Below are 55,970 nucleotides of genomic sequence, written 5' to 3'. Positions count from 1 at the left end.
ATGCGCTGGAGCGGCTCGGCGAGCACATCGATCCGGGCATCCCGGTGAAGTATCTGTCGATCGGCCAGCGCCAGATGATCGAGATCGGCAAGGCGCTGATGCGCGACGCGCGCGTGATCGCGTTCGACGAACCGACGAGTTCGCTGTCCGCGCGCGAAACCACGCAGCTGTTCCGGATCATCCGCGCGCTGCGCGCGGAAGGCCGCGCGATCATCTACGTCACGCACCGGATGGAGGAGGTCTATGAACTGTGCGACCGCGTGACGGTGTTTCGCGACGGTCGCCGCATCGACACGTTCGATTCCGTCGCCGATCTCGACCGCGACCGGCTGATCGGCTGCATGGTCGGCCGTTCGATCGAGGACGTGTACGGCTACCGGCCGCGTGCGGCCGGCGACGTGCTGATCGAAGCGAAGGGGCTGGCGGGGCCGGGGCTGGCCGAGCCCGTGTCGTTTACCGCGCGGCGCGGCGAGATCGTCGGCTTCTTCGGGCTCGTCGGCGCGGGCCGCTCCGAGCTGATGAAACTGCTGTACGGCGCTGTGCGACCGAGCGCCGGGCACGTCGAGCTGGACGGCAAGCGGGTGGCGTTCGGCAGCCCGCGCGACGCGGTGCGCGCCGGCATCGCGCTGTGCCCGGAAGACCGCAAGCAGGAAGGCATCGTCGCGATCGCGTCGGTGGCCGACAACCTGAACATCAGCGCGCGCCGTCATTTCAGCCCGGCGCGCGTGCTGCTCGACGGGCGGCGCGAACGCGAGCTCGCGCAGCAATACATCGAGCGCCTCGCGATCAAGACCCGCGACGGCGACACGCCGATCGGCGCGCTGTCGGGCGGCAACCAGCAGAAGGTCGTGCTCGCGCGCTGGCTGGCCGAGCGCATCGACGTGTTCCTGATGGACGAGCCGACGCGCGGTATCGACGTCGGCGCGCGCGCGGAAATCTACAACCTGTTCTACGAACTCGCGGAAGCGGGCCGCACCGTGATCCTCGTGTCGAGCGATCTGGCCGAGGTGATCGGCGTGTCGGACCGCATCGTCGTGATGAAGGAAGGACGGGTCGCGGGCGAGGTCGCGAAGGCGGACGCGACGCCCGATGCGCTGATCAAGCTCGCGCTGCCGCGCTAGCGGCGTGCTGTTCAACCGGAAAGCAAGTGAACTGATATGAGCCAGGCAATGCAACCCCAACGTACTTCCCCGTCCCCGGATGCCGCGGCCGCGGCCACGCCCGCGCGGCCACGCGGCGGCGTGTGGCAGCTGATCAACCGCTCCGGCATCGTGATGGTGTTTCTCGTGCTGTTCGCGGTGCTGTCGATGACCGTGCCGGACTTCCTCACGCCGCGCAACATCCAGGGCCTGTTGCTGTCGGTCACGCTGATCGGCTCGATCGCGGTGACGATGATGTTCGTGCTCGCGCTCGGCGAGGTCGACCTGTCGGTCGCGTCGATCGTCGCGTTCTCGGGCGTCGTCGCGTCGACGCTGATCACCGCGACGCACAGCGTCGTGCTCGGTATCGCGGCCGGCGTGCTCGCGGGTGGGGCGGTCGGGCTCGTGAACGGCGTGTTGATCGCACGTTACCGGATCAACTCGCTGATCGTCACGCTCGCGATGATGGAAGTCGTGCGCGGGCTCGCGTTCATCACGTCGAACGGCGACGCGGTGATGATCTCGGAAGAGCGCTTCTTCGATCTCGGTGGCGGGTCGTTCCTCGGTATTTCGTATCCGATCTGGAGCAACATCGTCGGCTTCGTCGTGTTCGGCTTCCTGCTGCGCAAGACGGTGTTCGGCAAGAACGTGCTGGCCGTCGGCGGCAACGGCGAGGCGGCGCTGCTCGCGGGGCTGCCGGTGATGCGCATCAAGATCGCCGTGTTCGTGCTGCAAGGGCTCGTGACCGGCTTCGCCGGCGTGATGCTCGCATCGCGGATGAGCCTCGGCGACCCGAAGACGTCGGTCGGCCTCGAACTCGGCGTGATCTCCGCATGTGTGCTCGGCGGCGTGTCGCTGACGGGCGGCGTCGCGACGATCTCCGGCGTGCTGGTCGGCGTGCTGATCATGGGCTCCGTGCAGGACGCGATGAGCCTGCTGAACGTGCCGACCTTTTACCAATATCTGATACGCGGCGGAATTCTGTTGCTCGCGGTGCTGTTCGACCAGTATCGTCGCAACCAGCGGCGCGCGATGAAGATCTGATTTCGGTGATGGCGCGGCCGCCCGCGAACGCGACAGATCAGACATCGGGAGACGGCATGCAACAGACTCATCCGGCCGCGTCGGCGACGCTGCTGGCCGACAGCCGCAACACGCTCGGCGAAGGCGCGACGTGGTGCGACAGGACGCACGCGCTGTATTGGGTGGACATCGAAGGCGCGCAGCTGTGGCGCTGCCGCGCGGACGGCTCAGACCTCGCGCAGTGGGCGATGCCCGAACGGCTCGCGTGCTTCGCGCTGACCGACGAGCCGGACGTGCTGCTCGTCGGGCTCGCGACCCATCTCGCGTTCTTCGACCTGCGCAGCGGCGCGTTCACGCGGATCGTCGACGTCGAGCCCGACTTGCCGACGCGGCTCAACGACGGGCGCTGCGACGGGGCCGGCGCATTCGTGTTCGGGATGAAGGACGAAGGCGCCGAGCCGCCGCGCGCGGTCGGCGGGTTCTATCGGCTCAATTCCGACCTCACGCTCGAACGGCTCGCGTTGCCGCCGGCCGCGATCGCGAACAGCATCGGGTTCTCGCCGGACGGTTCGAAGATGTATTTCTGCGATTCGCTGGTGCGCGAGATTTTCGTGTGCGATTACCGTGCGGGTGGCGACGTCGCGAACGTGCGGCCGTTCGCGCGGCTGATCGATGCCAATGGCGATCCGGACGGGTCGATCGTCGATCGCGACGGTGGGCTGTGGAATGCGCAGTGGGGCGGCAGGCGCGTGGTGCGTTATGGGCCGGACGGGGTCGAGACGGATCGCGTTGAAGTGCCGACCGCGCAGCCGAGCTGCGTTGCGATCGACGGTGAAGGCCGGCTGTATGTGACGAGTGCGCGTGTTGACCTCAGCGATGACGCGCTGGCCGGCGATGCGCACGCGGGCGGCGTGTTCGTCGCGCAGACGCGCTACGCGGGGCTGCCGACCGCGCGGTTCGCGGGCCGGCGTGCGTCGCACGGCTGACCGCCGCAGCCGACCGCGCGTACCGCGCGTGTCGCGTACAACCGGACAGAACGACGTTTCGCGTGCTGGTAAGATGGCTCGCAATTCCATCCAGCACGCGCTATGAGTTCCACCCCGACCAAGCCCGCCCGTTCGAAACCCGCCGCGAAGGACGCCGCCCGCGCCACGGGCGACAAGCCGAAAGCGCGCGTGCAACAACGTCTGACCTACGTGATCGGCGGCCTCGACCGGCTGCTGCGCCGTCACATGACCGACGCGCTCGCGCCGCTCGGCATCACGCTCGCGCAATACACGGCGCTGTCGGTGCTCGAGGCGCGCGGCGCATCGTCGAACGCGCAACTGGCCGAGCGCTCGTGGATCACGCCGCAATCGGCGAACGAGGTGATGAGCGTGATGGCCGCGCGCGGTTTCGTCACGCGCGAAGCCGACCCGTCGCACGGCCGCATCATCCTGCTGAAGCTGACCGACGCAGGCGCGGCGATGCTGCGCGAATGCGAAGCCGTGCTGCGCCCGCTCGAGGCCCGCATGCTGGGCGACATCCCGGCCGACGACGCCGCGCACGTGCAGCGCGCGCTCGAACTGTTCTCGCGCAACCTGCGCGGCTGAGCGCCTCCCCGATTTTCACGACGCGGGCCCGTTCGGCCCGTGCGCGCTTCGTCCGCGCCATCCGCGATCGCCCGACCGCTCCCTGATTTCCCCGCCGCATTCTCCGGTTTCCGCTCCGGGTTTACACCGGCGCTCGTGCCGCTTGCAATATCAGGTAGCCTGATATTAAATGAAGTCGTCCGCAGCACGCAGGCTGCGCACCGAATCGCACTGGAAACGAACGACAGGAACAGACATGAGCAAGTACGACAACCGCTGGCAGACCGTTGAAGTGAAAGTGGAGGCCGGCATCGCGTGGGTGACGTTGAATCGCCCCGAGAAGCGCAACGCAATGAGCCCCACGCTGAACCAGGAGATGCTTCAGGTGCTCGACGCGGTCGAGTTCGACGACGAGGCGAAGGTGCTCGTCCTGACCGGCGCGGGGGCCGCATGGACGGCCGGCATGGATCTGAAGGAGTATTTCCGCGAGATCGACGGCGGCCCGGACGCGTTGCAGGAAAAGGTGCGCCGCGACGCATCGGAATGGCAGTGGCGCCGCCTGCGGATGTACGGCAAGCCGACCATCGCGATGGTGAACGGCTGGTGCTTCGGCGGCGGGTTCTCGCCGCTCGTCGCGTGCGACCTCGCGATCGCGGCCGACGAAGCGGTGTTCGGGCTGTCGGAGATCAACTGGGGCATCCCGCCCGGCAACCTCGTCAGCAAGGCGATGGCCGACACGGTCGGACACCGCCGCGCGCTGCACTACATCATGACCGGCGACACGTTCACCGGCGTCGAAGCCGCGGAGATGGGCCTCGTGAACAGCAGCGTGCCGCTCGCCGGGCTGCGCGACGCGACGATCGCGCTCGCCGCACGGCTGATGGACAAGAACCCGGTCGTGCTGCGCGCGGCGAAGCACGGCTTCAAGCGCTCGCGCGAACTCACGTGGGAGCAGTGCGAGGATTACCTGTATGCGAAGCTCGACCAGGCGCAACTGCGCGACCCGGAGCGCGGCCGCGAACAGGGGCTGAAGCAGTTCCTCGACGACAAGGCGATCAAGCCGGGTCTGCAAGCCTACAAGCGCTGATACAAGCGCGGACGCAGCCGCCGGCTTCCCCGCCGGCGTAATCGCAAGAGACAGGCAAGGCAGGAGACGACATGACCGACAGACGGATGCTGATCGGCGGCGAGTGGTGCACCGCCCGCGACGGCCGCACCTTCGACCGCTTCAACCCCGCGACGGGCGCGCTTGCGTCGCGCGCGCCGGCGGCCGGCAGCGCCGACGCCGACGCGGCGATCGACGCCGCGCACCGCGCGTTCCCCGCATGGGCGGCGCTCGCGCCGACCGAGCGCCGCCGGCTGCTGCTGAAGGCGGCCGACCTGATGGACGCGCGCATCGACGAGATCATCGCGACCGGCGTCGCCGAAACGGGCGCGACGCCCGGCTGGATCGGCTTCAACGTGACGCTCGCGGCGAACATGCTGCGCGAGGCCGCGTCGATGACGACGCAGATCGCCGGCGACGTGATTCCGTCCGACGTACCGGGCAATCTCGCGCTCGCGATGCGGGCGCCGTGCGGCGTGGTGCTCGGCATCGCGCCGTGGAACGCGCCGGTGATCCTCGGCACGCGGGCGCTGGCGATGCCGCTTGCGTGCGGCAACACGGTCGTGCTGAAGGCGTCCGAGGCGTGCCCGGGCGTGCACGCGCTGATCGGCGCGGTGCTGGACGAAGCCGGGCTCGGCGCCGGCGTGGTCAACGTGATCACGCACGCGGCGGCCGATGCACCGGCGCTTGTCGAACGGATGATCGCGCATCCGCATGTGAAGCGGATCAATTTCACCGGGTCGACGCACGTCGGCCGCATCATCGCGCGCCACGCGGCTGCGCACCTGAAACCCGTGCTGCTCGAACTCGGCGGCAAGGCGCCAGTGCTGGTGCTCGACGATGCGGATCTCGATGCAGCCGTCGACGCGATCGCGTTCGGCGCGTTCTTCAACCAGGGGCAGATCTGCATGTCGACCGAGCGCGTGATCGCCGCGCGGCCGGTCGCCGATGCGCTCGTCGAGCGGCTCGCCGCAAAGGCGCGCACGCTGGTTGCCGGCGATCCGCTGGCCGGCCATCCGCTCGGCACGATGGTCGATGCGACGGCCGCCATGCGCGCGGCGTCGCTGGTCGAGGATGCGCGTGCGCACGGTGCGCATCTGCCGCTCGGCTGCCGCGTCGAAGGCGCGACGATGCAGCCGGCGATCGTCGACGGCGTGACGCCCGAGATGCGCCTGTATCGCGAGGAATCGTTCGCGCCGGTCGTCGCGATCCTGCGTGCGGACAACGACGACGAAGCGGTCGCGCTCGCGAACGACAGCGAGTTCGGGCTGTCGGCGAGCGTGTTCAGCCGCGACGTCGCGCGCGCGATGGCGGTCGCGCGCCGAATCGAATCGGGGATCTGCCACATCAACGGGCCGACCGTGCACGACGAAGCGCAGATGCCGTTCGGCGGCACGAAGGCGAGCGGCTACGGCCGCTTCGGCAGCCGCGCGTCGATCGCCGAATTCACCGAGCTGCGCTGGATCACCGTGCAGACCGCGCCACGGCATTACCCGGTATGAGCGAGCCGACGATGAATGTTGAGACGCCCGCCAGCGGCCCGATGAACGACACGGGCGCCGTGCGCTATCGCGCGGCCGCCGTCGCGGTCGGCGCGGCCGAGATTCGCCGCGCCGACGACGGTACCTGGTACCTGCGCTCGCGCGAACCGCTCGGCGATTACCCGACTCGCGTGACCGACTGCCTCGTGCGCGGCGCGCAAGCGCATCCGGACCGTGTGCTGGCCGCGCGGCGCGGCGCCGACGGCCGCTGGATCGAGATCACGTACGCGCGGATGCTCGAACGCGCCCGCGCGCTCGGCCAGGGCCTCGTCGATCTCGGGCTGTCGGCCGAGCGCCCGCTCGCGGTGCTGTCCGGCAACGACCTCGAGCATCTGCAGCTGATGTTCGCGGCGATGCTGGCCGGCGTGCCGTACTCGCCGATCTCGCCCGCGTATTCGCTGGTGTCGACCGACTACGGCAAGCTGCGTCACACGCTCGGCGTGCTGCGGCCGGGCGCGGTGTTCGTCGCCGAACGCGCGCCGTTCGCGCGGGCGCTCGATGCGACGTTGCCGGCCGATGCGGCGCTGATCGTCGCGCACGATGCCGATGTCGATGCCGAGGGCCGCGCGGTGCCGCTGTCGCGCCTGCTCGCCACCGCCCCGCGCACGATCGACGCGATTCACGAGGCGGTCGGCCCCGACCATCTCGCGAAGATCCTGTTCACGTCCGGTTCGACGAAGCAGCCGAAGGCCGTGCCGACCACGCACCGGATGCTGTGCAGCAACCAGCAGATGTTGCGGCAGACGATGCCGGAACTGACGCGTGAGCCGCCGGTGCTGGTCGACTGGCTGCCGTGGAATCACACGTTCGGCGGCAGTCACAACCTCGGCATCGCGCTGTACAACGGCGGCACGCTGTATATCGACGACGGTCGCCCGGTGCCCGGCCGCTTCGACGAAACCGTGCGCAACCTGCGCGAGATCGCGCCGACGATCTACTTCAACGTGCCGAAGGGCTGGGAGGAACTGACCGCCGCGCTCGAACGCGATGCCGAATTGCGCGACACGTTCTTCTCGCGCGTGAAGCTGTATTTCTTCGGCGGCGCGGGGCTGTCGCAGGCCGCGTGGGACCGGCTCGATCGTGTGACCGAAGCGCATTGCGGCGAGCGCATCCGGATCATGGCCGGCCTCGGGATGACGGAGGCGTCGCCGTCGTGCCTGTTCACGACGGGGCCGCTGATGCGCGCCGGGTATATCGGGCTGCCCGCGCCCGGCTGCGACGCGAAGCTGGTGCCGTGCGGCGGCAAGCACGAACTGCGCTTCAAGGGGCCGAACGTGATGCGCGGCTACTGGCACGCGGACGTCGATCCGCGCGACGTGTTCGACGACGAAGGCTACTACCGCAGCGGCGACGCAGGCGTCTTCGCCGATCCGGCGCGGCCGGAACTCGGGCTGCTGTTCGACGGGCGGCTGACCGAGGATTTCAAGCTGAGCAGCGGCACGTTCGTCAGCGTCGGGCCATTGCGCGCGAATGCGGTGTCGACGGGCGCGCCGTACGTGCAGGACGTGGTCGTCACCGGGATCAATCGCGACGACATCGGCTTGCTGGTGTTTCCGCGTGTCGACGCGTGCCGTGCGCTGGCAGGGCTCGCCGCGGATGCGTCGGTGACCGACGTGCTGCGCGCGCCGGCCGTGCGCGCGGCGTTCGCGGCGTGGCTTGCCGCGCTGAACCGGAACGCGAGCGGCGGGTCGACGTTCGTCGCGCGAATCCGGCTGATCGACACGCCGCCGTCGCTCGATCTCGGCGAGGTGACCGACAAGGGTTCGCTGAACCAGGCGGCCGTGCAGAAGCATCGCGCGGCGGCGATCGAAGCACTGTACGACCCGGCGCGGCGCGATCCCGACGTGATTTACGCGTAAGCGCACGCACGGGCAGCAACGAGCAGCAAGCAGTCAGCAACAACAAGCAGGCACAACGACCGGCCGGCCACGACACCGGCGGGCATTCTTGCGGCCAGTGAATCAGGTTGCCTGATAAAGGCGGCCTTTCATTCGACACCTCGCGCGCCGAACCGCCACTGGCCGGCGGCGGCGCGCGACGGTCGTTGCACGGCCGACCGACTACAAAGACATGGGACTGGAGACATGAACACTTACGTTGCCGAAAAATCCACGGTCGCGACCACGCTGGCGTTGTGTTTCGCGATCGCCCTCCTCGAAGGGCTCGACCTGCAGTCGGTCGGCGTCGCCGCGCCGCGGATGGCGCGCGAATTCGGGCTGTCCGTATCGCAGATGGGCATCGCATTCAGCGCGGGCACCTTCGGGCTGCTGCCGGGTGCGATGCTCGGCGGGCGGCTCGCCGACCGGATCGGCCGCAAGCGCGTGCTGATCGCGTCGACCGTGCTGTTCGGGCTGCTGTCGATCGCGACCGCGCAGGTCTCGAGCTTTGCGATGCTCGTCGTCGTGCGCGTGCTGACCGGTATCGGCCTCGGCGGCGCGATGCCCAACCTGATCGCGCTGTCGTCCGAAGCGGTCGAGCCGCGCTCGCGCAGCAGCGCGGTCGCGACGATGTACTGCGGGATCCCGTTCGGCGGCGTGATCGCGTCGCTGATCGGCGTGCTGCTCGCGGGCGATACCGAATGGCGCCACATCTTCTACATCGGCGGCCTGGGGCCGCTGCTGCTCGTGCCGCTGCTCGTGTGGTGCCTGCCGGAATCGCGCGCGTATCTCGACGTCGCGGGCACGCAGGCCGCGCGCGCCAGCGTCGCCCGGACGCTGTTCGGCGACGGCCGTACGACGTCGACGCTCGCGCTGTGGGTCAGCTACTTCTGCACGCTGATCGTCCTCTACTTCCTGCTGAACTGGCTGCCGTCGCTGATGGCCGCGCGCGGGCTCGATCGCGCGCACGTCGGCCTCGTGCAGATCGCGTTCAACGTCGGCGCGGGGCTCGGCGCGCTCGGCATCGGCGCGGCGCTCGACCGGATGCGCGCGTCGCGCGTGGTCGGCGGCATGTACGTCGGCATCGTGCTGTCGCTCGCCGCGCTAGCGGCCGCACCCGGCTTCGCGTCGCTCGCGGCGGCTGCGTTCGCGGCCGGGATGTTCGTCGTCGGCGGCCAGTCGGTGCTGTATGCGCTGGCCGCGATGTACTACCCGACCGCGATGCGCGGGACCGGCGTCGGCTCGGCGGTCGCCGTCGGCCGGCTCGGCTCCGTCGTCGGCCCGCTCGCGGCCGCGACGTTGCTGGCCGCCGGCCGCAGCGCGCCGGTCGTGATCGGCGCGAGCATCCCCGTCACGCTGGTCGCGGCCGTGGCCGCGCTGCTGTTGATCCGCCGCCCGCGGGCCGGCGACTGACATTGCCCGGTTTTTTCGATGCGCGCCGTCAGAGCGCGCGATTCAACATGGTCTGGAGACGCAACGAAATGAAGACGAAGACAAGGAATGGCCTGCTGGCCGCCGGCGCGTGCTGCGCGCTCGCCGCGCCGGGCGCGCACGCGCAGTCGAGCGTGACGCTGTACGGGATCATCGATACGGGCGTCGAATTCGTGTCGCACGCGAACGCGGCCGGCGATCACGTGGTGCGGATGCCGGGCGTGACGGGCGAACTGCCGTCGCGCTGGGGGCTGCGCGGCAGCGAGGATCTCGGCGGCGGCTATCAGGCGGTGTTCACGCTCGAAAGCGGCTTCAACGTGCGCGGCGGCGATCTCGGCCAGGGCGGCCGGCTGTTCGGGCGCCAGGCGTTCGTCGGGTTGAAGAGCGGCTTCGGCACGCTCGCGTTCGGCCGCCAGTACACGATGACCTATCTCGCGCTGCAGGGCGCGGACATCATCGGCCCCGACATCTACGGGCTCGGCTCGTTCGACGCGTACGTGCCGAACGGCCGCGCCGACAATGCGGTGACCTACCTCGGCACGTATCGCGGCGTGACGCTCGGCGCCGCGTATTCGTTCGGCCGCGACGGCGCGGGCACCGGCAATTCGCCGGGGCAGGGCACGTGCGCGGGGCAGGTGCCGGGCGACGCGGTGCAATGCCGCAACTGGTCGGTGATGCTCAAGTACGACAGCGCGTACTTCGGTGCGGCGGCGTCGTACGAGGAACAGCGCGGTGGTACCGCAGCGGCCGCCAACTTCTTCGACGGCGTGGCGCCCGTTCCCTTCACCAGCAGCGGCGGCAAGGATGCGCGCACCCACGTGAGCGCGTATGCGCAAGCGGCCGGTGCGAAGATCGGCGCGGGCTGGATCGGGCGGCGCGTGTCGACCGGTTCGCCGGCGGCGGCGGGCGCGCATTCGGACCTGTTCTTCGTCGGCGCGTCGTATGCGGTGAAGCCCGATTTCATCGTCGACGGCGAAGGCTACCGGATCGTCAATTCCGCGCACGACACGCGCGCGACGATGGCCACGCTGCGCGCGACCTATCTGCTGACCAAGCGCACGGCCGTCTATGCGCAATCGTCGTATCTGTGGAACAGCGCGCATGCACGCTACTCGGTCAGCGGCGGCGGGCCCGGCACCACGCCCGGCGCGGGGATGGGGCAGCTCGGCGCGATGGTCGGCATGCGGCACATGTTCTGATTCACTGGCGTGACGAACCGAACGGGAGCTATCTTGAACAGAAAATCTGCATTCCTTTGCATTGCGCCGTTGTCTGCCGCCGCGATGCTCGCCGGGTGCGGCGGCGACGATTCGGTCAGCGCCGCGCCCACGCACCTGAGCGCCGCGACGCCGGCCGCGATGGCGCAGACCTGCGACGCGCTCGCCGCGAAGCTCGCGTATGCGAACACGTCGTTCACGTCGGTGACGACCGCCGCGGCCGGCACGCTGACGGTGGCCGGCAAGCCGGTCGCCGAACACTGCGTGATCGCCGGGAAGATGAACGAGCGCGTGAGCGCGGTGGACGGCAAGACCTATGCGATCGGCTTCGAGATGCGTTTGCCGAAAGCATGGAACGGCCGCTTCTTCTACCAGGCGAACGGCGGGCTCGACGGCAACGTCGTGACCGCGACCGGCGAGATCGGCGGCGGCGGCCCGCTGACCAACGCGTTGAACCAGGGTTTCGCGGTGATCAGCTCGGATTCGGGGCACAGCGCCGCGCAGAATCCGCTGTTCGGTCTCGATCCGCAGGCGCGGATCGATTACGGCTACGGCGCGGTCGACGCGCTGACGCCGATGGCCAAGCAGGTGATCCGGCTCGCGTACGGCAAGGCGCCCGATCGCAGCTATTTCGGCGGCTGCTCGAACGGCGGCCGTCACGCGATGGTCACGGCGGTGCGCAACCCGGCCGACTACGACGGCATCATCGCGGGCGACCCGGGCTTCCATCTGCCGAAGGCGGCGATCGGCGAGATGTATGGCGCGCAGCAGTTCGCGAAGATCGCGTCGGCCACCGGAACGAACGGGCTGCCGGATATCCGCAGCGGTTTCAACGATGCGGAGCGCCAGTTCGTCGGCGCGAAGATTCTCGAGAAATGCGATGCGCTCGATGGCGCGGCCGACGGGATGGTGCAGGACGTCGCCGCATGCCAGGCGCACTTCAGCGTCGAGGCCGATATCCCGACCTGCGCGAACGGCACGCGCACGGGCGCCTGCCTGACGCCTGCGCAGAAAACCGCGCTGGAGAACGTGTTCGCCGGTGCGCGCAACAGCGCGGGCACGGCGCTCTACGCGAGCTTCCCGTACGATCCGGGCATCTCGGGCCCTGGTTGGGCCGGGTGGAAGCAGTCGAATTCCGTCACGCTCGATCCGGCCGCGATGGCGTTCACGTTCATGACGCCGCCGAAAACCGCCGCGGCGCTCGCGAACCTGCCCGGCTTCGCGCTCGGTTTCGACATGGACAACGACGCGCCGGCGATCTTCGCGACGAACGGGGTTTATACCCAATCGTCATGGTCGTTCATGACGCCGCCCGACGAGACGAACCTGTCCGCGCTGAAGGCGCGCGGCGCGAAGCTGCTCGTCTATCACGGCACGGGTGATCCGGTGTTCTCGTTCAACGACACGCGCGACTGGTATGCGAACGTCACGCAGGCGAACGGCGGCGACGCGTCGAACTTCGCGCGCTTCTATCCGGTGCCGGGGATGAATCACTGTTCGGGCGGGCCGGCGGCCGACCAGTTCGACATGCTGACGCCGCTCGTCGCGTGGGTCGAGCAGGGGCAGGCGCCGGCCGCGATCGTGGCCGCCGCGCGCGACACGACGAACGCGGTGCCGAACGCGGACGTGCCCGCGTCGTGGGGCGCGGGACGCACGCGGCCGTTGTGCCCGTATCCGCAGGTCGCGCGCTACAACGGCTCGGGCGACGTGAATTCGGCGGCGAGCTTCAGTTGTCGCTGACGTAGCCGTCGATGGGAGGCGGCCGGCGCATGCAACGATGTGCCGGCCGCTTCATGGCCTCATTCATTTACTCGCCGGCATCGACCGGCACGTCGAGCCCGACCTTCACGCGGCTCATGCTCACCAGCGTCTTGAACCGCTTCACGTTGTTGTTCGCGAAGAACAGCTCGCGCGTGAGCGCGTTGTACTGATCCATGTTGCGCACCGCGAGGATCAGCACGAAATCCCATTCCCCCGTCACGTAGTAGCACTGCTGGATCTGCGGGCAGCGCTCGAATGCGCGCTTCATCGCGTCGAGCTGGTCGATCTGCTCGCTCTCGACCTCGACGTTCACGACGATCGTCAGCGGATGATCGACCTTGTCCGGCGCGACCACGGCCGTGTAGCGCTCGATCACGCCGTCTTCCGCGAGGCGCCGCAGCCGCCGGTTCACCGCGGCCGTCGACAGGTTGACGCGCGCGCCGAGCTCGGCTTGCGGCGTCTGCGCGTCGCGCTGGACTTCCATCAGCAACTTGCGATCGAACGCATCGAGAGGGGTCGTCATGACGGTGTGTCGAACCTCGGAAGAATGAGAAATTTTTGCGTCTGGGCCATCGATTTGGCGATTTTGTTGACCGGCATGCGCAATATTATTTTTCCAACCGCCGGCCAGCGCAACCCGCGCCTGCCCGACCCGACCCACCCGACGGACCGCCCGCGCGGTCCCGATCCGGAGCTTTTCGTCATGCTGATCGCCAACCCGCGCGCGTCGCGCACCGCTTACCCGAACGCGCTGCGCCGCGTGATGAACATCGCGTCGGCCGACGAAAGCGGCGCGTGGCTCGCGCACTGGCCGCTCGTCGGCCACGCGCGCACGCCGCTGCGCGCGCTGCCCGATCTGGCCGCGCGGCTCGGCGTCGCGAGCGTCAGCGTGAAGGACGAGTCGTGCCGCTCGCCGCTCGGCAGCTTCAAGGCGCTCGGCGCGCCGATCGCGCTGGTGCGGCTCGTGAAGCGGCTGCGGCGCACGCAGGCGCTCGATCCGCAGGGGCTCGTCACCGGCCGCTACGCGGCGGAGCTGGCCGACCTGACGGTGATCAGCGCGACCGACGGCAATCACGGCCGCGCGCTGGCTGCCGCCGCGCGCGCGATCGGCTGCGGCTGCGTGATCGTGCTGCACGCGAACGTCGACGCCGAGCGCGAACGCGCGATCTCGGCCTACGGCGCGCGGATCGTGCGCATCGCGGGGAACTACGACGAATCGGTCGTCTGCGCGGCGCAGCTCGCGCAGGCGAACGGCTGGTACGTCGTGTCGGATACGTCGTACGACGGCTACGAAGCGATTCCGCGCGACGTGATGCAGGGCTACGGCGTGATCGCCGCCGAAGCGGCCGCGCAGGCCGCGGAGGACGACGGACGGCCGTTCACGCACGTGTTCCTGCAAGGCGGCGTGGGCGGCCTCGCCGCGGGCGTCGCGAGTTACCTGTGGGAGCGCGACGGCGTGCAGCGGCCACGCTTCGTCGTCGTCGAGCCGCGCCAGGCCGATTGCCTGTACCAGAGCGCGTTGGCCGGCCGTGCGACGAAGGCGACCGGCAGCGTCGATTCGGTGATGGCCGGGCTCGCATGCGGCGAGGCGTCGCCGCTCGCGTGGGATTTCCTCGAGATGTGCATCGATTACTTCATGCTGATCGACGACGAGGACGCGGTGCAGGCGATGCGCGGCCTCGCGGCCGGCAGCGCACGCGACGTGCCGGTCGTCGCCGGCGAATCGGGCGCGGCCGGCGTGGCCGGGCTCGACGTGCTGATGCGCGACCCGGCGCTCGCGCGGCAGGTCGGGCTCGATGCGAATGCGCGCGTGCTGGCGATCAACACGGAAGGGGCGACCGCGCCGTCCGTGTACCGGCATTGCGTCGGCGAGACGGCCGACGCGGTGCTGGCGCGCCAGCGCGACTGGCTGAGCCGCGTGGCGGTGGCGGCCTGAACGACATGACGACCGACGTGACTATCGACGAGGCCAACGCAATGGACACAATCGACGCAACGGCAGAAAGCACGCTGCAGGGGCAGCTGAAGACCTGGCGCCGCCATCTGCACCAGTATCCGGAGACGGGTTTCGAAGAGGTGAACACGTCGGACTACGTCGCGCGGATTCTCACGACGCTCGGGCTCGACGTACATCGCGGCATCGGCGGCACCGGGCTCGTCGCGAACCTGACGGCCGGCACGGGCCGGCGCGCGATCGGCATTCGCGCGGACATGGACGCGCTGAACATCGCCGAGCACGCGCCGGGCCGCGAACACGTATCGCGCACACCGGGCAAGATGCATGCGTGCGGACACGACGGCCACATGTCGATGGTGCTCGGCGCCGCACAACTGCTGGCCGAGCGCAAGGATTTCGACGGCACGGTGCGCTTCATCTTCCAGCCGGCGGAAGAGCACGGCCGCGGCGCGAAGGCGATGATGGCGGACGGGCTGTTCGAGCGCTTTCCGGTCGATGCGATCTTCGGCGCGCACAACATGCCGGGCATGCGCGCGGGCACGTTCTCGACGCGGGCGGGCGGCATCATGGCGAGCGAGGACAACTTCGTGATCCGGATCGACGGGCGCGGCACGCATGCGGCGCGTCCGCACATGGGCATCGACCCGATCGTGATCGGCTCGCAGATCGTGCTCGCGCTGCAGACGATCGTGTCGCGCAATCTCGACCCGGGCCAGCAGGCGGTGATCTCGTGCACGGAATTCATCACCGACGGGCTGCGCAACGTGCTGCCGTCGACCGTGACGATCAAGGGCGACACGCGCAGCTATTCGCGCGACGTGCAGGCGCTGCTGGAAACGCGGATGCGCGAGATCAGCGAAGGGATCTGCCGCACGCACGGCGCGACCTGCACGTTCGAATACACGCACGAGTTCGCGCCGACGGTGAATTCGCCGGAATGGGTCGACACGGCCGTGCAGGCCGCCGCGCACGTCGCGGGCGCCGACGCGGTGCACGCCGACGTGCAGCCGATGATGATCTCGGAGGATTTCGGCGCGTTCCTGCAGGCAGTGCCGGGCAACTTCGTGTTCATCGGCAACGGCGAGGCGGCCGGGCAGGGCGGCGTGCCGCTGCACAACGCGACCTACGATTTCAACGACGCGATCCTGCCGGTGGGCGCGCGGTATTTCGCGGAAGTGGCGCGGCGGGCGTTGAAGGCGGTGTAGCGAAAGCGGCGGCCCGGTACGCGCTCGCGCGCGTACCGGCCCTGCGTCAGCGCATCACACCAGCTCACCCAGACACGCATCGAACTGCGCGACGAGCCGGTCGACATCGTCGTCGGTCGTTTGCGGGCACACGAGCATCATGTTGTGGAAGGGCGTGATCAGCACGCCGCGATTCAGCAGGTACAGGTGCACGATGTGCTCGAGTTCGCTGTCGAGCTGCGCGCCGGCCAGCGTGCCGTTGCGCGGCGGCACCGGCGCGAACTGAAACTCGGTGCGCGCGCCGATGCGCGTCACGCACCACGGCAGCCGGTGTGTCGCGATCGCGTGTTCGAGGCCCGTCGCGAGCCGCGCGGCGAGTGCGAACATGTGCGCATACGCGGCGTCGGTCGCGACTTCGGCGAGCGTCGCGCGCATCGCATGCATCGCGAGCATGTTCGCGGTGAGCGTCGTGCCGATGCCCGAGTGGCCGGGCGGCGCGTTCAGCTTCGCCTGCTTGGCGCGCGCCGCGAATTCGGCGCTGAACCCGTACACCGCGCACGGCACGCCGCCCGCGATCGGCTTGCCGACCACCAGCATGTCCGGTTCGAGACCGTGCGCGACCGCGTAACCGCCGGGGCCGCTGCTGATCGTGTGCGTCTCGTCGATCACCAGCAGCGTGCCGGTGCGGCGCGTCAGTTCGCGCGCGGCTTCCCAGAAACCCGGGTCGGGCAGCACCATGCCGATGTTCGTCATCGCGGGCTCCGCGAGCACGCACGCGACATCGCCGTCCTGCAGCGCCGCTTCGAGCGCGGCCAGATCGTTGAACTCGACGACGCGCGTGTTCGCGAGCAGGTCGTACGATTGCCCGAGCAGGCTGTCGCGCTGTACCGGGCGGCCGTCGACGAGATCGACGAACACGTCGTCGACCGTGCCGTGATAACAGCCGTTGAACACGACGATCGTGTTGCGGCCGGTGGCCGCGCGCGCCCAGCGCAGCACGAAGCGGTTCGCGTCGCTCGCGCTCAACGCGAATTGCCAGACCGGCAACTTGAAGCGCCGCGCGAGTTCGCGCGACACCCACGCGGCGTCCTCGCTCGGCAGCATCGTCGTGTAGCCGCGCGTGGCCTGTTCGACGAGCGCGCGGGCGACGGGTTCGGGCGCATGGCCGAACATCGCGCCGGTGTCGCCGAGGCAGAAATCGACGTAGCGATGACCGTCGACGTCGGTAAACGTCGCGCCGCGGGCTTCCTTCACGTAGAGCGAGAACGGGGTCGACCAGTCCTGCATCCAGTGCAACGGCACGCCGAACAGCAAGTGCTCGGACGCTTCCGCGGACAGCGCGCGGGAAACCGGCATGGCTTCGGTGAACGTCTGGCGTTCGCGATCGAACAGCGCGCGGGCGCGGATGAGGTCGACTCCGTGGCGGGTAGGCAAAGGCAGCTCCTGGGCTGTGGGGATGGGGGAAACGATAGCGCGGGTGGCGCGGGGCTGACCAGAGGCGGAATTACCGAGGCGGTTGGCAGTGGGCGGGAGGGGGGCGCGTACCGATGGAGAGCGTTAGCGGCGGAGGATTGATTTGTAGTTTTTGCGCATAAACATACGACAACATATCTCTAAAGGAGCGCTCGACAATGTGAGTGTGTGCACACATATGCCGCATATATTCGATAAAAACAGGGTAAACGACAAATACGTCCCTTGCGCTAATCGCGTCTAGACTGCGCAATGTAGTACGACGACGTATAAATTGCGATCCGCTACCCGGCGCATCGATACCCATTACCCTGAAGGAGTGCCCATGGCCGCTCATCGCCGCCGTCCGTCTTCATCCGTCCGATCGTCCCCGTCGAAACGGGTATCGCGCCGCGCCTTCATCAGCTGGACCGGTGCACTCGCCGGCGGTGCGATGCTCGGCGGACCGTTGGCGGCCACCCGGGCGCTGGCGGCAGGCACGACGCCCGGTGCATCGGCGGTCGATCTCGTGTGGGGCGAGCACGGCGCGGCGGCGCGCATCGCCGCGTCGCTCGCGCACGTATCGCGGCTCGCGCGGCACGGCCGCGACTTCGACGTGACGCACTACGGCGCGCGCCCGTGCGCGACGGTCGCGCAGACGTCGCCGTACCCGGCGGCGAAATCGCCGGTCAGCCCCGGTTCCGACCTGACGACCGCGCCCGGCGCCTTCGATTCGCGCCCGGCGTTTCTCGCGGCGATCGACGCGTGCCGGCGCGAAGGCGGCGGCCGGGTCGTCGTGCCGTCCGGCAACTGGTACTGCGCGGGGCCGATCGTGCTGCAGAGCAACGTCACGTTCCACCTGAGCGCGAACTGCACGATCTACTTCAGCCCGAACCCGGCCGACTACGCGAAGGACGGCCCGGTCGATTGCGGCGCGAACGGCCGGCTGTACTACAGCCGCTGGCAGGCGAACGATTGCCTGAACTACGGCGCACCCGTCTACGCCCGCAACGCGGCGAACATCGCGTTGACCGGCGAGGGCCCGACGTCGGTGCTCAACGGACAGGCGATGACGCCGTTCTCCGGCAGCGGCGCGAACAGCGTCTGCTGGTGGACCTACAAGGGCTCGTCGGGCGCGTACGGCGCGAGCGCGACGGTGCCGGCGCAGAACACCGCGAACCCGAACAACGTCGACCTGCGGATCGTCGCGCCCGCGATTCCCGACGCGCTCTATGCGCTGCTCACATCGCCCGTCACGCCGTGGCAGCAGGACCAGAACTACCTGCCCGCGCTGTCCGAGGCCGGCGTGCCGGTCGAGAAGCGCATCTTCGGCCTCGGTCACTACCTGCGGCCGTGCATGGTCGAATTCATCGGCTGCACCAACGTGCTGATGGCGAACTACCAGACGCAGAACACGCCGTTCTGGCAGCACCATCCGACCGCGAGCCGCAACGTCGTGATCCGCGGCGTGACGACCAACAGCATCGGCCCGAACAACGACGGCTTCGATCCGGACGCATGCACCGACGTGCTGTGCGAGGACTGCACGTTCAACACCGGCGACGACTGCATCGCGATCAAGTCGGGCAAGGACCGCGACACCGAATACGGGCCCGCGAAGCGGCACCTGATCCGCAACTGCACGATGAACAGCGGGCACGGCGGGATTACGCTCGGCAGCGAGATGGGCGGCGGCGTCGAGCAGATCTATGCGTCCAACCTGTCGATGCTGAACGCGAACTGGCAGACCAACCCGCTGAACATCGCGATCCGCGTGAAGACCAACATGAACCGCGGCGGCTACGTGAAGGATTTCCACGTGAAGGGCGTCACGCTGCCGAACGGCTTGACGCTGAAGGGCGGCGGCTACGGCAGTGCGCTGCTCGCCGGCAGCCCGATCAACGCGAGCGTGCCGCTCGGCGTCGTCACGCCGTCGGCCGGCAATCCGTCGGCCGCGCAGGGCGGCATCGTCACGTTCGACTGCGACTACCAGCCGGCGAACGATGCGGTGCGCACGCGGGCGCCGGTCGTGCAGAACGTGACGATCTCCGACGTGAAGGCGAGCAACGTGACACTGAATGGCGTGACCGCGTCGTGTTTCCAGGCGATCGTCGCGCAGGGGCCGGTCGCGTTCGACTACAACGGCACGCCGCCGACGCCGGCCGTGCAGCCGATCTCCGGCGTGACGATCAGCAACTGCGATTTCGGCACGCCGGTGGCGTCAGGCACGCCGACGGTCACGTCGCCAGGGCCGGTCTATGCGTTCAACGTAAGCGCAATGACGTTGGCGAACGTGACGATCGCCGGACAGATCGTCAACACGACGATCACCGACAAGCGATGAGATAGAGGAGATAAAACACGCGACGACGTTCGCATGCGGCCCGGCCGGTGCCCGCGCGCGAACGCGAATGCGTTACGCCAGCGTCTTGATCATGTAGTGCTCGTCGTAGAAGCGGCCATCGACGAACATCGAGCGCGGCTCCGTGCCGAACCGCACGAACCCCTGCGACGCATACAACCGCTCCGCGGCGTGGTTGACCTCGTTCACGCACAGCATCAGCTGGCTGCATCCCCACGCGTTCGCCGCATGCGCGGTCGCGCTGTCGAGCAGCGCCTGCGCGATGCGTTGCCCGCGATAGGCAGCGTCGACGTACACGCCCCAGATCGTCGCCTTGTGCGCGATCTTCGTGCGCGCATCGCGGCGTACGCCGGTGATGCCGACGAGCGTGTCGCCGTCGAACGCGCCGAATACGGCCTGGACCTGCGTCGGCGTGAGGCGCTTCGCGAATTCGTCGACCGGCACCTGCGATTCTTCGTCGAGCGTCGGCAGGAAGGACGTGGGCGCGGTATCGACCGCACGCAGGCGGACGGCGCGGAAACAGGCGGCATCGGCCGCGTCGAGCAGGCGGATCGTGATCGTCATCGGCAGCGTTCCGGTTGAGGGGCGTGCAGGCCGGCGCGCCGCTGCGGCCGCCGGATGCATCGCGTCTATCCTAATAGGAATCCGTCGGCCGCGCGATCGACGCGCGTCGCGCTCGGGGCCGAGCGCGTGTGATTTCGACGTCGCGCCGCATGCGGGGCCGACGTCGCGGGTTCGACGGGCGCGCGCGATCCGCTCACGCGCACGCCGGCGGCATCAGTAGCGTGACAGCTGATTGCCGTTGATCTGCACGCGGTCGCCCGGACGCAGGTTGCCCGGCGACTGCACGTCGAACGAGCGCATCGAGCCGTCGCTGACCTGCACGTCGATCCGGTAGCTGCTCGGGCCCTGCGCGGCGCCCATCTGCTGGCCGATCTGGTTGCCCGCCACCGCACCGCCGAGCGCGCCGATCACGGTCGCCGCATCGCGGCCGTGGCCGCGGCCGAACTGGTTGCCCACGAGGCCGCCGACCAGCGCCCCGACGACGGTGCCGGCCACGCCCGACGGGCCGACCGAGCCGTTGACCGGCTGGATGTTCGACACGGTGCCGTACTGCGTGCCGTACGGGTTCGCGTATTGCTGTTGCTGATTGCCGTACTGGTCATACGGCTGCGAGCCGTATTGCGACGGGTTGCCGTATTGGTCGTACGGTTGCGGCGCCTGGTTCGGATACGCCGGTTGCTGCTGCACATAGCCCGGTTGCGAATACGCGGGCTGCGCATAGCCGGGCGTCGCGTATTGCTGCTGCTGCGGATAGCCCGGCTGCGCGCCGTAGTAGCCCGGCGCGACGCAGGCGGTGAGCGGAAGCGCCGCCACGGCGACGAGCGAGGCGAACAGAACGGTCTTCGTGGAAGGCATGCGCATCATGATGTTTCCTGCATCGGCAACGTGTCCGCCGATGGATTCCCGTCACGGGTGGCGAACTCGGCGTGAGTATAAGGAATGGCCGGATGCGCGTCCGGTGCGGCCGGGTAACAACGTGTAAAGTCTGTTGCCGCGTAAATCGCCGCTGGGGCGGGCGTCGAAGCCCGCTGGTGGGCGATGGCGCGACGCGGTTTACGGGTGCCGTGTGCCGACGATGCGCGACCGCCGACAGGCTGTGTTTCCACGGTGATCGCACCCGCCGTCGCGGCCGGCCCGGCGGACCTCCGCGCCGCACATCGCGAAATCGAATGCGCGGCATCGCGACATTTAATTGGCCTCGCGCAGCGTCGTCCGATATCGTGGCCGGATTCCCTGCCAACGGTCGCGCCGCGCCCGCCGCGGTTCCCTCCCCTGTCCGCGCCGGGCCGCGTCACGACCGCCCCACATTCCAAGCCATGACCGAACGATTCTTCATCAACGCCGTCGACGCCGGCGGCCAGCCCGTCAATCTCGTCGTCCGTGACGGCCGCTTCGCCGCGATCGGCGCCGATTGCGCGGCCGCGCCGGGCGCGCAGACGATCGACCTCGACGGTCGCGTCGTGCTGCCCGGTTTCGTCGACGGCCATATTCATCTCGACAAGAGCTTCGTCGGCGATCGCTGGGTGCCGCATGAGCCGGCCGGCTCGCTGCGCGAGCGGCTCGCGGTCGAGAAGCGCCAGCTCGCGGCCGCGCCGCCGATCGTCGAGCGTGCGAACGCGCTGATCGCGCAGGCCGCCGCGTTCGGCACGATCGCGATGCGCAGCCACGTCGACGTCGATGCGACGACGGGCCTGTCGAACCTGCAGGCCGTGATGGCCGCGCGCGAACAATGGCGTGGCATCGTCGACATCGAACTGGTCGCGTTTCCGCAGGCCGGCGTGATCACGTGCCCGGGCACCGCCGAGATCCTCGATGCAGCCGTGCGCGAAGGCGCGGACGTGGTCGGCGGGATCGACCCGACGACGCTCGACGGCGACGCGGACGGCCAGCTCGACATCGTGTTCGGCATCGCCGAGAAGCGCGGCGCGAAAATCGACATCCACCTGCACGAGCCGGGCGAGACAGGCATCGCGCAACTGCTGCGGATCGCGGCGCGCACGCGCGCGGCCGGGCTCGGCGGGCGCGTGAACGTGAGCCACGCGTACGCGCTGGGCCAGGTGAGCGACGACGACGTGCAGCGCACCGCGGCGGCCTTGGCCGACGCCGGGGTATCGATCCTGACGAATGCGCCGGGCGACTGCGCGTTTCCGCCGGTGCAACGGCTGCGCGACGCGGGCGTGCACGTGTTCGCGGGCAACGACAACATTCGCGACGCATGGTGGCCGTACGGCAACGGCGACATGTTGCAGCGCGCGATGATGGTCGGCTACCGGTCGGGCTTCTACACCGACGAAGCGCTCGGCATTGCACTCGACATGGCGACGCACGCCGGCGCGCGCGCGATCGGTAAGGAAAACTATGGAATCGCGGTCGGCTGCGACGCGAGCTTCGTCGCGGTGCGCGCGCCGAATGCGGCGGCGGCCGTCGCGGGCGTGCCGGCCGAACGCTGGGTATTCCGCCGCGGCGAAAGCGATACGGGCGCGCCGTTCGCCCCGTCGCTGCGCTTCACGCGCTGATCCGCCCGACCGACGGCACGGCGCGCGCCGCGCGCGCCTTGCACTGACCGACCGCACCGGAACCGACATGACGACCCTGCTGATCCGCAATGTCCGCACGAGCGCCGACGCCGCGCTCGATATCCTGATCGAAGACGATCGCATCGCGCGCGTCGGCCCGTCGCTCGATGCGCCGGCCGGCTGCGCGATCGAGGATGGCGGGCTCGCGTTGGCGCTGCCTGGCCTCGTCGAAGGCCACACGCACCTCGACAAGACTCACTGGGGGATGCCGTGGTATCGCAACCAGGTCGGGCCGCGCCTCGTCGATCGCATCGAGAACGAACGCCACTATCGCGCGACGAGCGGCCATGACGCGGGCACCGCGTCGCTCGCGCTGGCGCGTGCGTTCCTCGCGGCCGGCACGACGCGCATCCGCACGCACGTCGACGTCGATACCGAAGCCGGGCTGCGCCATCTGCACGGCGTGCTCGCGACGCGCGAGACGCTGCGCGGGCAGGTCGAGATCCAGATCGTTGCGTTTCCGCAATCGGGCGTGCTCAAGCGGCCGGGCACCGATGCGCTGCTGTCCGACGCGCTCGGCGCCGGCGCCGACCTGCTCGGCGGGCTCGACCCGTGTGCGATCGAAGGCGATCCGGTCGAGGCGGTGGACGTGCTGTTCGCGATCGCCGATCGCCACGGGTGCGGGCTCGATATCCATCTGCACGAGCGCGGGTCGATGGGCGCGTATTCGCTCGACCTGATCCTGCAGCGCACGGCCGCGCACGGCATGCAGGGGAAGGTCACGATCAGCCATGGTTTCTGTCTCGGCGACATCGCCGAACGCGAGCGCGATGCGCTGCTCGCGCGGATGGCCGGGCTCGGCGTCGCGATCGTCACGACCGCGCCGGCGGCGGTGCCGGTGCCGCCGGTGGCCGCGTGCCGCGCGGCGGGCGTGATCGTGATCGGCGGCAACGACGGCGTGCGCGACACGTGGACGCCGTACGGTTCGCCCGACATGCTCGAACGCGCGATGCTGATCGGCATGCGCAACGATTTCCGCCGCGACGATGCGCTCGAAGTCGCGCTCGACTGCGTGACGCACGGCGCGGCGCGCGGCTGCGGTTTCGCGGATTACGAGTTGCAGCCGGGTGGCCGCGCGGACGTCGTGCTCGTCGATGCGCTGACGTTCGCCGAGGCCGTCGTCGCGCGGCCGGTGCGGCGCCTCGTCGTATCGTCCGGGAAGATCGTCGCGCGCGACGGCGCGCTGGTCTGAGCGCCGCGTCGCCCCGGTATGATCCGGTTTTCAGCCGGATTTCCGGGGAGACGACGATGCGACGCACGACCGCGGCACGGGCCGCACGAGGGATGGCGGCAGCCCTGTTCGCCGTGACGGCCGCGCAGGCGGTGGCGGCCGGCCCGGCCGACGCGCAGCAGGAAGCCAACCGGCGCACGGTGCTGGCGTTCTACGAGAAAGGGCTGAACGAGAAGGATGCGGACGCCGCGCTCGCATATGTCGGCGATCGCTACGTGCAGCACAACCCGAACGCGGCCGACGGACGCGACGGCTTCCGCAAGTTCGTCGCGTTCCTGCGCGACAAATATCCGCAGTCGCACAGCGAGATCAAGCGCTCGTTCGTCGACGGCGACTACGTGATCCTGCACGTGCACGCGGTGCGCGAACCGGGCACGCGCGGCAGCGCGATCATGGACGTCTTCCGGCTCGAACACGGCAAGATCGTCGAGCACTGGGACGCCAACCAGCCGGTGCCCGAGCAGGCCGCGAACGGCAACACGATGTTCTGATTGTTCTGACGCGTGTGGTGCGCGGCGCCCTTGTGCGCCGCTGCCGTTGGCATTCCGCTGCGCTTACCGCCCTTCGAGTTCCAGCATCGCCGCGAGCGCTTTCGTCAGCTCGCTGACCATCGGGTCGGCCGTCGGCCGGTGCAGGATCGCGATGTCCATGTGCTCGATCGGTGCGAAGCCCTGCTTCGCGGTCAGCACCACATGCTCGTCCGTCACCACGCGCGCGGGCAGCACGCTGATGCCGAGCCCGTCCGCGACGGCCGCCTGGATGCCGCTCAGGCTCGACGTCGTGAAGCTGATCCGCCAGCGGCGGCCGCGCTCCTCGATCGCCTTGATCATGTCGTCGCGATAGAGCCCGCGCGGCGGGAACACGACGATCGGCACCGGATCGAGATCGATCGACGGATGCTTCGCGCTGTCGATCCAGCGCAGCTTCTCCGGCCAGCGCACGACGGCCTCGCGACTGTCGCGCCGCTGCTTGATCAGCACGAGGTCGAGTTCGCCGCGATCGTACGCGGCGCTGATGTCGCGGCTCAACCCGCACGTCACTTCGAGCTTGACCTGCGGGTGCTCGCGCTTGAATGCCGCGAGCGCGTGCGTCGTGCGGCCCGCCGCGAAATCGTCGGGCACGCCGAGCCGGATCGTCAGCGCGACCGTCGCGCCCGACAGCGCCTCCAGCATCTCGTCGTTCAGCGCGAGCATGCGCCGCGCATAGCTGAGCACCGTCACGCCCGCGTCGGTCGGCCGCACGTCGCGCGTGCCGCGGTCGAGCAGCCGGTGACCGGCGATTTCCTCGAGCCGGCGCACCTTCTGGCTGACCGTCGACTGCGTCGAATGCAGGCGCGCGGATGCCGTCGTGAAGCTGCCGCAGTCGGCGACCATCACGAGCGCGCGCAGCAGGTCGATGTCGAACAGGGGTCTATTCATTTCTGCACTTCTGTGGAATCGCGCATTTCATTTTCAAATGCGTGCGATGACTTTTAACATGGCCGGACGCCATGGGCAATCGCGGTTTCGCCGGACTTGGGGGCGGTGTTTTGCGGGGTTTGAAGGCGCCTGGCGCATATTCAACGAGCGGTATAGGGTGCGTTGCGGGAACGGCGGGAACCGCATTCGGAAAGCGCTACGCTGATTGCCTGCATAGACATCGCCGTTCGGCGAATATCCGAGGAAATACGCTCCGTGGCGAATGCGCGTCACGTAGGGTAAACGCTCGAAATTCCCGGCTGGATGGCGGTAAATCAAGCGCTGTGCCGGCCTTCGGGTTCGCGGCCGCCTCTGCCCCTTTCTATTCTTGATTCCCCCGCTTGCGCTCAAAAATCAAGCAGTCTAGACTGCATCGCAATTTCACCGAAGTCCCTCGTCTTTCGCACCCCGCGCCGGCCTCCCGTCGCGACGCTTCCACCGTACGCCGGCATCCCCCGCCGCGTCGAGACTCACAAGGACCCGCCATGAACCGCACCGCAAAGCTCCTCGTTACCGCGCTGGCGTTCGCGCCGCTCGCGTCGTTCGCGCAGGACACGTCGACGATCCGCTGGGGTATCGACCCCACGTATCCGCCGTTCGAGGCGAAGCAGCCCGACGGCTCGCTCGCCGGCTTCGACATCGACCTGCGCAATGCGATCTGCGAGCAACTGCATGCGAAGTGCGTGTGGGTCGAGCAGGGCTTCGACGGGATGATCCCGGCGCTGCGCGCACGCAAGTTCGACGTCATCATGTCCGCGATGACGGCCACCGACGAGCGGCTCAAGCAGATCGACTTCTCGAACAAGCTGTATGCGTCGCCGGGCGCGCTCGTCGCGCCGGTCGGCTCGAAGCTGCTGCCGACCGCCGCGTCGCTCGCCGGCAAGCGCATCGGGATCGACCAGGGCACGACGCAGGAGGCGTACGCGAAGGCCGAATGGGCGACCAGAGGCGTGACGATCGTCTCGTACCAGAACCAGGACCAGGTGTATCAGGATCTCGTCAACGGCCGCCTCGACGCGACCTTCCAGGACAAGACGCAGGCCGGCTACTCGTTCCTGAAGACGCCGCGCGGCAAGGGCTACGCGTTCGCGGGGCCGGACGTGACCGACGCGCGGATCACCGGCTACGGCGTCGCGATGGGCATCCGCAAGGGCGACGCCGACATGAAGAAGCGGCTGAACGACGCGATCGTCGCGATCCGCGCGAACGGCACCTATCAGAAGATCGCCGCGAAATACTTCGACTTCGACATCTACGGCGCGAAGCAGCAACTGACTTCGGCACCGTGACCCCGTGACTCATTCGATCGACAGGCACACCATGACGAGTATCCAGGAGCGCGTCGCGCAAGCCGTGACGCCCGAACTGATCGCCGCGTTCCGAGAGGAAGGCGCGGTCTGCATCAAGGGCATTTTTTCGCCTGACGAAGTGGCCGCGCTGCGGGCCGGCATCGACGCGAACCTCGCGCAGCCGAGCGAACGCGCGAAAGTCGCGAGCCGGCCCGACGATCCCGGCTGGTTCTTCGAGGATTTCTGCAACTGGCAGCACAACGACGCGTATCGCGATTTCATCGTGCGCTCGCCGGCGCCGTCGGTCGCCGCCGCGCTGATGGGCACCGACCACGTGCGGCTGCATCACGACCACCTGCTCGTGAAGGAGCCCGGCACGCGGCAGCGCACGCCGTGGCATCAGGACCAGCCGTACTACAACATCGAAGGCGACGACAACGTCAGCATGTGGATTCCGGTCGATCCGGTGCCGCTCGAATCGACGCTGGAATTCGTCGCGGGCTCGCATCGCGGGCCATGGCTGATGCCGCGCACGTTCATGGACAAGGAGGCGAAGTGGTTTCCGGAAGGCAGCCTCGCCGACCTGCCCGACATCGAAGCCGACCGCGCGGCGTTCCCGATTCGCCACTGGGCGCTCGAACCCGGCGACATGGTGTGCTTCCGGATGCTGACGCTGCATGCGTCGGGCGGCACGCAGAACCGCCGGCGCGCGTTCTCGATCCGCTTCGTCGGCGACGATGTCCGCCACGCGCCGCGCCGCTGGAAAACCTCGCCCGATTTCCCCGGGCTCGCGGCGCAACTGGCCGACGGCGCGCCGCTCGACCACCCGCTGTTCCCGGTCGTGTGGTCGCGCGATGCAGGGCAGGTCGGCGCGATCTGACCTGCTGTCACCCACACGGCGGCCGTTTCATGACGAAACGGCCGCCGTGCGTTCGGGGGCGTGCGTGCGCCGAAGGATCAGGTCGGGTGGCGCCCCGCGCCCGGCTTGAAGCGCGAGCCGAGCCGGTAGCGGTTGCCCGGATGCAGGAAGTGCACGAACGTGACGGGCAGCCCGTCCGTCCACGTGCGCCGCGTGAGCGTGAGGCACGGCTCGTCGGCGCGCATGTCGAGCAGCCGCGCCTGCTCGCCGGTGGGCAGCGACGCGTCGACGACGTGCTCGATTTCCAGTTCGTAGTGCGACACGTTGTTGTACAGGTACTCGGACGGCGGCTCGGCCTCGAAATCCTGGTCGATGAAGCCGGGCGCGGCGGCCGGGTTCACGTAGCGGTCCTCGAGCTGGATCGGGCGGCCGTTTTCCTCGTGCACGCACACCACGTGAAAGACCGGCGTGTTGACCGGCAGGCCGAACGCGGCGGCGACGTCGAACGACGCGGGTTCGCTCGACCGGCTCAGCACGCGGCAGCGATATTCGTGCCCGCGTGCGCGGATTTCGTCGCGGATGTGCGCGATCATCAGCAGGTTCGACTGCGGCTTCACCTCGGCGACGAAGGTGCCGACGCCCGCGATGCGCTTCAGCACGCCTTCCTCGGTCAGCTCGCGCAGCGCGCGGTTGACCGTCATGCGCGCGACGCCGAACTGCGCGGCGAGGTCGAGCTCGGACGGGATGCGGTCGCCGGGGCGCCAGTCGCCCGACTCGACGTTCTGGCGAACGAGCGTCTTGATCTGCTGGAACGGTGCGGTGGCCTTGGTGACCATCGGAAGATCCTTGCGCGAAGAAGTGACGAGGCTAGTCGTCGTGGCTGACGATGACCAGGATCTCCGCCTGCGCGGTGCCGAGGCTGCGCGTGCGGTGCGGGATGAGTGCGTTGAAATAGACTGAATCGCCAGCCCTGAGTTGCACCGTCTCGTTCGGAAATTCGATTTCGACGCGCCCCTTGTGCACGAACAGGAATTCCTCGCCTTCGTGCTCGCGGAACGTCGACGCGACGAATTCGTGCGGCGGATGCACGACGAACGGCAGCATCTTCTTCGGCGCGACGCCGGCCGCGATGCTCTCGAAGCGGTGCGCGTGGCGGTCGGCCGCCGCGCCCATCGCGGTGCGCTCGCCGGCGCGCGTGACCGTGATCAGCTCGCGGTTGCGGCTTTCCGAGAACAGTTGCTCGACGTCGACGTTCAGCGCCTTCGACAGTTTCAGCGCGACCGCGATCGACGGCACGCTCAGGCCGCGCTCGACCTTCGACAGGTAGCTCTTGGTGAGGCCCGTCTCGTCGGCCAGCACGTCGAGCGTCCAGCCCTTCTGTTTTCTGAGCAGCTTCAGGCGAATCGTCATGGGGCGCCAGGTGTCCTTCGAAAAACCGATTGTAACGCATGACACAAAGTGTCATTCGGTGTATCGTGTGTCGCGTGTGACCGGGGAAACGGCCGCGGACGGCGTGGCAGGCCCGGTCCATTCAGGAGGCGAACATGGCGGAAACGCTGAATTTGACGAAGGAAGCGCTGGTCGCGCTGGCGGAGCGGCGTCTGGACAACGCGGTGGGCGACAGCGGCTGGTCCGCGCGGCAAAAGCTCGCGCTGACGTGCCGGATCTTGTTCGACGCCGGCCACGACTCGGGCCTGGCCGGGCAGATCACCTGCCGCGCGGATGCGGCCGGCACGTACTACACGCAGCGGCTCGGGCTCGGCTTCGACGAGATCTCGGCCGCGAACCTGCTGCGCGTCAACGAGGATCTCGACGTCGTCGATGGCGACGGCATTCCGAACCCGGCCAACCGGTTCCATACGTGGATCTATCGCGAGCGCCCGGACGTGAACTGCATCATCCATACGCACCCGGCGCATGTCGCGGCGCTGTCGATGCTCGAGCAGCCGCTCGTCGTGTCGCACATGGACACCTGCCCGCTGTACGACGACTGCGCGTTCCTGAAGGACTGGCCGGGCGTGCCGGTCGGCAACGAGGAGGGCGAGATCATCTCGAAGGCGCTGGGCAGCAAGCGCGCGATCCTGCTGTCGCACCATGGCCAGCTCGTGGTCGGCAAGACGATCGAGGAGGCATGCATTCTCGCGCTGCTGATCGAACGCGCGGCAAAACTGCAACTGCTCGCGATGTCGGCCGGCGAGATCAAGCCGGTGCCGCCGGCGCTGGCGCGTGAAGCGCACGACTGGATCTCGAAGCCGAAGCGCGATGCGGTGACGTTCGACTACTACGCGCGCCGCGCATTGCGTACGCATCAGGATTGCGTCGCGTGAATCGGCGCATCGTTACCACCTCGTCAGACAATCATTGAGGAATACATATCGTGTCCATCCTGCTGAAAGGCATCGTTGCCTACCCGGTCACGCCATTCTCCGCCGACGGCGGCGTCGACCTGACCGCGCTCGATGCGTTGATCGAACGCCTGGTCGCCGACGGCGTTCATGCGATCGCGCCGTTGGGCAGCACCGGCGAAAGCGCCTACCTGTCCGATGCCGAATGGGAGGCCGTCGCCACCGCGTCGATTCGCGCGGTGCGCCGGCGCGTGCCGACCGTCGTCGGAATCTCCGATCTCACCACGGCGGGCGCGGTGCGCCGCGCCCGCTTCGCCGAGCAGGCCGGCGCCGATGCGGTGATGGTGCTGCCGGTGTCGTACTGGAAGCTCGGCAACGACGAGATCGTCGCGCACTATCGTGCGATCGGCGACGCGATCGGCATCCCGATCATGCTGTACAACAACCCGGCGACGAGCGGCGTCGACATGTCGCCCGAGCTGATCGCGACGATCTGCCGGACCGTCGACAACGTGACGATGGTCAAGGAGAGCACCGGCGACATCGGCCGGATGCACCGGCTCGCGCAATTGAGCGACGGGACGATCCCGTTCTACAACGGCAGCAATCCGATGGCGCTCGCCGCGCTGGCCGCGGGCGCGGCAGGATGGTGCACGGCCGCGCCGAATCTCAACGCCGCGTTGCCGCTCGCGTTGTTCGACGCGATGCGCACGGGCGACCTCGTGCGCGCCCGATCGGTTTTTCACGCGCAGTTGCCGTTGCTGCAGTTCATCGTCAACGGCGGGTTGCCGGTGACCGTGAAAGCCGGGCTGAGGCTGCGCGGCTTCGACGCCGGCGAACCGAGGCGGCCGCTGCTGCCGCTCGGCGACGCACGCACGCGCGAACTCGAGCGCCTGCTCGCGGCGCTGCCGGACGGTGTGGCGGCATGAGCGGCGACGCGCGGCCGGCGATCGCGGCGGCCATCGGCGCGGTGCGGATCGGCGCGAGCCGGCCGCTCGCCGGTACGCCGCACGCGAGCGCGATCGACAAGCAGCCGGTGGATGCGCGCCTGTGGCTGGGCGCGCTCGGGTTTGCCGGCGACGAGCAGGCCGATGCGCGGCATCACGGCGGCCCCGACAAGGCCGTTCACCACTACGCGCACGATCACTATGCGTGGTGGGCCGACCAGATCGGCGCACGCGACGTGCTCGCGCGGCCGGGCGCGTTCGGCGAGAACCTGTCGACGCGCGGCATCACCGAGCACGACGTGTGTCTCGGCGACGTGTTCACGCTGGGCGGCGCGGTGCTCCAGGTCTCGCAGTCGCGGCAGCCGTGCTGGAAGCTCAACGCACGCTTCGACCATCCGCGGATGGCGGCGCTCGTGCAGCACAGCGGCCGGACCGGCTGGTACTACCGCGTGCTGCAGGAAGGCTGGGTGGCGGCGGGCGATGTGCTGGCGCTGCACGAGCGCCGCTACCCGCAGTGGCCGCTGTCGACGGTGCTCGACGTGCTGTATCGCCGCACGCTCGACATGGCCGCGCTCGATGCGCTGTGCGACGTGCCGCTGCTGCCGCCCGGCTGGCGCGCGATGCTGGAAAAACGCCGGACGGCGCGGCAGGTCGAGGACTGGACGAAGCGGCTCGAAGGATGACGGGCCGCGTCCGACGCCTACTGCGTCGGCAGATTGCGCACGTCGGCCGTCGGCTCGGTACCGAATGCGTCGCTCAGCGCATAGCCGATCAGTTGCCGGGCGGTCGCCTCGGGCGTCGCGAGCGCGCCGCTCGATTTCAACTGGTCGAATTTCTCGCGCATCGGGAAATTGTCTTCGTCGGTCGCGCGGATCGTGGCCTGCATGCCCGTATCGACGACGCCCGGCGCCACGCTGCAGATGCGCAGCCCGCCGTTCGCGTCGAGCGCGACCGCGCGCGCATGGTGATCGAGCGCGGCCTTGGTCGCGCAGTAGATGCTCCAGCCCGCATATGCGTTGCGGGCCGCGCCGCTCGACAGGTGCACGATCCGGCATTCGGTCGCGGCCGATACGGCCTGCGCGAGCGCCGCCGACAGCATCAGCGGCGCGGCGACGTTCAGGCCGACCGCGCGGGCGACGATCGCCGGGTCCTGCGTGGCGAGCGGGCCGATCGGATCGACGATGCCCGCGTTGTTGAACAGCAGCACGAGCGACGCGCCGTCGACGAAGCGGCGCAGCGTGTCGCCGGCCAGCCAGCTCGCGATCGTCTTCGAGTCGGACAGATCGAGTTCGACCTCGGTCAAGCGCTCGCCGGCCCGTGACGCGAGCGACGGATGACGGCTGCGCGACACGCCGAGCACGGCGACGCCTTCCTGCAGCAGTTGTTCGGCGAGCGCCGCGCCGACGCCGCGGGTGTGTCCGGTGACGATGGCGCGCACGGGTGCGGAAGAAGATGCAGTCATGGTGGTGAACCGGTGAGGGGGTGAACGGGTTTGACGAGCGGCGCGCAGGCACGGCGGCAGCGCATTCAACGCGGGTGCTGCGTGGTGTCGACGTGTGAAGGCGGTCGTGTGCGGCGGCGCTGATATCGGGATGAACGTCTATCGTAGCGCCGGCATGCGCATCGCGCAAACGCCCGGCGCGCGCGAAGGATGACGCTGCGGTGCCGCGCACGCGCATCGCCGCGCTGCGCCGCCCGCTATCGCGGGCGCCGCTACGTCCGACGAAAGCCCGCTGCGGCAAGTCCGCACGCTGCTGCGCCAAGGGCGCCGGGCCGAGCGTCGCGAGCTATCATATGGCTCGCCCGTGCGCGATGCCGGACGGGCCGCGACCGTTTCCCTTCACCTGCTGCACGCTGCGATGTCACTCATGAACACCACGCCGGATACGCCCACGCCCCGCGCCCTTCGCGAACTCACACCCCTCGAGGCCCGCATTCTCGGCGTGCTCGTCGAGAAACAGCACACGGTGCCGGATACCTACCCGCTGTCGCTGAACGCGCTGACCGCGGGCTGCAACCAGAAAACCGCGCGCGCGCCGGTGATGAACGTGAGCGAGGACGAAGTGACGACCGCGCTCGACGGGCTGAAGCACCTGAGCCTCGTGATGGAGGGCAGCAGCAGCCGCGTGCCGCGTTTCGAGCACAACATGAACCGCGTGCTCGGCATCCCGAGCCAGGCGATCGCGCTGCTGACGATCCTGCTGCTGCGCGGCCCGCAGACGGCCGCCGAGCTTCGCCTGAACAGCGCGCGCCTGCACGGCTTCGCGGATATCTCGTCGGTCGAGGCGTTCCTCGACGAACTCGCGGCGCGTGCGCAACCGCTCGTCGTCCGGCTGCCGCGTGCACCGGGCGCGCGCGAGAACCGCTGGATGCACCTGATGTGCGGCGAGGTGAACATGGCCGACTTCGCGAGCGCGGACGCGGGCGGCGGCGCGGATTCGGTGCCGCCTTCCGAATTCGAGGCGCTGAAGGCCGAACAGAAGCGCCTTGCGGACGAAGTGACGCGCCTGAATGCGCTGGTTCAACGGATGGCGAGCGAACTCGGCATCGACGTTGACACGCCGGGCAACGCGTCCTGATCGCTTCCTGATGCAGTGCCGGCGGTGCGCGCGCACCGCCGCGTCACTTCAGCTTGACGCCCGGGACGAGGTAGCGCGCGCCGCCCGGTCTCAGGATCGGCTTGAGCGCGGCAAACGGCGCGTCGAGCTGCGGGCCGAGACAGGCACCCATTGCGTGACCGATGCCGGATACGACGAACGACAGCTTGCCCGGTGCATCGAGTTCGAACGCCAGATACTGCGGGAACACGTCGGCGCACGACAGCGAATCGCCGTCGCCGTCCGTCGGCTGGTTGCCCGGTGCGGCTTCGTCGCGCAGCCGCGCAATGAACTTCACCATCGCGGCGCTCGTTGCCGATTCACGGTCGTCGGCCGGCGCGGCCGCATCGATCACGCGATTCCAGTCGAGATACGCACCGCGCAGCAGGTCGAACGTGACCGGATCGTAGTGATTGGCCGGGTGCGCGCCGCCGCAGTACGTGCTGCCGGCTTCCACGATGCCCAGTGCCGCACGCGACAGCCACGTGACCGTCACGCGCTCGTCGTCGTAGCTGCCGAGCGTGCCGGCGGCCGGGCCGTCGTCGGTATAGCGGGTCGACGCGCATTCGAGCGCCGCGAGACTCATTTGCCAGTGCCGCTGTTCGAGCAGATGGTTGACGCGCGCCATCACGGCCGGGTCGGGATGGCGGCTCAGGCGCGGATACGCGAGCACCGTGCGCGGGTCACGCCACATCCGGTACGCCACCGTGCCGTCGCCAACCTCGGGGCCGACCGGCTGCGCATGCCCGGCGAGCTTCAACGCGGCATAAGGCGCGTGCTGCATGTCGATGTCCGCGCCGCGAGCGATGCCGCTGCCGACACCGCCCGCCACGAGCGCGGTGACGGCTTCGACCGAGCCGGGCGCAACCGCGTCGGGATCGTATGCCGCCACGCGGCGCAACGCGAAGGTACGTGTCTTGCCTGAACGCGCATCGGTCCATCGGCCGCGATAGCCGTCCTTGTCCCGCGTGCCCTGCCAGGTGGCCGCCCCATGATCGAAATCGGGCTTGTCGCTGTATTCCGGCGCGGAGCGCGCATCGTCCGGCAATTGCGTGCGCACGAGCGGCTCGACGAGTCGCGCGGGCTTGCCGCGCAGCGGAATATCGACGCCGAACTGCGCGTAGAAATAGCGGCCCGAGATCGTGCCGTCCGCGGCCGGGCGATCGTCGAGTTCCATCACGACGGTGCCGGCGCCTTGCAGCGTTCCTTCATAGACGGTGCGCGGCGCGGCATTCGCAGAGCCCGCGTGCAGTGCGATCAGGACGCACGCGCTTCGGAAGAACGGGCGCATCAACGGCGATAACCGGGTGGTTTTCATGAGGATGGGGGAACGATGAAGGTGCATATCAACCAACACTGATCCGCGTCGCGCCCGCGTCGACGAGCCGGAACAGCAGATCCTCGACGGCCGTCTCCGGCGCGGAACCGAGATCCGCGTGGATGCGCCAGCCCTGTTCCGTGCGAACCGGTTCCGACAGGTAGTGAACGATGCCGTGCAGCCCGTCCTCGGCCGGCGTGTTCTCGTCGTCCACGTCGAACCACGCGAGGAACCACGTCTTGAACGCATCGTTCGCGGTGCTTTCGTCGAGACCGTCGGCTTCGACCGCGGCCCAGTCCCACACGAACGGCTGGATCGACACGGCCGCCGTTTCCAGTTCGAAGGCGAACGGCTCGAAATCCAGTTGCGTGGCCGAATCGACCATCGCGGGCTGGCCGGCCGCCTCGCCCTCGGTCGCGATGGTGTCGGCGCGGCACGGCAGCGCGAGCGGGCCTTCGGTGGCCAGCGTGCCGTCGGCGCGCCGGTAGGCCGGTTCAACGACGATCGCCGGTTGCGTGGCCGCTTTCGCGAGCAGGTCGGCATAGGGTTGGCGGATGGCGCGGAGCAGTTCGGAGACGGTCATCGTGGCGTGTCGGTTGAGCAGGAAACGATCGGTCACAGGCAAGCGGTGCACGGGGCGGCCGACGTGGCACGACGGGCCGCTTCGCTATCGGACAGCCATGATCGTAAGGTACTTCGCTCGAACGCGAACATTCGGCCGAACGGCCGGGGCGCTCGCCTCGCGTGGCAAGCCGGTTTAGACGTTTACCTTCAAACAGTCGAAAACGCATCTCGAACGCATTCGCGTTGTGCTTCAATGAATCAGCTTTGCAGTCCTACCAAATTACAGAATCGGAACAAACCGGATCATTCACTTACAGGAGACAGTCGATGGCACGGAAACGCCGTTGAAGCGGCAATCGAGATGGTCTGCAACACCGCCGAATTTCCTTCGATGCAGCAGGTTATCCCAGGGGCCTCCACCCATGTCCTCCAGACGTTTCATGATGGCCGCGGCCGCGGTGTCGGCCGCACTGGCCGTCGCCGCACCGCCGGCCGGCGCCGCCGCACCGGCCGTTTCCGATCCGTTCTACACATACACCGGCACCACGCCGCTGGCATCGGTTCCACCGGGCACCGTGGTCAAGACCCGCAACGTCACCTATCACGTGGCCGGCATGCCGACCGCGGTGACCGCGCAGCAGCTGCTGTATCGCACCCACAACGCGCTGAACCAGCCGGTCGTCAACGTGACGTCGGTGATCCGCAGCCCGGTCAGCAACGGCCGGGCGATCTCGTACCAGTCGGCCTACGATTCGCTGAACCCGTACGACGAGCCGTCGCAGGTGATCGCCGGCGATCGCGACGTGACCAAGGTCATCAACGTCGGCACGTTGCTGTACAGCGCGGAATCGATCCCGCTGGCGACGCTGCTGCTGCTCGGCTACAACGTCATCGTGCCCGATACCGAGGGCCAGACGGCCGATTTCGCGGCCGGCCCCGAATACGGGATGACGACGCTCGATTCGATCCGCGCCGCGCTCAATACGCCGTCGACCGGGCTGAGTCCGTCGAGCAAGGTCGCGATGATCGGCTATTCCGGCGGCGCGATCGCGACCAACTGGGCCGCGCAACTCGCGCCGAGCTATGCGCCCGACGTCAACCGGCAGCTCGTCGGTGCGGCGGAAGGCGGCGTGCTGGTCGATCCGGCGCACAACCTGCGTTACGTCGACGGCAGCATCGTGTGGGGCGGCGTCGCCGCGGCCGCACTGGCCGGGCTGTCGCGTGGCTACGGTTTCGACCTGACGCCGTACCTCAGCGAGACGGGCGTCGCCGTGTTCAAGGACATCCAGAGCCAGTCGCTCGCGTACATCCTGCCGAAGTACACGGGCCTGCGCTGGGGCACGCTGTTCAAGCCGCAATACGCGAACGACATCAACAGCATTCCGGTGTACGTCACCTATGCGAACAAGGTGAATGCGGGGCTGGCCGCGTCGCCGACGATCCCGATGTTCATCGGCCAGGGCACCGCGGGCGCGCTGGACGGCACGTTCGGCAGCCAGGTGGGCGACGGCGTGATGCTCGCGTACGACGTGCGCGCGCTGGCGCAGAAATTCTGCGCCAGCGGCACGGCGGTCACGTACACCGAGTATCCGCTCGAACACGTGGGCGCGATCGTGCCGTGGGTGGCGGGCATGCTGCCGTGGCTCTACGACCGCTTCAACGGCAAAGCCGCGCCGAACAATTGCTGGCTGACGTCGCTGCTGCCGAGCAATTCGCTCGCGCCCGAGACGCTGCACTAGCCGCTGCCGCGCAACGCGGCGAACGGCGGGCGACCCGTTTACGGGTCGCCTTTTTTTGTCTCGTTTGACGTCGGTCGCGTGACTGCCGCGGCCGCCGCCCGCACTGCGTCGCCGTACCCCGCTGCCACCTCGTCCGGGTGCCATAATCGAGCCTGCCCATCATTCCAGACAGACGTCCCCCGGAGAATCACCATGCAGAACCTCGACAATCCTTCCCACGATCGCGAGGTAGGCAGCGCCGACGCGACGCAGGACACCACCCGCATCGACGACGTCCGCATCGGCGCCGTGCGTCCGCTGATTTCGCCCGCGCTGCTGCTCGACGAGCTGCCGGTGCCGGCCGCCACGCAGACGCTCGTCGAGGATACGCGCCGCGCGATCGGCGACATCCTGCACGGCCGCGACGACCGGCTGCTGCTCGTCGTCGGCCCGTGCTCGATCCACGATCACGACCAGGCGCTCGATTACGCGCGCCGGCTGAAGGTCGCCGCCGATGCGCTGAAGGACGACCTGCTGATCACGATGCGCGTGTACTTCGAGAAGCCGCGTACGACGGTCGGCTGGAAGGGGTACATCAACGATCCGCGCCTCGACGGCAGCTTCCGCATCAATGAAGGGCTGCGCGCCGCGCGGCAACTGCTGCTCGACATCAACGCGCTCGGCCTGCCGGCGTCGACCGAATTCCTCGACCTGCTGAGTCCGCAGTACATCGCCGACCTGATCGCGTGGGGCGCGATCGGCGCGCGCACCACCGAGAGCCAGAGCCACCGCCAGCTCGCGTCGGGGCTGAGCTGCCCGATCGGCTTCAAGAACGGCACCGACGGCGGCGTGCAGGTCGCATCGGACGCGATCGTCGCCGCGGCGGCGAGCCATGCGTTCATGGGGATGACGAAGATGGGGATGGCCGCGATTTTCGAGACGCGCGGCAACGACGATGCGCATGTGATCCTGCGCGGCGGCAAGAACGGCCCGAACTACGATGCCGAGCATGTCGAGGCGTGCTGCGCGGTGCTGCGCAAGGCCGGCTTGCGCGAGCAGGTGATGGTCGACTGCTCGCATGCGAACTCGAACAAGTCGCACGAGCGGCAGATCGAGGTCGCGCAGGACCTCGCGCGGCAATTGGGGCAGGGCGAGCACCGGATCGTCGGCGTGATGGTGGAAAGCCATCTCGAAGCCGGGCGGCAGGACCTGAAGCCGGGCGTGCCGCTGAAGTACGGCGTGTCGATTACCGATGCGTGCCTGAGCTGGACGCAGACGGAGCCGGTGCTCGATGTGCTGGCGGAGGCGGTGCGGCATCGCAGGGTGTATTCGCGGAATGCGTGATACCGCGTCGCGTCCCGGCGTCCGCCGCGTCATTCGCGGCGCTGCGACGATCGGCGGCGCGTCAGCGACGGCGTCCTGATCGACAGGCCGCGGCGCCTTTATTTTCGCGCCGCGCGCCCCGCTGTTCTGCGTGGTCCTTGATCCTGATCCGGTTTGCCCCACCGGCCACGTCGCACGCCGAACGCACGATCCGCCAATTGCCGCTACCATGAACTCCGTGTTGCACGCTGCGGCCCGGCCATGCCGGTCCGCCACGCACACACGCAATGGCGGCGCGGCCGGCCGCCATGCGACCGACGAAGCGCGGGGCGGCCATCCGCGGGGCGGCCATCTGTGGGGCGTCCATCCGCGGGGTGCGTACCGATCAGCCGTTGCGCCCGCGCCGCTTCGTTCCCGGAATCCACAACAACCGAACCGGAGTGCAACGCATATGAAGTTCTACAAGACCCTCATCGCAGCAACCGTCCTCGCGTCGAGCATCAGCGCGCATGCGCAGATCGCGGGCGCGCAGCCGATCAGCGTGACCGTCGAGCAATCGCAGGCGCTGCTCGAAGGCTGGAGCGTGAAGAAGAGCGTGCTCGGCAAGACCGTCTACAACGACGAAAACCAGAAAGTCGGCAAGGTGCGCGACCTGATCGTCGCGCCGGACGGCTCGGTGTCGGCCGCGATCGTGTCGGCCGGCGGCTTCCTCGGTGTGGCCGCGCACGACGTCGCGGTGCCGATCGCGTCGCTCGACGTGCGCAACGGCAACATCTACCTGCCGGGCGCGACGAAGGAGGCGCTGAAGGCCACGCCGGCGTTCCAGTACGCGAAGGTGCCGTCGCCGCCGAAGCCGAAGAAGCTCGACGAAAAGCACTGATTTGCCCCTTCGCGCGGCACGCGTCGTACGTCGCGTGCCGCGCGTCCTCGCGACGGTCAGGTTGCGTCGAGCCCGCCGTCGACCGTGATCACCTGCCCCGTCATCCATGCCGCCAGCGGCGACGCGAGCGACACGATCCAGTTCGCGACGTCCGCGGGCTCGCCGCGTCGGCCAAGCGGAATGCGCGTGCGCTCCTGCGCCTTGATTGCTTCGATGTCGGGCGTCGACAGCTTCATCCGTTCCGACAGGAAGTCCGTTTCCGTCGGGCCCGCCGCGACGGCGTTCACGCGTACGCCCGCCGATGCGAGCTCGAGCGCCCAGCAGCGCGTCAGATGCTCGAGCGCGGCCTTGCTCGCTGCATAGTGCGACAGCAGCGCAGCGGCCTTGTGTCCGAACGTGCTCGACACGTTGACGATGCTGCCGCGGGCTGCTTTCAGATGCGGCAATGCGGCGGTCGCGAGCATCGACGGTCCGAGCGTATTGACTGAAAAGATCGCGCTGATCGCTTCGAAGGTCGCCGACCCGAGCGGCAGGATTGCACCTGCGCCCGCATTGTTGACCAGCACATCGAGCCGCCCCGCGAGTGCGACCGCTTCGTCGATCGTGCGCGCGGCATCGGCCGGATCGCCGGCGTCCGCGACCACGTAGTCGATACCGGGCGCGCTGCGCGCGGCGGCGGACAGCGCATCTTCGCGGCGGCCCGTGATGACGACGCGCGCACCTTCGCGTGCGAACGCGACGGCCGCTGCCAGCCCGATGCCGGCGCCGCCGCCGGTAATGAGGACCACCTTGTTGTCGAATGACTGCATGACTTTCTCGTGAAGATGATGGGTTGAACGTGCGTGCCGTTTAGCGTTCGTGCGCATCGTCCGTCGGCGCCAGCGCCACCACGTGGCTGATCCCTTCGTGCGCCATCTTCGTATACGGACTGAAACGCTCGGTGTTGCGGACGAGTTCTTCCGCCACCGCGCGTTCGACGCCCGGCAGCCGCACGCGAATGTTCGCGTTCAGCATGAACAGTCCGTCCATCGGATCGCGGCAGAAGTCGATCGATGCGGACACCGAGGCACCGGCGATCGACACCCCCGCCCGTGCGGCCAGCAGGCTCAGCGCGCCATGAAAGCACGCCGCATAGCTGGCGGCGAACAACTGCTCCGGATTGGGGCCGTCGCCGGGCCCGCCGAGCGCGGACGGCAGGCGCAGCTCGACATCGAGCCGCCCGTCGTCGGAACGCGCGACGCCCGATGCGCGGCCATGCTCCGCCGCGCCGCCCGTGACGGTCACCGTCGTCGAGTACAGCGTCTGCGGTTCTCGTCCGCGATACCGGTCGAGCAGCGAGAGCGGCGGCGGGCGCAGCGGCGTCATGGCGTGCGTGATCCGGCTGTGGCGTTCAGCGCGCGAGCGCGTTCTGCCGGAACCACGCGTCGAAGGTCGTCGCGCCGAGGCGCGCACCGGCTGCCGGCACGAGCGTGTCGTCCTGCAGCACCGCGCCGAAGTAGTCGGCGCTGGCGTCGCGCGTCACCGTGCGCGCGTCGTGCGTCGCCGACAGGAAACGCTCGACCAGATCGGCGATCCGTACGCGCTCGGGGCCGCCGATTTCGGCGATGCCGTTGCGCGGCGCGTCGAGCGCGAAGTCGGTCACGGCGGCCGCGACGTCGTCCGATGCGATCGGCTGGAAGTGCGCGGTGGTCAACCGGACCGTATCGCCCTGCGCGCCGGCCTGCGCGATCGCGCCGACGAATTCGAAGAACTGCGTCGAGCGCACGATCGTGTACGGCACGCCTGCTTCGCGGATCAGGTTTTCCTGGATGATCTTGCCGCGGAAATATGCGCTCTGCTGCAGCCGGTCGGTGCCGACCACCGACAGCGCGACGTGATGGCGCACGCCGGCCGCGCGCTCCGCGGCGAACAGGTTGCGCCCCGACGCCTCGAAGAACGCCTTCACGGCCGCTTCCTCGAACGACGGCGAATTCGCGAGATCGACCACGACCTCCGCGCCGGCGAGCGCGTCGTCCAGTCCCGCGCCGGTGATCGTATCGACGCCGGTCGACGGCGCCGCCGCCACCGCGTCGTGGCCGCGTGCGATCAGGTTCCTGACGACCTTGCTGCCGATGAGGCCGGTACCACCAATCACGACGATTTTCACGATTGCTCTCCTTGAACGGGCGCGCGACATGCGCGCCGCTTGAATCTGCCGAAACCGGCGCTCATCGCGTTCGCGCGATCGGGCCCGGACCTTGCCGAACGGCGCCTTGCCGGATCCGGATGCGTGTCGAACAGCCTGCATCGTAGGCATGCGCCGCCCGATCCGGTAGGGTCCGGCAGGCCCTCACCGTGTTGTCGTGCATGCATCAATCGACGGTCTCCAGCGGCGCCATCGTCGTCATCGTCGTCAGGCACTGCAGGTCGCGCGCACGCGTCTGTTCGATCATGTAGTCGATGAACACGCGGATGCGCGTGGGCAGGTGCTTGCGGCTCAGGTAACAGAGATAGTGGCCGCCGTCGTCCGGCGCGTGCTGGCCGAGACAGCTCACCAGCCGGCCGTCGGCGAGCAGGTCGCACACCTGGTACGCGGGCAGTTGCGCGATGCCGAGGCCGTCGAGCGCCGCGCGCACGACGAGATCGATGTCGTTGAACGTGTGATGCGCGGCGAGCTGGCGCTGCTGCGTCAGCCCGTCGATCCTGAATTCCCATTCCGTCACGCGGCCCGATGCGGTGCACAGGTTGATGCAGCGATGTCGCGCGAGGTCGTCGACGTGGCGCGGCAGGCCGTGCCGGTGCGCGTACGACGGCGACGCGCAGACGATCATCTGCATCGGAATCAGCCGGCGCGCGACGATCGCGCTGTCCTCCATGCGGCCGTCGCGAAACGCGACGTCGATGCGGTCGGCGGAGAAATCGGCCGGCCGGTCGTTCAACAGCAGGTCGAGCGTGATGTCCGGATAGCGCGCATGGAAATCGCGCAGCAGCGGCGCGACGACCTTGCGGCCGAAGCCGGGCGTCGAGCCGATGCGCAGGTGCCCGCTCGGCGGGCCGCTGCGCAGCTCGCGCATGTCCTCGAGCGCCTGCGCCAGGTGCTCGATGCCGGGCCGGCAGTTTTCGTAGAAGAGCTCGCCTTCGCGCGTCAGCGACATGCTGCGGGTCGTGCGCTGGAACAGGCGGGCGTCGAGCCGGTCCTCGAGCCGTTGCACGTGGCGGCTGACCGACGAGCGGCCGACGCCGAGGCGATCGGCCGCGCGTGCGAAGCTGCCCTCGGTGACGACGGCGAGGAACGTGACCACGCCGGCATAGCAGGTCGAGAAGCTGCGCGCGAACGGATCGTCGGCATCGGGGCGGCGAATGGAGGTGTCGGGCATGGGGGCGCTGGAATCGTGGTGTCCGTATGCGACTAGACGGTTCAGCGCTGCCGCCTGTGACACTGCCCGCCGCATTTTTTCAAAAAAAGGGCGCGGCGGCGTGCGAGCCGGTTATTTTTCCGGCACGAGCACGGGCGCGCCCTTGTCCTTCAACAGCAGCACGATGAACTTTGCGGGCCGCGTCCGGCTCGCGTTGCGTCCGACCGTGTGCAGATCGTTCGGGCCCTCGTAGAAGGTCTGGCCCGGTTTCAGCGTGACGGGCTCGCCGCCCTTCACCTGCATCACGATCGAACCCTCGACGACATAGACGAACGCGTCGGCGTGGTGGCGATGGACCGGGTCGACCGCGCCGGGCGGATACTCGACCGAGATCATCAGGGCTTCCTTGCCCGGGTACGCGTCGAGCGGCTTCGTCATCAGCGGCGTGACGATGGCCGAGGGCGCCGCTCGGGCGACGCCGGTCGCGGCGCCCGCGACGACGAGCGCGGTCGCGAGCACGTGTTTCATGCGAATCATGGTGGTGGCTTCCGGTGGGCCGCCGGCCGACGGCCGGCAGCGAGGGAGGGGCGTGGCCTGCCGTCGGGCGCGGCCGTCAGGCGAGATTGGCCTTGTCGAGACCGAAGGCCTTGTCGGACGAGCCCGGCACGGTCCGGAACGCGACATTCGCGCGGTTCCAGCCGTTGATCGCCATCACTTCGAACGTCAGGTCCGACAATTCCTTTTCCGAGAGCTGGCCGCGCACGCGGTCGTAGAGGTCGTCCGGCACGCCGTGCGCGGGCAGTGTCGTCAGCGCTTCGGTCCACGCGAGCGCGGCCCGCTCGCGCGGCGAGAAGAGCGTCGATTCGCGCCACGTCGCAAGATGATGCAGGCGCAGTTCGCGCTCGCCGTGGATGCGCGCTTCCTTCACGTGCATGTCGAGGCAGAACGCGCAGCCGTTGATCTGCGACGCCCGGACGGACACGAGATCGCGGATCGATTCCTCGATCGCGCTGTTGCGCAGCAGGTTGCTGAGTTCGAGGAATTTCCGGAACAGCTCGGGCGACTGTTGAATGTAGTTGAGACGCTGCGTCATGATTTCTCCTGGCGACGAAGAGGCTGGCCCGCGTTGCGCGGGCGTCGTGGGCGGCAGGGCGCCGCGCGAAATCATCTTAGGAGTGTGCACCGGGGCGCGGTAGCCACGTACAGGGACGCATCGTGTTGCGCGCGCTGCACCAATCCGGGCTCGACGGCGAGCGCGGCCGGCGCCGGCGCGCGGCGATGCGCGCGTCAGCCGGCGGCGCAGGCGCTCGCGATCCGGGCGAGCTTCTCCGGGTTGCGCTGCACGAGAATCCGGCCGATGCGCGTGCCGTCGGTGTCGAACGACATCGCCGATTCGAGTTGTCCGTCGATGAAGCGCAGCATCGCCCACTCGCCGTTCAGCACGACCGGCCGCATTTCGACGCCGCTGCCGCAGCGCAACCACGTCGCATAGAACAGTTGAGCGATGCGCCGGCCGCCGACCATCGGTTTCGGGAAGCTCTGGACGTGGCCGCCGCCGTCGCCGATCAGCATCGCGTCTTCGGCGAGCAACGCCTGGATCGACGGGAAGTCGCCTTGCGCGAGCGCATGCGTGAACGTCTGCAGCAGCCGGCGATGCGTTTCATGCGGCACCGCGTGCCGCGGCGGGGCGTCGTCGCGCAGCCGCGCGCGGGCCCGGCTGACGAGCTGCCGGCACGCGGCTTCGGTCTTGCCGATCGCGTCGGCGATCCGGTCGTAGTCGAATTCGAAGACTTCGTGCAGCAGGAACGCCGCGCGCGCTTCCGGCGTCAACCGTTCGAGCAACAGCAGGTACGCGACCGATACGTCGCTCGCGCGCTCTGTCATTTCCTCGGGCGTCGCGGGCGATTCGCCGAGCTCCGGCTCGGGCAGCCAGATACCCGTGTAGTGCTCGCGCCGGATCTTCGCCGCGCGCAGGCGATCGATCGACGTGCGCGTCGTGACCGCGACGAGCCACGCCTCGGCGTTCTCGATGCTGTCGCGCGCCGCGTCGTGCCAGCGCAGCCACACGTCCTGCACGATGTCCTCGGCATCCGCGACGGAGCCGAGCATCCGGTACGCGATCTTCTGCAGGCGCGGGCGCAGCGCGTGGAAGGTTTGTGCGTCGTCGGTCATGACGGCCACACTCCGCTGAAGCCGACCGTCACGGGCCCGCTCAGGAACACGCTGCCGGCGCCGTCCCAGTGAACGGCGACGTCGCCGCCGTCGCAGGTCACCCGCACGGTATCGTCGAGCAGCCCGCGCCGGATGCCGTTGACCACCGCGCCGCACGAGCACGAACCGGAACCGAGCGGCACGCCGCCGCCGCGTTCCCAGATGCGCAGGCGAATGTGCGTGCGATCGATGACCCGCACGAAATGGACGTTGGTTTTCTGCGGAAACAGCGGATGTGCTTCGATCGCCGGGCCGAGTGCGGCGACGTCGAGCGTGTCGGGATCGTCGACGAAGAACGTGCAGTGCGGATTGCCCATGCTGCAGGCGGCCGGCGTGCCCGGCAGCGGCAGCGCGAGCGTGTCGGCGGCTTCGGCGAAGGGTATGTCCTGCCAGCCGAGCCGCGGCGCGCCCATCTCGACCTTGATCAGCCCGTCCGCATCCTGCGAACAATGCAGGCGGCCGCGATTCGTGCGCAGCACGATCGACGCCGCGCCGGTTTCCCGCATCAGCTTCCATGCGACGCCGCGCGTCGCGCTGCCGCAGGTATCGAGCGCCGAGCCGTCGGGGTTCCAGAACGCGACGCGCGCGGCCGCGTCGTCGCCGTCCGAGATCACCGCGAGCTGGTTGAAGCCGATGCCGCGATGCCGATCGCCCATGCGCCGCGCGAGGTCGCCGTCGACGGGATGCGCGCGATCGTGTTTCCGACCGCGCAGGTCGACGATGACGAAGTCATCGCCATTCGCGTTCATCTTCTGAAATGCGATCGGCATGGCGGTTCCGGAATGGAGGCAGACAAATACTGTACGTGGCTCGCGGGTCGCGGGCAATCGTCGCCCGATGGCGCGCACGCGCCAACGATCTACGTAATTCTACGTAGATCGTCATACGTAGTTGTCCGCTTGTAAGCGGCCCCCGTCGCGCGGAATACTACGGCCCATCGCCGCAGTCTCCGCGAGGCTGCGGCACGACGCATCGACGTCACGCGGGTTCGGCCCTCGCCGCATCCACTCAAAAACACATTGGAGACCAGGAGACGCCATGAATCGGGCTTCCAGTACCCTGCTCTGGATCGCGGTCGCGCTACTCGGCGCGTTCGCATTCGGCACGATCGCACTCGCGCACGGCGAGCGCGTCAGTGCCCTCTGGATCGTGATCGCCGCAGTCTGCGTGTATCTGATCGCGTATCGCTTCTACAGCCGTTTCATCGCCAGCAAGGTCATGCAGCTCGACGGGCTGCGGATGACGCCGGCGGTCAAGTACAACGACGGCCTCGACTACGTGCCGACCAACAAGTACGTGCTGTTCGGCCATCACTTCGCCGCGATCGCCGGCGCCGGGCCGCTGGTCGGCCCCGTGCTCGCCGCGCAGATGGGCTACACGCCCGGCATGCTGTGGATCCTGGCCGGCGTCGTGTTCGCCGGCGCGGTGCAGGACTTCATCGTGCTGTTCATCTCGACGCGCCGCGACGGCCGTTCGCTCGGCGATCTCGTCAAGATGGAGCTCGGCACGGTGCCCGGCGTGATCGCGCTGTTCGGCGCGTTCCTGATCATGGTGATCATCCTCGCGGTGCTCGCGCTGATCGTCGTGAAGGCGCTGACCAATTCGCCGTGGGGCACGTTCACCGTCGCCGCGACGATTCCGATCGCGCTGTTCATGGGCGTCTACACGCGCTACATCCGTCCGGGCCGCATCGGCGAAGTGTCGATCATCGGCTTCGTGCTGCTGATGGCGTCGATCGCGTTCGGCCAGCAGGTGCACGATTCGCCGACGCTCGCCGCGTGGTTCACGTTCAGCGGCACGCAGCTCACGTGGATCCTGATCGGCTACGGCTTCGTCGCGTCGGTGCTGCCGGTGTGGCTGCTGCTGGCGCCGCGCGACTACCTGTCGACGTTCCTGAAGATCGGCACGATCCTCGGCCTCGCGATCGGCATCCTGGTCGTCGCACCGGAACTGAAGATGCCCGCGCTGACGAAGTTCGTCGACGGCACGGGCCCGGTGTGGTCGGGCAACCTGTTCCCGTTCCTGTTCATCACGATCGCGTGCGGCGCGGTGTCGGGCTTCCACGCGCTGATCTCGTCGGGTACGACGCCGAAGCTGATCGACAACGAAACCAACGCGCGCTTCATCGGTTACGGCGCGATGCTGATGGAATCGTTCGTCGCGATCATGGCGCTGGTCGCCGCGTGCGTGATCGAGCCGGGCATCTACTTCGCGATGAACGCGCCGGCCGCCGTGCTCGGCTCGACGCCGGAAGCGGTCGCCAGCACCGTCACGCAATGGGGCTTCGTGCTGACGCCCGACATGCTGACGCAGACCGCGAAAGCCGTCGGCGAAACGACGATCATCGCGCGGGCGGGCGGCGCACCGACGCTGGCCGTCGGCATGGCGCACATCCTGCACCAGGTGATCGGCGGCGAAGCGATGATGGCGTTCTGGTATCACTTCGCGATCCTGTTCGAGGCGCTGTTCATCCTGACGGCCGTCGATGCCGGCACGCGCGCGGGCCGCTTCATGCTGCAGGATCTGCTCGGCACGTTCCACCCGGCGCTCAAGCGCACCGAATCGCTGCCGGCGAACCTCGTCGCCACCGCGCTGTGCGTGGCTGCGTGGGGTTACTTCCTGTACCAGGGCGTGGTCGATCCGCTCGGCGGCATCAACACGCTGTGGCCGCTGTTCGGCATCTCGAACCAGATGCTCGCCGCGATCGCGCTGGTGCTCGGCACCGTCGTGCTGTTCAAGATGAAGCGCGAGCGCTATGCGTGGGTGACGATCGTGCCGACCGTGTGGCTGCTGATCTGCACGCTGACGGCCGGCTGGCAGAAGATTTTCGACGCGAACCCGAAGGTCAGCTTCCTCGCGCACGCCGCGAAGCTGCAGGCCGCGGTGGACGAAGGCAAGGTGCTCGCGCCGGCGAAGTCGATCGCGCAGATGAAGCGGATCATCTTCAACGACTACATCGATGCGGCGCTGGCCGGGTTGTTCATCTTCGTCGTCGTGGCGATCGCGGTGTACGGCGTGATCGCCGTGCTGCGCGCGCGCCGCGAGTCGAAGCCGACCGTGCGCGAGACGCCGTACGAAGCGATGCCGGCCGCGCAGGCGCTCGGCAGCGGACGTTAAGGGGAGGCCGCGATGTTCAGCGATCTTGGCAGCGACCTGCGCAGCGCGGGGCGTTACCTCGGGCAGGCGTTGCGGCTGATGGTCGGCCTGCCCGACTACGATACCTACGTCGCGCACATGCGCGAAACGCATCCGGACCGCGAGCCGATGACGTATGAGGAATTCTTTCGCGAGCGTCAGAATGCGCGCTACGGGTCGGGTGCCGGGAAGTGTTGCTGACCCGGGCCGTTGCAATCACCTGACGAATCGGTCCGGTGATCGAAAGGGAAGCGCCGCGACGAATGTCGCGGCGCTTTTTCTTTGGCGGGCCGGCGGCGCGCCTCGCACGGCGCGCGCCAGCCGTTTGCCCGGGCGCAGCACGGCGATATCCGGCCGCCGGTATCATAGGGCTCCCTCTTTTCCCGATGGCCCCGCAGGAGAACACGTCGTGCATGCCGGTGAGCGTTTCAACAGCATTTCCCATCTCGTCGGCGCGGTGCTGTCGGTGGCCGGCCTCGTCGCGCTCGTGACGATGGGCGCGCTCGAAGGCGACCCGTACAAGGTGGTGAGCTTCAGCGTGTACGGCGCGATGCTGATCCTGCTCTACGCGATCTCGACCGCGTATCACAGCGTGCGCAACCCGCGCCTGAAGGCGATCCTGCAGAAATGCGACCATTCGGCGATCTACCTGCTGATCGCCGGCAGCTACACGCCGTTCACGCTGGTCACGCTGCGCGGCCCGTGGGGCTGGTCGCTGTTCGGCGTGAGCTGGGGGCTCGCCGTGTTCGGCATCGTGCAGGAGCTGACGCTCGGGCGCCGCACGCGCCTGCTGTCGATGATCCTGTACGTGCTGATGGGCTGGCTCGCGCTCGTCGCCGTGCGTCCGCTGATCCATGCGCTGCCGCCGATTGGCACCGCATGGCTCGTGGCCGGCGGCGTGATCTACAGCGCGGGGATCTACTTCTTCATCAACGACGAACGCATTCGCCACGGGCACGGCATCTGGCATCTTTTCGTGCTGGCCGGCAGCCTGTGTCAGTTCGTCAGTGTCGCGATGTATGTCGCGTGAGCGCACGGGGCGTCGAGCGGGTGACGCCCCGTGCGTGGCGCGTCGGCCGGAGTAGGCGCTACCGGCGCGCGGCGCCGCGCAGCGCGCTGAACCCGACCCATCCCCAGTACACGCGATGATGCGCGATCAGCCCGTCGCGCAGGTCCATCACCTCGACGAGATCGACCTGATCGCCGTCCGGCGTTGCGCGCGGGTATTCCCAGACGAGCTGGCGACCGTTCGAGAAGAACAGCCCGGTCCGGTACCAGCGCCCGAGCGGGTTGTCCGGATTGCGCAGGCCGGCCGCGAAGAATGCGCCGATCGCGGCCTTGCCGTGCAGCACGCCGGAGCCGTGCGCGGGCAGCGTGGCGACGACGAGCGGGGTTTCGAGCACCGCGTCGTCGGCATACAGCGACATCAGTGCGTCGAGGTCGCGAGCGACGACGGCGGCGTGCCAGTCCTCATGGATACGCCGGGCGTCGGCGTCGGTGTCTGCGGGTGTCATGGCGGGTTTCCGGAAGTCGATCACGGAAACCACTGTACGGGCGTACCGTCGCGAGACGTTTCACGTCGCCCCGAAACGTGGATGCCCCGCCGCGGCGAACGCGGTCGGACGTCGGCCCTCAGCCGGCCAGCGCGTCGAGATTGAGCGCATACGACTTGCCGATCCACACCGCGCAATCGCGATGGTCGCGCAGTTCGTCGTGCGTATTCGGATGCAGGAAGATGTCGAGCGCGCCGTGGTTCAGCACGAGCCACGGCACGATGTCGTCGAATCGGGCGGCGTCGAACGCGATCTGGTACGACCAGGCCGGATGCGGGCCGACGAGGCGTTCGTGAAAGCGGCCGAGTTCGATGACCGCGCCGAACCGCGCGTCGACGACCTGGCGAAACGCCCAGGCCGCGTCGCGGCTCGCCGCATCGAAATAGACGTGCGCGTGCCAGCTGTCGATGGCGGTAATGTCGAGGGCAGCCATGGAGGGACTCGATTGAAAAGGGAAATGCGTGAGATGCCGTGCGAAACGACCGATGCGTGATTATCGCGCGTCCTCGCCGCTTGCGTCGTGTCTCGATCCGGCAAGTCGATGCGGATGATTTGTCCTGCATCAGGAGAATCGGCCGATCCGCTGAGATCGTTTCGGCGCGATCCGCGTGCGCGATATCACGCCGGAGCCTTGCGGGCGGGCGCGCTGGCCGGCATCGCACCGGCAACACGTCATTTCGAAAATTGAAAGAGCGGCGTGAGCGCCCCACCGGATCGTCGCTAAAAATCCGATCAGGTCATTGAATGAAATAAAGAAATTCCATGCCGGCGGGATTCGCGAATGACGCGGTGCGCACGCCGAATGCCGCACCTGAAAATAACAATTGCGGATTCGGCTATTCAAGCGGGATGCGGCCCGACATACGATGATTTCAACGCATCGATGATGGATCGATGCGGAGACAACCATCTGGAGGCCATTATGCGATCCCTCGTTCCCGTTGCTGTTCTTTCCTGCGCACTGGTTGCGCTGCCTGCCGTCGGTTTTGCGCAGTCGATCGGCGCTGGCGACACCCCGCATGCCGCGCCGTTGACCTGGTCGGCGGCGCGTGCCGAGACCGATGTGCAGTTGATGCAGATGACGCGCGCAGGCTATCGCGCGACGACGGCCGGCAACCAGAACTATCCGCTCGCGATGCAGCGCGCCCTCGCGCGCGTGAACAACCCGATGCCCGACCGGTGGCGCGACGAGAAGGCCGCGATGGAAGCGCGGGCGGCCCGCGACGCGCAGACCGGCCATCCGGTGAAGGCGTTCTTCGTGAAAACCGCGTACTACCTGAAGGGCGAGAACACGTTTTGATGCAGGAGACGAACATGGCATGCCCCAACCGATTGTCCGGCGTGTGGCGTGCGTCGGCGATACGCAGGCTGCCGGAAGCGGGCTCGACGCGACGGCGCGCCGATGTACACGGCATGCGACGCCGGGCGAACGCCCTGCGCGACGCGGGCCGCGGCGCCGTCGTGTGCCGTGGCGCGTGGCCGGGATCGGCGAAGGGCGACGTGTCCGCGAGCGGGGGCGAATCATGAAGGCTGCCCGAAAAGGTCGTCGCCATCCGCCATTGACGCGCGAATGGCTGCTGCCGCTGCCGCCCGCGCATGCCCGCGACATCTCGCTGAAATGCCATATGGCGCTGGTCGCGCTGCGCGGCGAGCACGGGAGCGAAACGCTGCTGATGCGGCTGCGCACGAGCGTGTATCTGGTGTTCCTCGCGCTCGACGATGCGGTCTCTCCCGATGCGACCATCGACCTGTGCGTCGACGCGGAGCGCGTGCTGGACGCGAGCGTGGCGCGCGCCGCGCAAAGCGGGGCATGGACGCTGCACGACGACGAATGCGCGGTACTCGAACGCGTGCTCGCCGCGAACGACGCGTGCGTCGCGACGCTCACGCGGCATCGGCTGGCCGAGCTGTGGCGTCATGTCTGCACGTTCGCCTCTGCCGAACAGCCGGGGCTCGTCGCGCAGGCCGCGGCGAAGATGCGGGAGCCGGCCGTTCTGCATTGAGTGGCTGCCCACGGGCCGTGTTTCATACGCGTCCGATTCCATCGCGCGGCCGCGCGCCGTCTAATGCCATGACTGGAACCCGGCGTGTCCGGACGACGATCCATCCTCGCGTTTGCGACGAGCATGCGTGTCGGCGCGAACGCATTCGTTTCGGTCAGGAGGAGCGATGGCGCTATACAGGAGCGGCGGCTACTTCACGTGCGGAAGTGGCCGCGCATTCAGCGAGAATCTGCCGCCGGGCAGCAAGGTGACGGTGGCGGGCATCTATCGATGCACCGTATGCGGCGACGAAATCGGCATTGCGAAAGCGCAGACGTTGCCGTCTGAGGAAGCGCATCCGCACGATCTCGATCCGCCGTCCGACCCGCTGCTCGATCCGGGCCCGACCGCCTGGCAACTGATCGCCGCGGCGGAGTCGCGCAGCTAGGCAACCGACGCTGGGCCTCGCACGCAGGGCGCAAGCGCTGCGCGTCACACGGCGTCCGTCAAAACAAAAAGCGCCACGGAGCGAATGAACTCCGTGGCGCTTTTTCGATTCCAGCCGCTGCGAAGGCGCGAACCCTCTCGCGGCGCAACGCGCGACTTAAGCGGCCGTTGCCGACTTCGCCGGCTTCTGCAGCTTGCCCTTGCCGGCGCGCTGGATTTCCTCGAGCTTGATCTCGACGTGGCGCGAGAACACGTACTCGGCCGGACGCTGCTTCGCGATCGAGATGTCCGGTGCGAACGGGCCGTCGGTCTTGATGCCCTTGCGGCTCACGCGTAGCGCCTTCAGCGGGTTCGAGATCGTGTCCATCACGGCCGTCGCCTCGAAGCCGCAGTGGACCATGCAGTCCGCGCACTTCTCGTAGTTGCCGACGCCGTAGTTGTCCCACTCCGTCGTTTCCATCAGTTCCTTGAAGGTCTTCACGTAACCTTCGCCGACCAGGTAGCACGGCTTCTGCCAGCCGAACACCGTACGCGCCGGGTTGCCCCACGGCGTGCACTTGTACGTCTGGTTGCCGGCCAGGAAGTCGAGGAACAGCGACGACTGGCTGAACGACCAGCGCTTGCCGCCTTCGCCGCGCTTCAGGATTTCGCGGAACAGGTTCTTCGTCTTGTCGCGGTTCAGGAAGTGCTGCTGATCCGGCGCGCGCTCGTACGCGTAGCCCGGCGACACGGTGATGCCGTCGACGCCGATCGGGCCCAGCGTGTCGAAGAACTTCGCGACGCGCTCGGGGATCGCATCGTTGAACAGCGTGCAGTTGATGTTCACGCGGAAGCCGCGGCGCTTCGCTTCCTTGATCGCCGCGACCGCCTTGTCGTACACGCCTTCCTGCGACACGGAATGGTCGTGCATGTCCTTGTCGCCGTCGAGGTGGACCGACCAGACGAAATACGGGCTCGGCTGGTAGTCGTCCATCTTCTTTTCCATCAGGAGCGCGTTCGTGCACAGGTACACGAACTTCTTGCGCTTCATGATGCCCTTGACGATTTCCGGCATTTCCTTGTGGAGCAGCGGCTCGCCGCCGGCGATCGACACGACGGGCGCGCCGCACTCGTCGACGGCCTGCAGGCATTCCTCGACGGACAGGCGCTGGTTCAGGATCGGATCCGGATAATCGATCTTGCCGCAGCCGTTGCACGCGAGGTTGCAGCGGAACAGCGGCTCGAGCATCAGCGCGAGCGGATAGCGTTTGTTGCCGGACAGGTGCTGGCGCACGATGTAGGCGCCGACACGGACTTGCTGGAGCAGCGGAATAGACAAGGGATGTCCTCCTTAAACTTCGCGGGCGACAGCTTGCGTGAGCTTCGCCGGCAACTTGAATTCGACTTTTTCTTCACGGCCCGCCATCGTCGCGACATCGACGGGCCCCAGCGCGCGCAGCGCGCTGATTACATCCTCGACCATTTCTTCGGGCGCCGACGCGCCGGCGGTCAGGCCGACCGTCTGCACGCCCGCGAACCATTCGGCCTTCACTTCCGAGCCGTCGGCGACGAGATAGCTCGGCACACCGCTTTCGGTGCCGATCTCGCGCAGGCGGTTCGAGTTCGAGCTGTTCGTCGCACCGACGACGAGCAGCACGTCAACCTGTTCGCTCAGCTCGCGCACGGCGGCTTGGCGATTCTGCGTGGCATAGCAGATGTCGCGCGTGTCCGGGCCGACGAGGTCGGTGAACCGGCGCTGCAGCGCTTCGATGATGCCGCGCGTGTCGTCGACCGACAGCGTGGTCTGCGTGATGTACGCGACCGGCGTATCGACGGGCAGCGTCAGCGTATCGACTTCGGCTTCGCTCTGCACGAGGATCACCTCGGCCGGAATCTGGCCGATCGTGCCCTCGACTTCCGGGTGGCCCGCATGGCCGATCAGGATCAGCCGGCGGCCCGCCGCGACGTACTGGCGCCCCTGCACGTGCACTTTCGTGACGAGCGGGCAGGTTGCGTCGAGCACGTCGAGCCCGCGCGTCTGCGCGTCGCGCTCGACCGTCTGGGCGACACCGTGCGCGCTGAAGATCGCGACAGCGCCGTGCGGCACCTCGTCGAGCTCCTCAACGAATCGTGCCCCTTTATTACGCAGATTTTCGACGACATGCCGGTTATGCACGATCTCGTGACGCACATAGACCGGCGCACCGTGCTGTTGCAGCGCGCGATCGACGATCTCGATCGCACGGACAACCCCCGCACAAAAGCCGCGGGGCTGGGCAAGGATGACTCGCATAGGTGAGCGAACTCCGACGACAGACGCCGGGGTTCGAGGAGCTGGCACTCGCTCGCTCGCCCCGGCTTGATGTTATGAAGGCAGGAACGAACCGGCCGGCCAGGCCCCGGAACCCCGAATTAATCGCGCATTTTAACCCTATCGGGCCGTCCGTGCTTTGGTGCTGTGTCGGCACCGTTGCAATTGCGGGAGAGCCGCGTCGGCGCTGGCGGGCGCGGAACCCAGTAAACTACGCGGTTTCGCGGGCGGCCGCTCCGGCTGCCCGGCGTCGCGCTCATTTCAAGGCCATTCGATGACCGTCGATTCTTACGCGTATTGCCCTTCCGCCCGTGCGGTTTCGGGCGTTTTGTTCCCGACCCCTATTAATTCCTACCCGGCCGGCGGGCGGCAGGAGGCAGGCCGATGATGCTGGCGCTTGCTTTCCTGGTGTCCGGCCTGTCGCTGGTGATCTGGATCGTGCTGCTCGTCGCGCGCGGCGGCTTCTGGCGCGCGCAGCCCGCGCGGCCGCTGCCGCCCGAGGCTCGCGGCGAGGCGGCCGAGGCGGGCTGGCCGGCCGTCGTGGCCGTGGTGCCGGCGCGCAACGAAGCCGACGTGATCGCTCGCGCGGCGACTTCGCTGCTCGAGCAGGACTATCCGGGCGAATTCCATCTGATCATCGTCGACGACCACAGCGACGACGGCACCGCCGACGCGGCCCGCGCGGCCGCGCTCGCGATCAACCGCGCCGACCGGCTGACGGTGCTGACCGCGAAGCCGCTGCCGGCCGGTTGGTCGGGCAAGGTGTGGGCGCAGTCGCAGGGGATCGCGGCCGTGCAGACGCTCGGCCTGCCGGCCGACTACCTGCTGCTGACGGATGCCGACATCGGCCATCCGCCCGACGCCGTCGCGCAACTCGTCACGCGCGCGCAGGCCGAGCGTCGCGATCTCGTGTCGCTGATGGTGCGGCTGCGCTGCGACTCGTTCTGGGAAAAGGCGTTGATTCCGGCGTTCGTGTTCTTCTTCGCGAAGCTGTACCCATTCTCGTGGATCAACAACCCGCGCAACCGGACGGCCGGTGCGGCCGGCGGCTGCATGCTCGTGAAGCGCACGGCGCTGGAAGAAGCGGGCGGCATCGAATCGATTCGCGGCGCGCTGATCGACGACTGCAGCCTCGCCGCGCAGATCAAGCACCGCGGCAGCGGCCGCCATCCGATCCGGCTCGATCTCGCCGATCGCAGCGTGTCGCTGCGCCCGTACGACAGTTGGCGCGACATCTGGAACATGATCGCGCGCACCGCATTCACGCAGCTGCACTACTCGCCGCTGCTGCTGGCCGGCACGCTGCTCGGGATGACGATCATCTATCTGGTGCCGCCCGTCGTCGCGCTCGCCTACGGCGCGCGTGCATGGCCGGCCTGGCTCGCGTGGGCGTCGATGTGCGCCGCGTATGCGCCGATGCTGCGCTACTACCGGCGCTCGCCGCTGTGGGCGCCCGCGCTGCCGCTCGTCGCGCTGTTCTATGTGGGTGCGACGTTCGCGTCCGCGTGGCGTTACTGGCGCGGCAAGGGCGGCCAGTGGAAGGCGCGCGTGCAGGCGCCGGTGGATCGCTGAACGGGGCCGGGAGGCATGCCTCCCGGCAGCCGGACAGCAAACAGCCCGATCGGTGCGAACCGGTGAACTGCACCCCAAAAGTTGGACACCGATCCAACCTTTGGGGTGTTTTTCATGGCGAAGTACGCTGAGCGGTTTCGACTGCAGGTAGTTCAGG

54 protein-coding genes (1 of these 54 running past the window's edge) are annotated in these 55,970 nt (G+C 68.3%); 32 read left to right on the top strand and 22 right to left on the bottom strand.

All coding sequences use genetic code 11. The features are described from left to right. The 10 genes from araG to DFS13_RS17010 all read left to right on the top strand — a co-directional run. A protein-coding gene (araG, locus tag DFS13_RS17055; RefSeq protein ID WP_034203129.1) for an L-arabinose ABC transporter ATP-binding protein AraG crosses the window boundary here: on the top strand, window positions 1-1,121 show its 3' portion. It extends 427 nt beyond the left edge of the window; the window shows 1,121 of its 1,548 coding nt (coding positions 428-1,548); its start codon lies beyond the left edge, outside the window; its stop codon occupies window positions 1,119-1,121. A gap of 36 nt (window positions 1,122-1,157) precedes the next feature. After that, complete coding sequence (araH, locus tag DFS13_RS17050) at window positions 1,158-2,183, top strand: L-arabinose ABC transporter permease AraH (protein WP_006485094.1); 1,026 nt, start codon at window positions 1,158-1,160, stop codon at window positions 2,181-2,183. Between the two features lie 56 nt (window positions 2,184-2,239). Further along, entirely contained in the window at window positions 2,240-3,148 is a 909-nt protein-coding gene (locus tag DFS13_RS17045) for an SMP-30/gluconolactonase/LRE family protein (RefSeq protein ID WP_111441907.1), read from the top strand. A gap of 102 nt (window positions 3,149-3,250) precedes the next feature. Beyond that, complete coding sequence (locus tag DFS13_RS17040; RefSeq protein WP_034203131.1) at window positions 3,251-3,754, top strand: MarR family winged helix-turn-helix transcriptional regulator; 504 nt, start codon at window positions 3,251-3,253, stop codon at window positions 3,752-3,754. Between the two features lie 235 nt (window positions 3,755-3,989). Then, window positions 3,990-4,820, top strand: coding sequence for a p-hydroxycinnamoyl CoA hydratase/lyase (locus DFS13_RS17035; RefSeq protein WP_006494300.1), 831 nt, complete (start codon window positions 3,990-3,992; stop codon window positions 4,818-4,820). A 71-nt stretch (window positions 4,821-4,891) separates the two neighbouring features. After that, on the top strand, window positions 4,892-6,340 hold the full coding sequence (locus DFS13_RS17030) for an aldehyde dehydrogenase (RefSeq protein WP_105866263.1): 1,449 nt from the start codon (window positions 4,892-4,894) through the stop codon (window positions 6,338-6,340). Continuing rightward, window positions 6,337-8,238: a feruloyl-CoA synthase gene (locus DFS13_RS17025; protein ID WP_034203133.1), complete on the top strand. Its 1,902-nt coding sequence runs from the start codon at window positions 6,337-6,339 to the stop codon at window positions 8,236-8,238. Before DFS13_RS17030 ends, DFS13_RS17025 begins: the two co-directional genes overlap by 4 nt. Window positions 8,239-8,463: 225 nt before the next feature. Next, window positions 8,464-9,669, top strand: a complete 1,206-nt coding sequence (mhpT, locus tag DFS13_RS17020) for a 3-(3-hydroxy-phenyl)propionate transporter MhpT (protein ID WP_111441906.1) — start codon at window positions 8,464-8,466, stop codon at window positions 9,667-9,669. A gap of 68 nt (window positions 9,670-9,737) precedes the next feature. After that, complete coding sequence (locus DFS13_RS17015; RefSeq protein ID WP_034178491.1) at window positions 9,738-10,886, top strand: porin; 1,149 nt, start codon at window positions 9,738-9,740, stop codon at window positions 10,884-10,886. Between the two features lie 33 nt (window positions 10,887-10,919). Continuing rightward, window positions 10,920-12,644 carry a tannase/feruloyl esterase family alpha/beta hydrolase gene (locus tag DFS13_RS17010; RefSeq protein WP_105866265.1) on the top strand — a complete coding sequence of 575 codons (1,725 nt, stop codon included), beginning with the start codon at window positions 10,920-10,922 and terminating at the stop codon, window positions 12,642-12,644. A 67-nt stretch (window positions 12,645-12,711) separates the two neighbouring features. On the opposite strand, the gene DFS13_RS17005 is transcribed toward DFS13_RS17010, so the two are convergent. Then, a complete protein-coding gene (locus DFS13_RS17005; RefSeq protein WP_006485043.1) occupies window positions 12,712-13,188 on the bottom strand; it encodes an Lrp/AsnC family transcriptional regulator in 477 nt (158 codons plus the stop codon). 180 nt (window positions 13,189-13,368) lie between these two features. Between DFS13_RS17005 and DFS13_RS17000 the strand changes: the two genes are divergently transcribed. Both DFS13_RS17000 and DFS13_RS16995 read left to right on the top strand, forming a co-directional pair. After that, window positions 13,369-14,601: a diaminopropionate ammonia-lyase gene (locus DFS13_RS17000; RefSeq protein ID WP_043204489.1), complete on the top strand. Its 1,233-nt coding sequence runs from the start codon at window positions 13,369-13,371 to the stop codon at window positions 14,599-14,601. 41 nt (window positions 14,602-14,642) lie between these two features. Next, window positions 14,643-15,827, top strand: coding sequence for a M20 aminoacylase family protein (locus DFS13_RS16995; RefSeq protein WP_060211061.1), 1,185 nt, complete (start codon window positions 14,643-14,645; stop codon window positions 15,825-15,827). Window positions 15,828-15,881: 54 nt separating this feature from the next. Here the strand turns inward: DFS13_RS16995 and DFS13_RS16990 are convergent, their stop codons facing one another. Continuing rightward, window positions 15,882-17,240, bottom strand: a complete 1,359-nt coding sequence (locus DFS13_RS16990; protein WP_006485067.1) for an aspartate aminotransferase family protein — start codon at window positions 17,238-17,240, stop codon at window positions 15,882-15,884. 364 nt (window positions 17,241-17,604) lie between these two features. Between DFS13_RS16990 and DFS13_RS16985 the strand changes: the two genes are divergently transcribed. Beyond that, window positions 17,605-19,602, top strand: coding sequence for a glycoside hydrolase family 28 protein (locus DFS13_RS16985; RefSeq protein WP_111441905.1), 1,998 nt, complete (start codon window positions 17,605-17,607; stop codon window positions 19,600-19,602). Between the two features lie 72 nt (window positions 19,603-19,674). Here the strand turns inward: DFS13_RS16985 and DFS13_RS16980 are convergent, their stop codons facing one another. Both DFS13_RS16980 and DFS13_RS16975 read right to left on the bottom strand, forming a co-directional pair. Further along, window positions 19,675-20,184 carry a GNAT family N-acetyltransferase gene (locus DFS13_RS16980; RefSeq protein ID WP_006485055.1) on the bottom strand — a complete coding sequence of 170 codons (510 nt, stop codon included), beginning with the start codon at window positions 20,182-20,184 and terminating at the stop codon, window positions 19,675-19,677. A gap of 213 nt (window positions 20,185-20,397) precedes the next feature. Next, complete coding sequence (locus DFS13_RS16975; protein WP_034203140.1) at window positions 20,398-21,048, bottom strand: glycine zipper 2TM domain-containing protein; 651 nt, start codon at window positions 21,046-21,048, stop codon at window positions 20,398-20,400. Between the two features lie 452 nt (window positions 21,049-21,500). Between DFS13_RS16975 and DFS13_RS16965 the strand changes: the two genes are divergently transcribed. The 3 genes from DFS13_RS16965 to DFS13_RS16955 all read left to right on the top strand — a co-directional run bounded on the left by DFS13_RS16965 (window position 21,501) and on the right by DFS13_RS16955 (window position 24,482). Then, entirely contained in the window at window positions 21,501-22,700 is a 1,200-nt protein-coding gene (locus tag DFS13_RS16965) for an amidohydrolase family protein (protein WP_006485033.1), read from the top strand. A 67-nt stretch (window positions 22,701-22,767) separates the two neighbouring features. Then, window positions 22,768-23,952 carry an amidohydrolase family protein gene (locus DFS13_RS16960; protein WP_111441904.1) on the top strand — a complete coding sequence of 395 codons (1,185 nt, stop codon included), beginning with the start codon at window positions 22,768-22,770 and terminating at the stop codon, window positions 23,950-23,952. Window positions 23,953-24,008: 56 nt separating this feature from the next. Beyond that, window positions 24,009-24,482: a nuclear transport factor 2 family protein gene (locus DFS13_RS16955; protein WP_111441903.1), complete on the top strand. Its 474-nt coding sequence runs from the start codon at window positions 24,009-24,011 to the stop codon at window positions 24,480-24,482. A 63-nt stretch (window positions 24,483-24,545) separates the two neighbouring features. Here the strand turns inward: DFS13_RS16955 and DFS13_RS16950 are convergent, their stop codons facing one another. Then, window positions 24,546-25,409: a LysR family transcriptional regulator gene (locus tag DFS13_RS16950; protein ID WP_006485037.1), complete on the bottom strand. Its 864-nt coding sequence runs from the start codon at window positions 25,407-25,409 to the stop codon at window positions 24,546-24,548. A gap of 524 nt (window positions 25,410-25,933) precedes the next feature. On the opposite strand from DFS13_RS16950, the gene DFS13_RS16945 reads away from it, so the two are divergent. Together DFS13_RS16945 and DFS13_RS16940 are read left to right on the top strand one after the other, a co-directional pair. Continuing rightward, window positions 25,934-26,737, top strand: coding sequence for an ABC transporter substrate-binding protein (locus DFS13_RS16945; protein ID WP_006485061.1), 804 nt, complete (start codon window positions 25,934-25,936; stop codon window positions 26,735-26,737). Between the two features lie 31 nt (window positions 26,738-26,768). Next, window positions 26,769-27,617: a phytanoyl-CoA dioxygenase family protein gene (locus DFS13_RS16940; RefSeq protein WP_006485056.1), complete on the top strand. Its 849-nt coding sequence runs from the start codon at window positions 26,769-26,771 to the stop codon at window positions 27,615-27,617. 77 nt (window positions 27,618-27,694) lie between these two features. On the opposite strand, the gene hutC is transcribed toward DFS13_RS16940, so the two are convergent. Together hutC and DFS13_RS16930 are read right to left on the bottom strand one after the other, a co-directional pair. Further along, window positions 27,695-28,432, bottom strand: a complete 738-nt coding sequence (gene hutC / locus DFS13_RS16935) for a histidine utilization repressor (protein ID WP_006485039.1) — start codon at window positions 28,430-28,432, stop codon at window positions 27,695-27,697. A 31-nt stretch (window positions 28,433-28,463) separates the two neighbouring features. Then, complete coding sequence (locus DFS13_RS16930; protein ID WP_006485051.1) at window positions 28,464-29,006, bottom strand: helix-turn-helix domain-containing protein; 543 nt, start codon at window positions 29,004-29,006, stop codon at window positions 28,464-28,466. 134 nt (window positions 29,007-29,140) lie between these two features. On the opposite strand from DFS13_RS16930, the gene DFS13_RS16925 reads away from it, so the two are divergent. The 3 genes from DFS13_RS16925 to DFS13_RS16915 are packed head-to-tail and all read left to right on the top strand — an operon-like array spanning window position 29,141 to window position 31,571. Next, complete coding sequence (locus DFS13_RS16925; RefSeq protein ID WP_111441902.1) at window positions 29,141-29,923, top strand: aldolase; 783 nt, start codon at window positions 29,141-29,143, stop codon at window positions 29,921-29,923. Between the two features lie 50 nt (window positions 29,924-29,973). Continuing rightward, window positions 29,974-30,870: a dihydrodipicolinate synthase family protein gene (locus DFS13_RS16920; protein ID WP_111441901.1), complete on the top strand. Its 897-nt coding sequence runs from the start codon at window positions 29,974-29,976 to the stop codon at window positions 30,868-30,870. After that, window positions 30,867-31,571 (top strand): MOSC domain-containing protein, encoded by a 705-nt coding sequence (locus DFS13_RS16915; protein ID WP_058902432.1) that lies wholly within the window; start codon window positions 30,867-30,869, stop codon window positions 31,569-31,571. The genes DFS13_RS16920 and DFS13_RS16915 overlap by 4 nt, the downstream gene beginning before the upstream one ends. A 17-nt stretch (window positions 31,572-31,588) precedes the next feature. On the opposite strand, the gene DFS13_RS16910 is transcribed toward DFS13_RS16915, so the two are convergent. Next, entirely contained in the window at window positions 31,589-32,350 is a 762-nt protein-coding gene (locus tag DFS13_RS16910) for an SDR family oxidoreductase (protein ID WP_111441900.1), read from the bottom strand. Window positions 32,351-32,756: 406 nt separating this feature from the next. On the opposite strand from DFS13_RS16910, the gene DFS13_RS16905 reads away from it, so the two are divergent. After that, entirely contained in the window at window positions 32,757-33,467 is a 711-nt protein-coding gene (locus tag DFS13_RS16905; RefSeq protein ID WP_012493633.1) for a YceH family protein, read from the top strand. Window positions 33,468-33,510: 43 nt separating this feature from the next. Here DFS13_RS16905 and DFS13_RS16900 read toward each other — a convergent pair whose 3' ends face one another. Together DFS13_RS16900 and DFS13_RS16895 are read right to left on the bottom strand one after the other, a co-directional pair. Continuing rightward, window positions 33,511-34,776, bottom strand: a complete 1,266-nt coding sequence (locus DFS13_RS16900; protein WP_111441899.1) for a hypothetical protein — start codon at window positions 34,774-34,776, stop codon at window positions 33,511-33,513. Window positions 34,777-34,831: 55 nt separating this feature from the next. Further along, window positions 34,832-35,386, bottom strand: a complete 555-nt coding sequence (locus tag DFS13_RS16895) for a hypothetical protein (RefSeq protein ID WP_006494325.1) — start codon at window positions 35,384-35,386, stop codon at window positions 34,832-34,834. Between the two features lie 403 nt (window positions 35,387-35,789). On the opposite strand from DFS13_RS16895, the gene DFS13_RS16890 reads away from it, so the two are divergent. The 3 genes from DFS13_RS16890 to DFS13_RS16875 all read left to right on the top strand — a co-directional run bounded on the left by DFS13_RS16890 (window position 35,790) and on the right by DFS13_RS16875 (window position 39,288). Next, window positions 35,790-37,106 carry a lipase family protein gene (locus DFS13_RS16890; protein ID WP_048988830.1) on the top strand — a complete coding sequence of 439 codons (1,317 nt, stop codon included), beginning with the start codon at window positions 35,790-35,792 and terminating at the stop codon, window positions 37,104-37,106. A gap of 192 nt (window positions 37,107-37,298) precedes the next feature. Further along, window positions 37,299-38,429 (top strand): 3-deoxy-7-phosphoheptulonate synthase, encoded by a 1,131-nt coding sequence (locus tag DFS13_RS16885; protein WP_059722176.1) that lies wholly within the window; start codon window positions 37,299-37,301, stop codon window positions 38,427-38,429. 430 nt (window positions 38,430-38,859) lie between these two features. Next, the gene (locus tag DFS13_RS16875) at window positions 38,860-39,288 is read left to right on the top strand and encodes a PRC-barrel domain-containing protein (RefSeq protein ID WP_077021410.1); all 429 of its coding nucleotides are present in this window, start codon (window positions 38,860-38,862) and stop codon (window positions 39,286-39,288) included. Window positions 39,289-39,344: 56 nt separating this feature from the next. On the opposite strand, the gene DFS13_RS16870 is transcribed toward DFS13_RS16875, so the two are convergent. The 8 genes from DFS13_RS16870 to dapF form a co-directional block, all read right to left on the bottom strand. Next, entirely contained in the window at window positions 39,345-40,097 is a 753-nt protein-coding gene (locus DFS13_RS16870) for an SDR family NAD(P)-dependent oxidoreductase (RefSeq protein WP_111441898.1), read from the bottom strand. Window positions 40,098-40,137: 40 nt separating this feature from the next. Next, entirely contained in the window at window positions 40,138-40,653 is a 516-nt protein-coding gene (locus tag DFS13_RS16865; protein WP_006485024.1) for an Ohr family peroxiredoxin, read from the bottom strand. Between the two features lie 25 nt (window positions 40,654-40,678). Next, window positions 40,679-41,434 carry an SDR family oxidoreductase gene (locus DFS13_RS16860; protein ID WP_012493629.1) on the bottom strand — a complete coding sequence of 252 codons (756 nt, stop codon included), beginning with the start codon at window positions 41,432-41,434 and terminating at the stop codon, window positions 40,679-40,681. Between the two features lie 205 nt (window positions 41,435-41,639). Next, window positions 41,640-42,644 carry a LysR family transcriptional regulator gene (locus DFS13_RS16855; RefSeq protein WP_006485021.1) on the bottom strand — a complete coding sequence of 335 codons (1,005 nt, stop codon included), beginning with the start codon at window positions 42,642-42,644 and terminating at the stop codon, window positions 41,640-41,642. 111 nt (window positions 42,645-42,755) lie between these two features. Beyond that, window positions 42,756-43,160 carry a cupin domain-containing protein gene (locus DFS13_RS16850; protein WP_077021408.1) on the bottom strand — a complete coding sequence of 135 codons (405 nt, stop codon included), beginning with the start codon at window positions 43,158-43,160 and terminating at the stop codon, window positions 42,756-42,758. A gap of 76 nt (window positions 43,161-43,236) precedes the next feature. After that, window positions 43,237-43,716 (bottom strand): carboxymuconolactone decarboxylase family protein, encoded by a 480-nt coding sequence (locus DFS13_RS16845; RefSeq protein ID WP_006485066.1) that lies wholly within the window; start codon window positions 43,714-43,716, stop codon window positions 43,237-43,239. A gap of 194 nt (window positions 43,717-43,910) precedes the next feature. Further along, window positions 43,911-44,795: an RNA polymerase sigma-70 factor gene (locus DFS13_RS16840; RefSeq protein WP_111441897.1), complete on the bottom strand. Its 885-nt coding sequence runs from the start codon at window positions 44,793-44,795 to the stop codon at window positions 43,911-43,913. Next, window positions 44,792-45,604, bottom strand: a complete 813-nt coding sequence (dapF, locus tag DFS13_RS16835; protein ID WP_069352742.1) for a diaminopimelate epimerase — start codon at window positions 45,602-45,604, stop codon at window positions 44,792-44,794. The genes DFS13_RS16840 and dapF overlap by 4 nt, the downstream gene beginning before the upstream one ends. A 268-nt stretch (window positions 45,605-45,872) precedes the next feature. Between dapF and DFS13_RS16830 the strand changes: the two genes are divergently transcribed. The 3 genes from DFS13_RS16830 (at window position 45,873) to DFS13_RS16820 (ending at window position 48,999) form a co-directional block, all read left to right on the top strand. Beyond that, entirely contained in the window at window positions 45,873-47,951 is a 2,079-nt protein-coding gene (locus DFS13_RS16830; protein ID WP_034203154.1) for a carbon starvation CstA family protein, read from the top strand. Between the two features lie 12 nt (window positions 47,952-47,963). Further along, window positions 47,964-48,170 carry a YbdD/YjiX family protein gene (locus DFS13_RS16825; RefSeq protein WP_006480280.1) on the top strand — a complete coding sequence of 69 codons (207 nt, stop codon included), beginning with the start codon at window positions 47,964-47,966 and terminating at the stop codon, window positions 48,168-48,170. Between the two features lie 208 nt (window positions 48,171-48,378). Beyond that, window positions 48,379-48,999: a hemolysin III family protein gene (locus DFS13_RS16820; protein ID WP_006494332.1), complete on the top strand. Its 621-nt coding sequence runs from the start codon at window positions 48,379-48,381 to the stop codon at window positions 48,997-48,999. A 58-nt stretch (window positions 49,000-49,057) separates the two neighbouring features. Here the strand turns inward: DFS13_RS16820 and DFS13_RS16815 are convergent, their stop codons facing one another. Both DFS13_RS16815 and DFS13_RS16810 read right to left on the bottom strand, forming a co-directional pair. After that, complete coding sequence (locus tag DFS13_RS16815) at window positions 49,058-49,483, bottom strand: nuclear transport factor 2 family protein (RefSeq protein ID WP_059722168.1); 426 nt, start codon at window positions 49,481-49,483, stop codon at window positions 49,058-49,060. Window positions 49,484-49,601: 118 nt separating this feature from the next. Then, window positions 49,602-49,955: a DOPA 4,5-dioxygenase family protein gene (locus tag DFS13_RS16810; protein ID WP_006494334.1), complete on the bottom strand. Its 354-nt coding sequence runs from the start codon at window positions 49,953-49,955 to the stop codon at window positions 49,602-49,604. Window positions 49,956-50,444: 489 nt separating this feature from the next. Here DFS13_RS16810 and DFS13_RS16805 point away from each other — a divergent pair, with 489 nt between their 5' ends. From DFS13_RS16805 to DFS13_RS16790, 3 genes are all read left to right on the top strand, one after another. After that, a complete protein-coding gene (locus tag DFS13_RS16805) occupies window positions 50,445-50,822 on the top strand; it encodes a hypothetical protein (protein ID WP_006485009.1) in 378 nt (125 codons plus the stop codon). Window positions 50,823-51,045: 223 nt separating this feature from the next. Further along, window positions 51,046-51,525, top strand: a complete 480-nt coding sequence (locus DFS13_RS16795) for a hypothetical protein (protein ID WP_006485040.1) — start codon at window positions 51,046-51,048, stop codon at window positions 51,523-51,525. Window positions 51,526-51,691: 166 nt separating this feature from the next. After that, window positions 51,692-51,952 (top strand): hypothetical protein, encoded by a 261-nt coding sequence (locus DFS13_RS16790; protein ID WP_006485063.1) that lies wholly within the window; start codon window positions 51,692-51,694, stop codon window positions 51,950-51,952. A gap of 156 nt (window positions 51,953-52,108) precedes the next feature. Here DFS13_RS16790 and hpnH read toward each other — a convergent pair whose 3' ends face one another. Next, window positions 52,109-53,269 (bottom strand): adenosyl-hopene transferase HpnH, encoded by a 1,161-nt coding sequence (gene hpnH / locus DFS13_RS16785; RefSeq protein ID WP_006480287.1) that lies wholly within the window; start codon window positions 53,267-53,269, stop codon window positions 52,109-52,111. A gap of 12 nt (window positions 53,270-53,281) precedes the next feature. Further along, window positions 53,282-54,223 carry a 4-hydroxy-3-methylbut-2-enyl diphosphate reductase gene (gene ispH / locus DFS13_RS16780; RefSeq protein WP_006485062.1) on the bottom strand — a complete coding sequence of 314 codons (942 nt, stop codon included), beginning with the start codon at window positions 54,221-54,223 and terminating at the stop codon, window positions 53,282-53,284. A 402-nt stretch (window positions 54,224-54,625) separates the two neighbouring features. On the opposite strand from ispH, the gene DFS13_RS16770 reads away from it, so the two are divergent. Continuing rightward, entirely contained in the window at window positions 54,626-55,813 is a 1,188-nt protein-coding gene (locus DFS13_RS16770; RefSeq protein WP_006494339.1) for a glycosyltransferase, read from the top strand. The last annotated feature ends 157 nt before the right edge of the window (window positions 55,814-55,970 follow it).

The organism is Burkholderia sp. 28_3 (genome assembly GCF_003253915.1).
GTDB lineage: Bacteria > Pseudomonadota > Gammaproteobacteria > Burkholderiales > Burkholderiaceae > Burkholderia > Burkholderia cenocepacia.
This window is presented reverse-complemented; position numbering and strand designations above follow the sequence as displayed.

Excerpts from the sequence above, each read along its gene's own strand:
- araH (WP_006485094.1), top strand. The coding sequence starts at position 1,158 with ATGAGCCAGGCAATGCAACCCCAACGTACTTCCCCGTCCCCGGATGCC.
- DFS13_RS17045 (WP_111441907.1), top strand. The coding sequence starts at position 2,240 with ATGCAACAGACTCATCCGGCCGCGTCGGCGACGCTGCTGGCCGACAGC.
- DFS13_RS17040 (WP_034203131.1), top strand. The coding sequence starts at position 3,251 with ATGAGTTCCACCCCGACCAAGCCCGCCCGTTCGAAACCCGCCGCGAAG.
- DFS13_RS17035 (WP_006494300.1), top strand. The coding sequence starts at position 3,990 with ATGAGCAAGTACGACAACCGCTGGCAGACCGTTGAAGTGAAAGTGGAG.
- DFS13_RS17030 (WP_105866263.1), top strand. The coding sequence starts at position 4,892 with ATGACCGACAGACGGATGCTGATCGGCGGCGAGTGGTGCACCGCCCGC.
- DFS13_RS17025 (WP_034203133.1), top strand. The coding sequence starts at position 6,337 with ATGAGCGAGCCGACGATGAATGTTGAGACGCCCGCCAGCGGCCCGATG.
- mhpT (WP_111441906.1), top strand. The coding sequence starts at position 8,464 with ATGAACACTTACGTTGCCGAAAAATCCACGGTCGCGACCACGCTGGCG.
- DFS13_RS17015 (WP_034178491.1), top strand. The coding sequence starts at position 9,738 with ATGAAGACGAAGACAAGGAATGGCCTGCTGGCCGCCGGCGCGTGCTGC.
- DFS13_RS17005 (WP_006485043.1), bottom strand. The coding sequence starts at position 13,188 with ATGACGACCCCTCTCGATGCGTTCGATCGCAAGTTGCTGATGGAAGTC.
- DFS13_RS17000 (WP_043204489.1), top strand. The coding sequence starts at position 13,369 with ATGCTGATCGCCAACCCGCGCGCGTCGCGCACCGCTTACCCGAACGCG.
- DFS13_RS16995 (WP_060211061.1), top strand. The coding sequence starts at position 14,643 with ATGGACACAATCGACGCAACGGCAGAAAGCACGCTGCAGGGGCAGCTG.
- DFS13_RS16985 (WP_111441905.1), top strand. The coding sequence starts at position 17,605 with ATGGCCGCTCATCGCCGCCGTCCGTCTTCATCCGTCCGATCGTCCCCG.
- DFS13_RS16980 (WP_006485055.1), bottom strand. The coding sequence starts at position 20,184 with ATGACGATCACGATCCGCCTGCTCGACGCGGCCGATGCCGCCTGTTTC.
- DFS13_RS16975 (WP_034203140.1), bottom strand. The coding sequence starts at position 21,048 with ATGATGCGCATGCCTTCCACGAAGACCGTTCTGTTCGCCTCGCTCGTC.
- DFS13_RS16965 (WP_006485033.1), top strand. The coding sequence starts at position 21,501 with ATGACCGAACGATTCTTCATCAACGCCGTCGACGCCGGCGGCCAGCCC.
- DFS13_RS16960 (WP_111441904.1), top strand. The coding sequence starts at position 22,768 with ATGACGACCCTGCTGATCCGCAATGTCCGCACGAGCGCCGACGCCGCG.
- DFS13_RS16955 (WP_111441903.1), top strand. The coding sequence starts at position 24,009 with ATGCGACGCACGACCGCGGCACGGGCCGCACGAGGGATGGCGGCAGCC.
- DFS13_RS16950 (WP_006485037.1), bottom strand. The coding sequence starts at position 25,409 with ATGAATAGACCCCTGTTCGACATCGACCTGCTGCGCGCGCTCGTGATG.
- DFS13_RS16945 (WP_006485061.1), top strand. The coding sequence starts at position 25,934 with ATGAACCGCACCGCAAAGCTCCTCGTTACCGCGCTGGCGTTCGCGCCG.
- DFS13_RS16940 (WP_006485056.1), top strand. The coding sequence starts at position 26,769 with ATGACGAGTATCCAGGAGCGCGTCGCGCAAGCCGTGACGCCCGAACTG.
- hutC (WP_006485039.1), bottom strand. The coding sequence starts at position 28,432 with ATGGTCACCAAGGCCACCGCACCGTTCCAGCAGATCAAGACGCTCGTT.
- DFS13_RS16930 (WP_006485051.1), bottom strand. The coding sequence starts at position 29,006 with ATGACGATTCGCCTGAAGCTGCTCAGAAAACAGAAGGGCTGGACGCTC.
- DFS13_RS16925 (WP_111441902.1), top strand. The coding sequence starts at position 29,141 with ATGGCGGAAACGCTGAATTTGACGAAGGAAGCGCTGGTCGCGCTGGCG.
- DFS13_RS16915 (WP_058902432.1), top strand. The coding sequence starts at position 30,867 with ATGAGCGGCGACGCGCGGCCGGCGATCGCGGCGGCCATCGGCGCGGTG.
- DFS13_RS16910 (WP_111441900.1), bottom strand. The coding sequence starts at position 32,350 with ATGACTGCATCTTCTTCCGCACCCGTGCGCGCCATCGTCACCGGACAC.
- DFS13_RS16905 (WP_012493633.1), top strand. The coding sequence starts at position 32,757 with ATGAACACCACGCCGGATACGCCCACGCCCCGCGCCCTTCGCGAACTC.
- DFS13_RS16900 (WP_111441899.1), bottom strand. The coding sequence starts at position 34,776 with ATGCGCCCGTTCTTCCGAAGCGCGTGCGTCCTGATCGCACTGCACGCG.
- DFS13_RS16895 (WP_006494325.1), bottom strand. The coding sequence starts at position 35,386 with ATGACCGTCTCCGAACTGCTCCGCGCCATCCGCCAACCCTATGCCGAC.
- DFS13_RS16890 (WP_048988830.1), top strand. The coding sequence starts at position 35,790 with ATGTCCTCCAGACGTTTCATGATGGCCGCGGCCGCGGTGTCGGCCGCA.
- DFS13_RS16885 (WP_059722176.1), top strand. The coding sequence starts at position 37,299 with ATGCAGAACCTCGACAATCCTTCCCACGATCGCGAGGTAGGCAGCGCC.
- DFS13_RS16875 (WP_077021410.1), top strand. The coding sequence starts at position 38,860 with ATGAAGTTCTACAAGACCCTCATCGCAGCAACCGTCCTCGCGTCGAGC.
- DFS13_RS16870 (WP_111441898.1), bottom strand. The coding sequence starts at position 40,097 with ATGCAGTCATTCGACAACAAGGTGGTCCTCATTACCGGCGGCGGCGCC.
- DFS13_RS16865 (WP_006485024.1), bottom strand. The coding sequence starts at position 40,653 with ATGACGCCGCTGCGCCCGCCGCCGCTCTCGCTGCTCGACCGGTATCGC.
- DFS13_RS16855 (WP_006485021.1), bottom strand. The coding sequence starts at position 42,644 with ATGCCCGACACCTCCATTCGCCGCCCCGATGCCGACGATCCGTTCGCG.
- DFS13_RS16850 (WP_077021408.1), bottom strand. The coding sequence starts at position 43,160 with ATGATTCGCATGAAACACGTGCTCGCGACCGCGCTCGTCGTCGCGGGC.
- DFS13_RS16845 (WP_006485066.1), bottom strand. The coding sequence starts at position 43,716 with ATGACGCAGCGTCTCAACTACATTCAACAGTCGCCCGAGCTGTTCCGG.
- DFS13_RS16840 (WP_111441897.1), bottom strand. The coding sequence starts at position 44,795 with ATGACCGACGACGCACAAACCTTCCACGCGCTGCGCCCGCGCCTGCAG.
- dapF (WP_069352742.1), bottom strand. The coding sequence starts at position 45,604 with ATGCCGATCGCATTTCAGAAGATGAACGCGAATGGCGATGACTTCGTC.
- DFS13_RS16830 (WP_034203154.1), top strand. The coding sequence starts at position 45,873 with ATGAATCGGGCTTCCAGTACCCTGCTCTGGATCGCGGTCGCGCTACTC.
- DFS13_RS16825 (WP_006480280.1), top strand. The coding sequence starts at position 47,964 with ATGTTCAGCGATCTTGGCAGCGACCTGCGCAGCGCGGGGCGTTACCTC.
- DFS13_RS16815 (WP_059722168.1), bottom strand. The coding sequence starts at position 49,483 with ATGACACCCGCAGACACCGACGCCGACGCCCGGCGTATCCATGAGGAC.
- DFS13_RS16810 (WP_006494334.1), bottom strand. The coding sequence starts at position 49,955 with ATGGCTGCCCTCGACATTACCGCCATCGACAGCTGGCACGCGCACGTC.
- DFS13_RS16805 (WP_006485009.1), top strand. The coding sequence starts at position 50,445 with ATGCGATCCCTCGTTCCCGTTGCTGTTCTTTCCTGCGCACTGGTTGCG.
- DFS13_RS16795 (WP_006485040.1), top strand. The coding sequence starts at position 51,046 with ATGAAGGCTGCCCGAAAAGGTCGTCGCCATCCGCCATTGACGCGCGAA.
- DFS13_RS16790 (WP_006485063.1), top strand. The coding sequence starts at position 51,692 with ATGGCGCTATACAGGAGCGGCGGCTACTTCACGTGCGGAAGTGGCCGC.
- ispH (WP_006485062.1), bottom strand. The coding sequence starts at position 54,223 with ATGCGAGTCATCCTTGCCCAGCCCCGCGGCTTTTGTGCGGGGGTTGTC.
- DFS13_RS16770 (WP_006494339.1), top strand. The coding sequence starts at position 54,626 with ATGATGCTGGCGCTTGCTTTCCTGGTGTCCGGCCTGTCGCTGGTGATC.